This is a genomic window from Acinetobacter sp. YH12098, assembly GCF_013419235.1.
GTDB lineage: Bacteria > Pseudomonadota > Gammaproteobacteria > Pseudomonadales > Moraxellaceae > Acinetobacter > Acinetobacter amyesii.
The window spans coordinates 1-57,671 of record NZ_VPAO01000013.1 but is presented as its reverse complement, the minus strand read 5'-3'; the positions used below and the strand labels follow the sequence as shown (position 1 = coordinate 57,671).

Genomic DNA, 57,671 nt, shown 5'->3' with positions numbered 1-57,671 from the left:
TGTATAAAAATTCACACAAAACATTTTTCACTATAGTAATTCACTCTATTAAAAAGGATTTATCAATATTATGCATGTCGGATCAAATGAATAAAGTCATTCAAGTTTTCCCTTTTTATTCAAAACACCCATGCATAAAAAAACCGCTAACCTAAGTCAGCGGTTTTTTTTGAAACTGTAAAATTAACCGTTACGGTTACGTTTACGTTCGTTTTCAGTCAACCAGCGTTTACGGATACGGATTGACTTAGGCGTTACTTCAACTAATTCGTCGTCTTCAATGAATTCAAGCGCTTGTTCAAGCGTATATTCAATTGCAGGAACAAGAGTCAACGCATCATCAGTACCAGAAGCACGTACGTTAGTTAACTGTTTCGCTTTAGTTGGGTTAACAGTCATGTCGTCTGAACGTGAGTTAATACCAACGATCATACCTTCATAAACTTCTAACTGAGGTTTAGCGAATAGACGGCCGCGGTCTTGTAAGCTGAACAATGCATAGCCCAAGCAGGTGCCTTGAACCATAGAAATCAACACACCGTTTTGACGTTTCGCAACAGTACCTTGTTTCATTGGACCGTAGTGCGAGAAGCTTGAAGTCATGATACCTGTACCTGAAGTCATTGTTAAGAATTCAGAACGGAAACCAATCAAACCACGTGAAGGAACAGTTGCTTCAATACGGATACGGCCTTTACCGTCAACTTCCATATTGGTCATTTCACCTTTACGGTGACCCATTTGTTCCATTACAGCGCCTTGGTGCTGCTCTTCAACGTCAAACGTTACGTTTTCGTATGGCTCTTGTTTTTCACCATCAATTTCTTTGATGATTACTTGTGGACGTGATACGCCCATTTCGAAGCCTTCACGACGCATGTTTTCAATAAGAACTGAAAGGTGAAGCTCACCACGACCAGATACTTTGAAACGGTCAGGACTGTCAGTATCTTCAACACGTAATGCTACGTTGTGAATCAATTCGCGATCTAGACGTTCACGGATATTACGTGAAGTTACGAATTTACCTTCTTTACCAGCAAACGGTGAGTTGTTTACTTGGAAAGTCATCGATACTGTAGGTTCGTCTACAGAAAGTGCAGGTAAAGCTTCAACTGCTTTTGGATCACAGATTGTGTCAGAGATATGAAGTTCATCAATACCCGTTACACAAACGATGTCACCAGCAGAAGCTGATTCAACATCGATACGCTCTAAACCATGGTAACCCATGATTTTTAAGATACGACCGTTACGTGTTTTACCGTCTTTGTCGATTACAGTTACAGGAGTGTTTAATTTCACTGAACCACGTTGAATACGACCAACACCGATAACACCTACGAAGCTGTTATAGTCAAGTGAAGACACTTGCATTTGGAATGGACCATCAACGTCAACCGCTGGTGGTTCAACGATGTCTACAATTGTTTCGAACAATGGAGTCATGTCTTCAGCAAGTTCTTCTGGAGATGGACCAGCCACACCACGAAGACCTGAAGCATATACAACTGGGAAGTCTAACTGTTCGTCAGAACCACCAAGGTTGTCGAACAAATCGAATACTTGGTCAATTACCCAGTCTGGACGAGCGTTTGGCTTGTCGACTTTGTTAATAATTACGATTGGTTTCAAACCACGTGCGAACGCTTTTTGCGTTACAAAACGAGTTTGTGGCATTGGGCCTTCTTGAGAGTCAACAAGAAGAAGTACGCAGTCAACCATTGACATTACACGTTCTACTTCACCACCGAAGTCGGCGTGTCCCGGGGTATCCACGATATTGATACGGTATTCAGTGTTAGTACGCTTGTCTAACCATTTGATTGCAGTGTTTTTTGCAAGAATGGTAATACCACGTTCACTTTCAATAGCGCCAGAATCCATTACACGTTCGATCTCGCCTGCGCGATCGCCAAGAGCACCTGATTGCTGTAAAAGTTTGTCTACAAGAGTAGTTTTACCATGGTCGACGTGCGCGATGATGGCAATGTTACGGAGAGTTTTAATATCTGACATGTGAATTCGATACGCCTAAAGTTTGAGGGCAAATTATACAGAAAAAATATAGATTTTAGTAGTGACAGTTTATTGACAATCGCATTTTTTTTGACGACTGGCACGCTTTTGGTTTTGTAAAGCTGTGTAAACAGATTAGAATAGCGCCACCTAGCCTTAATTTTCAGTGCCGCATGTCTGATTTAAACCAATCTCCCGAAGCAAAAGATCAACTCGATTTAGTCTATGGATTGAATGATCGACCAAAACCTTTTATTGCTTTCCTCGCTGCGTTTCAACATTTATTGGCCATTATTGTCCCAATTGTGACGCCGGGTCTGCTGATCTGTTTGGCACTTGGTGTGTCAAAAGAAGACACCAATATGATTCTTTCGATGTCATTGGTGATCTCTGGTATCGCAACCTTTTTACAATGTAAAAAAGTCGGTCCATTTGGTGCAGGTCTACTGATTGTACAAGGAACCAGCTTTAACTTTATTGGTCCTATTATCGGTATTGGTTCTGCAATGGTTGCGGCAGGTACACCTGTAGAAGCAGTGATGGCATCTATCTTTGGTGTGGTGATCGCGGGTTCATTCATTGAAATGGGTGTGTCACGAATTTTACCGTGGGTGAAAAAACTGATCACTCCATTGGTAACAGGTATCGTAGTGTTATTGATTGGTCTGACTTTAATTAAAGAAGGCCTGATCAGCATGGGTGGTGGTTATCAAGCCATGGGCGATAAAACATTTGCCAATGCAGACAACCTCATCATGTCTTGTACCGTTTTGGCACTGATCATTTTACTGAATCGTGTGCGTATTACATGGGTAAAAAGTTCTGCCATCCTGATTGCCTTAGTCGTGGGTTACATCCTTGCAGGCTTTATGGGTCATTTAAACTTTGATGGTTTAAAAGATGCGCCACTGGTTCAAATTCCAACACCGATGCACTTTGGCCTGAGCTTCTCTTGGAGCTTATTCATTCCAATGGCATTTATCTACCTTGTGACATCTTTGGAAGCAATTGGCGATATTACCGCGACTTCTAAGCTTTCAAATCAAGCTGTAGATGGCCCTGAATGGATGAAGCGTATTAAAGGTGGTGTATTGGTGAATGGTGCAAACTCATTCCTTGCCGGTATCTTTAACACATTCCCAAGTTCTGTATTTGCGCAAAACAACGGTGTTATTCAGTTAACAGGTGTTGCAAGCCGCTATGTAGGCATTTGGATTGCTGCCTTATTGGTTATTTTAGGCTTACTTCCTGCTGTAGCAGGTGTCATTCAGGCAGTTCCACAAGCCGTGCTTGGTGGTGCTGTAATGGTCATGTTCGGTGCCGTGGCTGCCTCGGGTATTAATATCTTGTCAGGCATTCATTTAGACCGCCGCGCACTATTAATCATTGCGATTTCATTGGCATTGGGTCTAGGTGTTGCACAAGTACCACAAATCCTTGAACATCTTCCTGAATTGTTCCGTAATATCTTCAGTTCAGGCGTTGCCACTGGTGGTATCGCTGCCCTTATTTTGAATATTGTTCTTCCTGAAGTGAAGAAGTAAGTTCATTTGTCAAAGAACACTGCCTAGGTTCCGCCCTAGGCAGTGTTTTTTATGATGGAGAAATCTATGGATCTCACAAGTGAAGTCGTTATACGACAGATCGATTTATTACAAGATCGCGTGCTTTTCGTAAATGCACCGACAGATGACTTACTCAGTCAATTGAATGACAATATTAAGCCATCGATTTGGTGCTGGAATTTTAATGATTTTCAGTACTTTCAAAATCAACAGTCAAACGTCCATTTTGGTGTCGATTTTCCTGAAGGTCAGTTTGATCAAGCGGTTATTTTTGTTCCGAAATCAAAAGAACTGCTGAATTATTTATTACACAATGTCGCAAGTCATCTTGCTCAAGGTGCGTCTATTTTCCTCGTGGGTGAGAAAAAAGGCGGTGTTGAACGCGCAGCAAAACAATTACAACCCTTTGGTAAAACCCTAAAAATTGATAGTGCGCGTCACTGTCAAATGTGGCAAACCCTCTTAGAAAAAACTGTAACACTCAAGCCACTACAAGATTGGGTGCAAAAATATCCAGTTGAGACTCCAAATGGTGAGCTTACGATTTGCGCACTGCCGGGCGTATTTAGCCAGAACCGTTTAGATGTGGGTACGGCTACCTTATTGCCTTATTTATCACAAGTCACTTCGGGCAAAATTGCTGATTTCGGCTGTGGTGCGGGTGTCATCAGTGCTTATTTAGCCAAACTGAATCCTAAAAATCGTATCTTTGCCATGGATGTAGATGCTTTTGCACTGGCTTCTACACAAATGACATTTGAACAAAATTTGCTTGAACCTGAACAACTTGAGATTAAAGCGGTCACAGGAATCGAGGATGCACCACTATTTTTACATGCCGTAGTCAGCAATCCACCCTTCCATCAAGGGATTCAAACCGACTACAATGCCAGTGAAAATCTATGCAAAACTTCGCGCAGACATTTGAAGTCTGGGGGTGAGCTTTGGATTGTTGCCAACCGATTCCTCAATTATCCGACTTTAATTGAGCAGCATTATGGTCAATGTACAATCAAAGCCGACCAACAAGGATTTAAAGTCTTGTTTGCGAGCACGCAAAAAAATCTTAAGGAACAATGATGAGCGAAACTCAAAAACCAGCTCAGCTTCAGCGTAAGTTGGGTGCTCGCCATCTCAACATGATTGCAATTGGTGGATCAATTGGTACAGGTTTATTCCTTGCCTCAGGTGCAACCATTGCCAATGCAGGCCCGGGTGGCGCCCTGCTTGCATACTGCTTAATTGGTATCATGATTTACTTCTTGATGACCAGTCTAGGTGAGCTTGCAACACATAATCCAACTTCGGGTGCATTCTTTACCTACGGCACAAAGTATGTCGAGGGTGGTTTCGGCTTCGCTTTGGGTTGGAACTATTGGTACAACTGGGCGATTACCGTGGCATTTGAATTGGTTGCAGTCCAATTCATTATGAAATTCTGGTTTCCAGATATTCCGGGCTTTTACTGGAGTGCGATTTTCCTCGCAATCGTCTTTGCCATTAATGCGCTGACCGTAAAAGGCTTCGGTGAATCCGAATTCTTCTTCTCGCTTGTTAAAGTGCTCGCAATTGTTGCCTTTATCATTATCGGCCTGTTTATGATTGGCAAAATCATGCTGACACCGGGCGTAGAAACATTTGCCAACTGGACCAAGGGTGAAGCCCCATTTGTCGGCGGTTTATCTGCCTTGATTGGTGTGGCCATGATTGCCGGTTTCTCTTTCCAAGGGACTGAAATGGTTGGTGTGGCTGCAGGTGAATCGAAAGATCCTGAAAAGACCATTCCTATTGCCATCAAGCAAATTTTCTGGCGTATCTTGTTGTTTTATATCGTGTGTATTTTCATTATCGGCACTCTCATTGCCTATGATGACCCACGTTTATTACAAGCAGCATCTACTGAAAATATTGCACTATCACCATTTACCTTACTGTATGAAAAAGCAGGTTTTGCTTTTGCTGCATCGGTGATGAATGCGGTGATCTTGACTGCGATTTTATCAGCGGGTAACTCTGGTATGTACTCCTCTACCCGTATGCTGTTTGATATGGCACGTAAAGGCAGTGCGCCGAAAGTCTTTGGTCGCTTAGATGCACGTGGCGTACCGATGAATGCGCTTTATGCAACTACAGCGATCGCAGCACTGTGCTTCTTAACCACATTTATCGGTGAACAAGCGGTATTTAACTGGTTACTGAACATGTCAGGTATGTGTGGCTTTATTGTGTGGCTCGGTATTGCAGTTTCACATTATCGCTTCCGTAAAGGCTACTTGGCTCAGGGCAATAAATTGGAAGACCTTGCTTACCGTGCAAAATTCTTCCCATTTGCACCGTGGTTTGCCTTTATTTTGTGTGCCATCGTGGTCCTTGGTCAGAACTATCAAGCCGTTTTAGATGGTGAATGGTTAGCCGTTGTTTCTACCTATATTGGTATTTTCTTATTCCTTGCCATTTGGTTCGGTTATAAATGGAAACACAAAACTAAGTTGGTTTCATATCAAGAAATGGATGTAAAACCAATGAAAGTTGATCAAGAATAATGTGATCACTGAATAAAAAAAGCAGCATCAGAGCTGCTTTTTTTATGGCTAAAATTGTGTCTCAATACATTCACGCTTTAACAAAATATTTCGTGAGTAATGTTGAGGAATGCTGTCTGATCTATCACCAACAACTGACACGCTCACTCAATCATGTTAAGCACCAAAAATAAAAACGCCCAATGCAATGCATCAGGCGTTTGTTCAAAAGTAACTACGTTTTCAGGTTTGATTTTCAATACTTAAGAAGCATTATGCTGTTGTACAAAGGCAATAAACTCGTCTTCGCTCATCACAGGCACACCCAGCTTTTCAGCCTTTTCTAATTTAGAACCTGCCTTTTCACCTGCAACTACACATTTGGTTTTACCCGAAACACTACCACTGACACGTGCGCCTAAGGCTTGAAGCATTTGCGTCGCTTCATCACGACCCATGGTACTCAATGTCCCTGTAATCACCCAACTCTCGCCATTCAGCGGCTGACGACTTGGTGCAACGGGTGCATCCCAATGAATCCCAGCTGCCAACAAACGATCAACCACTTCGAGGTTATGCGGCGCTTGGAAAAAGTCGACAATCCATTCTGCGGTAATATCACCAACGTCTGGCGTTTTTTTCAAGGATTCGAGATCTGCATGACGAATCGCATCAAAAGTTTGGAAAGTATTCGCGAGCATGCGTGCCGTGGTTTCACCCACGCCTCGAATGCCGAGTGCATAAATAAATGCACCTAGCGTCGTTTTCTTACTATTTTCAATGGAGTCAATGAGGTTTTGAACCGACTTCTCACCCATTTTTTCAATGGTCAGTAATTTTTCACGATGCTCATGCAAGCTATAAATATCAGCAACATCTTTGAGTAAATCCAAATGTAAAAGTGATTCCGCCCAACGGTCACCTAAGCCCTCAATGTCCATAGCTTTACGCGATACAAAGTGACGAATCGCCTCAATACGCTGTGCAGCACAGTACAAACCACCTGAACAACGTGCCAAGGCTTCACCTTCGGGCATCACCACTGGAGATGAGCAGACTGGGCAATATGCAGGTAACTGAACTTCTACCGTATCTACAGGACGGAATTCAGGCCATACTTTTTCCACTTTTGGAATCACATCGCCACTACGGTAGACACTGACTGTATCACCCACACGGACATCTAAACGGTGAATTTCACCAATATTATGTAGAGTGACATTGGAAACCGTTACGCCACCGACTGCAACAGGATTTAAACGTGCGACTGGAGTTAAAGTCCCTGTACGCCCCACTTGCCAATCAATATTTTCAACCGTCGTGAGCGCTGCAACTGCAGGGAATTTATATGCCGTTGCCCAGCGCGGTTCACGACTTAAAAAGCCCAGTGTTTGCTGTTGCTTCAGGCTGTTTACCTTAATCACCATGCCATCAATTTCAACGCTCAGGCTTGGACGATCAATGATCATTTGCTCATATGCAGCTTGTACGTCCTGAATGCTGTCACATATAAAGTGACGTTCACCGACAGCAAAACCAAACTGTGTCAGCCACTCAAGACTTGCAGACATGGTGGTTTGCCCATGATGTGGTTCACACTGTGCAATGCCATAGGCATAAAAAGCCAAAGGACGCGAAGCCGCAATTGCAGGATCGAGTTGACGTAAGCTTCCTGCTGCTGCATTTCGTGGATTGGCAAAGGTTTTTTCACCTTTGGCTTCATTTTCAGCATTAAGCTTTTCAAAGCCTGACTTTGGCATCAGGACTTCACCACGGACTTCAAGCAGACTTGGAATTTCAGTCTTTGTAGTAGTCAGTACTTTAGGTAAATTTCGAATGGTTTTTACATTTTGGGTAATGTCTTCCCCTGTTTCACCATCACCCCGTGTCACACCACGGACTAAAATGCCATTTTCATACCAAAGAGAAATCGCCAGCCCATCAAATTTTAATTCGACATCATATTCAATTTTTTGATTCGGTAAGCGCTCTTCCGCACGACGGGCAAAGGCAAATAAATCTTCTGCATTAAATACATTACCCAATGACAACATGGGTACTGCATGGGTTACAGATTCAAACTTAGACAAGGCCTTTCCACCCACTTTTGTGGTTGGTGTATCAGGTTGCACTAAATCAGGGTATTGCTCTTCTAAGGCTTTTAATTGGTGAAAAAGTTGATCATATTCACTGTCCTCAATTTCTGGCGTGTCCATGACATAGTAGGCATGGTTATGTTTCGCCAAGAGTTGAATCAGTTGTCGCATCTGTGCAACGACAGTGGATTGTTGTGTCATACATTCACCATAAAAAAGGGCGGTTCATGCTCCGCCCTCAAATTTCATTATCTGTTGCTATTATAGAAACCCACTCGGTGAGTTTCAATCAAAGACGCTTAGACTTCGATAGCTTGACCTTGACGATAATCAATCGCTTGATGACGCCAATGTTCACGCATCTGCGGTGTAAATTCTTGGTTATTTTGATCATACACAGTACCGTCAATTTCACGTGCAATTAGACGTGAAATGCTGTCCATGGTATCAAAGGCATTTTGCACATCGCTGTGTGGCAGCGCCAAGAAGAAAGCTAAACCTTTTACTTCTTCAGTCGATAAAGTTTCAAGATCAAAACCTTGCGCAGCGCCATCATTATTCATTTGTAATACAGAGAATAATAACTTTGTGCCTTCTTCATCATAACGATGGAAACAGGCCATTTCGCCGAAGCGTAAACCGTATTTCAGTAACACTTTTAATGCTTTTTCACCTGACAAGGCACGGCTATCAGGGAACACATTTAAGGCGATATAAGTTTCCGCAGTCGCTAAAGCACTTTCTTCATCAACAATTTTTTGTTCATGTAAATGAGCATCCAAAATACTGCTTTCTTCATCAAAATCGCTAATTTCAGCTTTTTCAATTGCACTATTTACACTAAATTCTGGTGCTTTTTCTGCAGGAACAGCGTCAGCCTGAACATTCGTCGCAGGAGTCGCTGCGTGATTGGCATCGGTGGCTACAGTTGCAACCGTTGCAGATTCTGTTGTTTCTGTAGACAATATATTGTCTTCTGTTGCAGTTTGAGCTTTTTCAACTGAAACGGGATCCGTCGTAGTCGTCTCAGTCTTTGCCGTAGCCTCAACGCTCTGCTCTGCTTGTTCCGTTGCCGTTGCTTCTGGAGTTACATTCGCTTGAACAGCTTCAGTCGTTTCAACCGCTGTGACTTTTTCCTCAGCCAAAGTCGGCTCTACACGTTGCGTGGTTTCAGGTGTATTTAACTGATTTCGTACATGGCGCGGAATAACAGGTTGCTGACTATCAGGGTCAATATGTAATTCGGTGTCGAGTGATGGCGCTGCATCCGCAGGTTTACGAAACATCATTCGAATGCCCACAACCATGATAATTACAGCGATTACAATCCCAGCTATAGTGGTGATTTCCATGTTATGCCTCCGCAGCTAAACCGTATTCTTTGGCCTGCTCAATATTCACAGTCACTAATTTTGAAGTTCCTGGTTCTGGCATGGTCACACCAAGTAAGTCAGTTGCCATTGTCATTGCCAGTTTATTGTGTGTAATGTAGATAAATTGCACTTGTTCTGAAAGCTCTTTTACAAGATTACAAAATCTTCCTACATTTGCATCGTCTAAAGGTGCATCGACTTCGTCTAAAACGCAAAATGGTGCAGGATTTAGGCGGAAAATCGCAAAAACCAAAGCCAATGCAGTCAATGCCTTTTCACCACCCGACAATAATGCCAAAGAGCTATTTCGTTTACCCGGTGGTCGTGCCATCAGTTTTACACCCGATTGCCAACCATCTTCAAGGCTTAAACTTGCTTCGCCGCCATTAAATACTTTCGGAAACAACTCTTGAAGTTCTGCATTGACCTTATCAAAGGTGGTCATAAACAGCTTTCGAGTTTCCTGATCAATGCTTTTCATCGCAGCTTGCAATTGTTCAACAGTTTTTTGCAAGTCATCGATTTGGTGGCTTAAATCATCAAAGCGTTTAGAAACTTCAGTATATTCTTCTGCGGCAGCCAAGTTGACTGCGCCCAATTTATCAAACTGCTGCTGTGCTTTTTCGAGTTTTTGCTGATGGGATACCACATCAATGCTTAAACCCGTCAGCATTTCACTGTTCATTTCTTTCAATTGTTCTGAATAATGCTGCAAATCAGACTGCGCGGATTGCCAAGCCAAACGCTTTTCTTCCAATTGCGTACGCAATTTTTCATCTTGCTGTTGATGTGAATGGCGTTGTTCCGTCAATGTCTGTTGTTTGCTCTGAACATTATTCAGTTCAAGCTGCCAGTCATTCCAGGTTTTTTGTAAACGTTCAGTGACTTGGGCCTGTTCAGAATACTGTGACTCAAGCGCAGGCAATTCTAACTGTACCGGATCGACAAATTTCTTCGCCTGCTCCATCTGTCCAATAATTTGCTGAGTTTGTGCTTTTAAAAAGACCGTGTCTTTTTCTAATAATTCAATCTGTTGTTTCGTCTGTACAGACTGACGACGCACGATTTCCAATTCTTGCTGACTGTGTAATACCACTTGCTGAGCACTTTCCAGCGCTACACTCAATTCCTCAACTTGGAATTGCAAGGTTTTATAATTAGGCAAGGCTTGCTCGAGCTTCATCGTCAGCGCATGTAGATCAATTTCCAAATCATCTTTTTGCATGGCATCTTCTTCAAGCTGGGCTTCAAGTTGCTGTAATTGATCTTCTAACTGCTGCTTTTGTAATGCAAATGCCTGATTGGAACTTTGTACCTTCGCAATGGCAACATCAGCATTTTGAATATCTTTTTGCCAAGTTTTTAATTGGCTATGTTGCTGTTGTAGATTTTGCTGTAAAGCCTGTACGACATTTTGCAACTCAGGCAATTGCCCTTCTAGTTGTGTCAGCTTTGGCTGCTGTTCTGCAAGTAATTCAGTCAATTCATCCAAACGAATACGGTGGCTCAATGCACCTTGCCCTGCTTGGCTGTCCTCATCATAGTCCAGACCAATCACCCAATCCACACCGACATGATAACCATCGAGCGTGAGTATTGACTGACCAGCAGCCAGTTTAGCCTGATGACTCAGTGCCACTGTCAATGTTTCGGCAATTGCGACCTGCTGCCAGATCGAAAGCTGTGGTGCTTCAATCCACGTCGCCAAAGCTTCTAATCCAACGATTTGTGCTGCTGTGTGAGGACTTCCTTTGACCTGACGTGCAATACTGTCTTGAAAACTATCACTGTGTCCTAAGACTTGAGCACTCAGCCATTTAGACAAAAATTTCTCGACCAGTTGCGCATGCTGTTTGCCTTGCGTGCTCAACTGCAACTGCTGCATTAAATGTTGACGCTGGCTTTGCTGCTTGGGACTGGCTTTAATCATCAAGTGATTTAGGTTTTTCTGCTCTGACAACAGCACCTGTATTTCTGACTTTAGCTGCAGCACCGTATTTTTGTGCTGTGCCTGCTGTTCTTGTGCAGCTGCAAGCTGTGTCTGCGTTTCGGCAATCACCTGCTCTTGTTGCGTAATTTGTTGTTCGAGCTGTTGCTTATCTTGCTGATACTGCTCCAACTCATCTTGCTGCGCCTGATGCTGAATTTGACCTCTTTGCTGTTGCAGGGTCTCACGTTGTTGCTCAATTCGACCAATATTTTTGGTCAATTGTTCACTCTGCGCCAACATCTGTAGCTTTTGCTGTTGCTGCTTTTCGACTTGCCCACGGCATTGTTCAAATTGTTGAACCGCTTGTTGATGCTGAGCTTTCAAATCGGCCAATTGTTGAGTCTGATCTTGAGTACTGCTTTCTTGGCGCTGTAATTGCTCAACAAATCCATCTTGCTGTTCTTGCAGCGTTTCCAGTTGTAACTCTAATAGCTGTAAACGTTCTTTGGTTTGAGCTTTTTGCTTTTCAAGCTCCACCAAACTTGCCGAATTTTGTGCAAATAAACCCTGCTTTTGCTCCAGCGTCATTTTCAACTCAGACAGTTTCTTTTCCGCCTGTTGCCATTCACTTTGTAATGGCGTGGACTGTTGAATAAGCCGTTGAAATAAAGCACTGGTGGAAGATAAGTCATGCTCTAGAGTATTCAGCTCAGAACGAACCAGTTTGAAGGTTTCCCCGAGCTCATTCATCTGAAGCGTGTATTCTTGCTGTAAACGCGTGCTTTGTTCACATTGGAAAGACAACACTTCGATCTTAATGGTACGAATTTGGGTTTCTAATTCTTTGTATTGCACCGCCGTTTCAGACTGGCGTTTTAAGGTTTTCAGCTGAGATTTCAGTTCTGATGCAATGTCTTCGAGACGTTCTAAGTTTTGAGTGGTGTGTTCTAGATGCTGTAAAGTTTCACGACGACGAGCTTGATAGCGAGAAACCCCAGCGGCTTCTTCAATATACACACGCATTTCTTCAGGTTTGGCATCGACCAAACGGTTGATCATGCCCTGTTCAATAATCGCATACGAACGTGGACCTAAACCGGTACCTAAGAAAATATCGGTAATATCACGACGGCGGCATTTGGTGCCGTTGAGGAAATATTCGGATTTACCATCACGATTGACCTGACGACGAACTGCTAGTTCAGTATAGGCATTATAAGCGCCACCTAACTTGCCATAGGTATTATCAAAACGCAGTTCAACACTCGCCATCCCGACTGGTTTACGCTTTGCCGTTCCGGTAAAAATAACATCTTGCATGGTGCCACCACGCAATTGACGGGCACTGGACTCCCCCATAACCCAACGAATGGCATCAATCACATTGGATTTACCACAGCCGTTCGGTCCAACAACCGCACTACGGTTGCCTTCAAATTTTAGAGTTGTGCTATCGGCAAAAGATTTGAAGCCGGAAAGTTTTAAACTGCTTAAACGCATAATGTCCTGATCAGCGGCGTGAACGTCTCGCCCACGCTAATTCGATTTGTTTCATCCGTGTTAGTGATTCCAACACAAGGTTGCGTAAGTGTCGACAAAAATCTTCCATAAATAAAGTGGCTTGATGTGATTTTCTGATTAAAACTGCATCAGTCACTAATTTAAACAAATCAAAAGATTCTTGTATTTCACGTCGTGAAATATTCAGTGTCAGGAAATAACTGCGTCTGAGTGATGGCAACAATTCTTGGTAATAACGCATCAGGTAGGTATTTCCCACCATTTCATGCTGACGAGCCATGCCCTGAAAAATCAGATCATAAAACTTTTCAGTATTGCCTTGGCGAGTTTCCACGTCTAATTGTTCAAGTAATAACTGAATACGCTCAGCTTCATGGCTGCGCCACGTTTCCGCCATACGATGCACAATTTGACCCAACAATAATGCTGCAATATCAAATAATGAGCGCACTTGTAAAGCCGACATTTCAGAGACTAAGGCGCCACGGCGTGGGTAGATTTCAATGAGCTGGGTCCGTTCTAAAATCAATAAAGCTTCACGAACAGAGCCACGGCTCACATCCAATTCGGCCGCAATTCTGAGTTCCTGAATACGCTCGCCTTCGACCAACTCACCGCGAATGATTTGTTCACCGATGTGTTTGGCAATTTGTTCTGACAAACTGTCCGCTTCTTGTTGTTGCATACTGTTCCTATCTTTTTTTTATAAGATGCAATGTTCAGATTTACACTCAATCTATTTGCATTAGAAACGATAAGCAACCTAATTGAACATGACATTGTCTGACAATCTTGTGTCAACAAAGCCAATTTTGTCAGTCAAAACGGACAATCAAGCGCCAAAGGCTTGCACACCTTGATAAATAAAATAGCAACCAACTGTTGTTAATAAGCATGCAAAACAACGCTTTAGCATAAATGGTGACAACATATGAGCCACTTTCGCACCCAATTTCGCAGTGATGAAGCTCATTACACTAATCCCGATAAATGCATAAATATGGATATAACCAATGGTATTGGGAACCTCGATATCGGCATGATGACCAAACCACATAAAGCCGAGTGCCCCTGCAATCGCAATCGGTAAACCACATGCAGCAGAGGTTGCGACCGCTTTTTGCATAATGACGCCGTTTTTATTCAAATACGGGACGGTTAAGCTACCTCCACCAATACCGAAGATCGCAGAGGCAATCCCAATACCACCCCCTGCTGCCATTTGCATGGCTTGTGAGGGTAAATGTTTATTCGGATCGACTGGTGTCGCTGCACCGCGAAACATTTTAAAGGCCACCCAGACCGCAAAAAAGCCAATCAACAGTTGCAAACCCTGCCCTGAGAGATAATCAGCAATGCCTGCACCGAGAAATGAACCGATCACCAAACCCGGTGACAAATTCCGAAAGACATTCCACAGCACGGCACCTTTTTTATGATGAGCCGAAACCGAACTGAGTGAGGTGACAATAATCGTGGCTAAAGATGTGCCCACCGCCATGTGCATAATCACACTGGGATCATATTGAAGTTGGGTAAAGACAATGAATAAAATCGGCACAATAATCAGGCCACCGCCAACACCAAATAGCCCCGCAGCAAAACCAGCGATTGCACCAATCAGTAAATATATGATTAACTCCATCAATATTATTCCACAACTCTCAGATTCAAATGGATTTAGAGACCAGACACTTACAGCAATTGCTGAGCACAGTACCTCAGCCGCCTGAAGTTTTATTACTGAAGCCCATTACCACATCGACCAATGACGATGTCCGTGAGATTGCCAAAAAAGGCATTCAACATGTTTTGGTATGCAGTGAAGAGCAAACTCAGGGGCGTGGGCAACGCGATCATCAATGGGTCTCACCCGTTGGTAATATCTATTTAAGCACATTGCTGAATTTACAAACAGCGATAGATGGACGGCTTGCACTCGAAATTGCCTTAAATATCTTACAAATGCCAAGTTTGCAAAATCTCGCTTTACAAGTGAAATGGCCTAATGACCTGTATAGCCCACAAGGCAAATGGGGCGGGATTTTGATTGAACCGATTTCGCCACATCAAGCGATAGTCGGCGTTGGCATGAACTTATTTCCGATTCCATCCATAGGAATTGAGCAACGTGCAACATCGTTATCTGAACTCGGACTTCCCTCGCCAAACCGGTTACAGTTAATTACTGAACTGTATGCAGCAATTCAACTTGCAGGTGAATGGTTCGATCATAACTGCTATAACCTCGCTGAACGATTCAACCATTACGCTGCATTTATGCAACAGCCCGTTGAACTTGAACACCTGCAAGGCAAAAGCCAAGGTCGCTTTCTCGGCATTGAAAATGATGGTTCGATCAACATCCAAACCTCGCAGCGCTTAGAAAATTATTTCCAAGGCCGCTTACGTTTAGCAGATCAATCATAAACAGGATTGCAAAGGCCTACTGATGAAAAAATTATGGCTCGATGTCGGTAATACACGGCTGAAATACTGGATTACCGAATACGATCAAATCATAGAGCATGCTGCGGAACTGCATTTACAGTCGCCTGCCGAACTACTTCTCGGTTTGATCCAGCACTTTAAAAGCTTGGACTTAGATCAGGTCGGGATTTCTTCAGTACTCGACAAGAAAAATAATGATCGGATTCAAAAAATTCTTAAATTTTTAGCGGTTCCTGTCACCATTGCCAAAGTTCATGCCGAATATGCGGGCTTACGCTGTGCTTATGAAGACACCAGTAAATTCGGGATCGACCGTTGGCTGCAAATGCTCGCAGTGGTCAAAGACCCTACTCAAAAATACTGTGTCATTAGTTGCGGAACGGCACTCACCATTGACTTAACGGATGGCTTACAACATTTAGGCGGTTATATTTTGCCAAATTTGTATTTGCAACGTGATTCGCTCATCCAAAACACCAAAGGCATTAAAATTCCAGATGCCACCTTTAACGAGCTGTCTCCTGGTAAAAATACCATAGACGCTGTTCATCATGGCATCTTGCTCAGCTTGGTCAGCACCATTGAAAAGGTTCTCGACAAATATCCAAGTCAGTTGATTTTAACCGGTGGCGATGCTGCGCTATTTGCACGCTATTTAGAACAATATCAGCCAGCTGTCGAAGCAGATTTGCTGCTTCGAGGCCTACAAAGTTATGTAAATGGCGTGTAATTTAGCCATTTTTTGATAGCAAACTGTGAAAGCGTGATGACCAATGGTGATCACGCTTTTTTATTGATGGTCATTTCATATAAGCGTGGTTACAAATTGTATCGCGATTCATGACCTTTTTTCGTCCAAGGAATTACAATAGCCTGCGATGATCGACAGATACATCAGCAACTTTATAATTTAAAAATGTCTTTCAAGATAGAATATAAGACGAAGAGTATAGATATGAAATTTAAAAATTTACTGGGTTTAAGCCTGCTCGCCTCTACATTATTCTTCGGCGGTTGTACCACGACACAAAATCTAGCCAACTCTAAAATCCCTGCCGAAATCAAATCACAGCTCAGCACCTCTGAAGCAGTTTTGGGCTATTTTGGAGATGAAGATAATCCTGATTACTGCGGCTGCGTATCATATATTGACTCAAGCTATTACATGACTCCAGTCAAAGACGGCTATTACCGTGTACTTTTAGGTCGTAATGCGACAGGTGATTTTTTAGTCCAAGATTTTTACCAAGAAACCAAAACCCCTCAATCCTCACCTGCTTGGGTCAAAGATCCGATGAAACTATTTAGTTTCAGTGGCAGTGACATTGAAGGCCCAGTAACGCTTTATCGCAAAAACGGCAAAGTAGAATCAACCTTTGTGAACCAAGATGGCGTGAGCATCCACGGCGAAGAGTTTTATCCAACAGGACAACGTGGCGCAGCGTATAAAGTCGATGAAAATGGCAATGATGCCTATCGCTTATGGTATGCCTCAGGAAAAATTGCGGCTGAATATGTCGTCGATACCGATGGTGAATATGTTGGTGCTTATAAAGCATGGCAGGAAGATGGTCGCGAAGCCAATGACAACATTGACGACATTCGTGAACGTGTTGCTTTAGAACTCGACTGATCTATCAACAAATCGAACAAACAAAAGGCGCAGATTGCGCCTTTTTTTATCTTCAATTGCACCTATTGCATGATCAATTTTAGTTTTCACTATTACCTTATCTACAAAACACGCGATCTATTAAACACGCGCACAAAACCTATCTAAGCCGTTAAAATTGGCTCTAACACGTGCCACAGTTGTGGAATCTCAGAAAAGCCATCTTTTGCTGTGAAATGCCCGGCTTCTTTCACTTCATAAATTTGTGCATTTATAAAATTGCCCAATTGGATCGCAACCGGTGGCGGCACGATAGGATCATTGGATGAAATCAAGCTGATACAAATCGGCATATAGGTCTGTAAAACACCGCTATCCATTTTTGCACGTTGAATAAATGCGGTTAATTCAGGTTGTGTCGGTAAACTACTTTTAAAACCTGACACAAAAACGCCCGCTTTAATCCGTGTGCCATGCTGTTCAAAATATTGATTGAGATAATGCAGCGTAGTTAAGCACCCCAAACCATGGGCAATCACAATGGTATTTTCATCCAAATCAGGCATTTGCAACGCTAGAAATTTCTGCCAATGGTCAAAATCAGGTTGTGCTGCATTTGCCATAACGATGCGTCGAGAATAATGTCCTGCTTCTTGCAGCTTTCGTCCTAACCAAGGAAACCAATGATCATTCGGCGAAGTATCATGACCATGAACAATATAGATCTTTTGGCTTTCTGGCGTATGCGGTGTATTCATGATTTGATTCTTATTTTAGGTGATTATTTTTAGTGAAGCTTTCAATTTGCAGTTCGGCAAATTTTCACCTCTGTTTTAAACCTGCCACCTACACGCTCTCAATGTCAATTTGGCATCTTTTTGTAATGATTTAGCTCAGTTCGGTATCTATCGGCTCGTATAGCCAGATTCCCTCATCCAGTACTTGCTATCAAATGCACTCGATCACTTTGCTTGAGCGTACAGTCTCGTTAAATTTCAGCCATAAAAAAAGGCGCTGAATGCGCCTTTTTTTAAGTCCAAATTACTTCGGATCTTTACTGCCGAACAATGGACCCATGCCACCGCCGCCAAATTGTTTTTGCATATTGCCCAATGATTTCATCATTTTTGCCATACCTGTTGGGTTGGCAAACTTCTTCATCATTTTCGCCATTTGCGCATGTTGCTTGATGAGTTTATTCACTTCCGCAACATCCATACCACAGCCTGCTGCAATACGTTTTTTACGGCTTGGATTCATCAAGTCTGGGTTACGACGTTCTTTAATGGTCATCGATTGAATAATCGCTTCCATTTTCTTCACTTGCTTTTCAGGATTTGCTTGTGCAATTGCATCTTGAATCCCTGAGTTGCTCATGCCTGGAAGTTTATCCAGGAAGCCCATCATGCCGCCCATTTTGTTCATTTGTTCAAACTGCATCAGCATATCTTCAAAGTTGAAGCTACCGCCTTTTTGCAGTTTTTTCGCCATTTTTTCGGCTTTTTCTTTGTCGATTTTACGTTCAACTTCTTCGACCAAAGAAAGTACGTCACCCATACCCAAAATACGCTGTGCGATACGTTCAGGATGGAATGGCTCTAGGGCATCGAGTTTTTCACCCATACCCAAGAATTTAATTGGCTTGCCAGTAATGGCACGAACAGAAAGTGCCGCACCACCACGTGCATCGCCATCTGTTTTTGTCAGGATCACACCCGTCAAAGGCAAGGCATCATTAAAGGCTTTTGCAGTATTCGCCGCATCCTGACCAGTCATGGCATCAACCACGAACAATGTTTCAGTTGGCTTAATTGCTGCATGTAGCTCTTTAATTTCATCCATCATTTCGTCGTCTACATGTAAACGACCTGCTGTATCGACAATCAAGACATCAGCAAATTGAATTTTTGCTTGCTCAATCGCACGATTTGCGATGGTAATCGGTTTTTCGTCTGCGCTTGATTCAAAGAAAATCGCGCCAACTTCACCTGCAACTGTTTGTAGCTGTTTAATCGCTGCTGGACGATAAACGTCGGCAGATACCATTGCTACTTTTTTCTTTTGACGTTCTTGTAAGAAACGTGCAAGTTTTGCCGCAGTGGTTGTTTTACCCGCACCTTGCAAACCTGCAAGAAGCACAACAACTGGTGGTTTTGCCGCTAGGTCTAGGCTTTCATTCGCCTCACCCATCATTTTGGTCAATTCGTCATGAACGATTTTGACGAAAGCCTGCCCCGGTGATAACTGAGTCATCACTTCTTGGCCCAATGCTTCTTCCTTAACTTTCGCGATGAATTCACGAGTTACAGGTAACGCAACATCGGCTTCAAGAAGTGCCATACGTACTTCGCGTAACGTATCTTTAATATTGTCTTCGGTTAGCTGCCCTGAGCCAGTAACATTTCTTAAACTCTGCGTGAGTCGTTCTGTTAAGGTATCAAACATTGCAAAATCCGCTTAAAATAGCCATGAGCAAAAAATTGTTTCTTAAAATAGAAAATTTATGCATAGAATGCTATAGGATACTTTAGTTCTTGCAGAATTTATATAAATGAATATTCAACATCCTGAAAAAGGTTTGACATGATCAGTCTCCCCTTGGTTTACACGATCCTAGCATTAATCGCTTATACCACGTCTTTTTGGTATTTATTCAGCCATTTAATGTCTAAACGTGCGCCGAACCATTGGTTTATTGGTGTTGTACTTGGTTTAGGCATGTTATTGCATGCAGGTGTTTTATATAACGACATGTTGACGCCTATGGGTGTGAACTATGACGTGTTCAACCTGATGTCATTTACTTCAGGTCTCATGCTATTGCTCAGTGTGTTATTTAGTACCTATCGACCTGTGCTGGCAATGAACCTGTTGGGTATTCCTGTGGCAGCGACGGGGTTGATTTTAGGCTTTGCATTTAGTCGACAAAATCAATTTATAGAACAACATTCACTGGGTTTAGACATCCATATCATCTTGTCACTTTCCGCGTATGCCGTCCTGCTGATGGCAACAATTCAAGCGGTTATTTTGCGTTTACAAGACCGTGAACTAAAAAACAAGCAGAAAAAGCGTGTATGGGTGAGTCTGCTTCCATCCTTCCAAGCCATGGAATCTTTGCTATTTGATTTATTGATTGCTGGATTTGCACTACTGACCGTGGCGCTTGGGTTTGGTTTCTTCACCATCGATAACTTCTTTGCACAGCATTTGGCACATAAAACAGCCTTTAGCATTATTTCATGGTTCGTCTATGGAGCTTTGCTTATTGGACACTATCGATTTGGCTGGCGTGGTCAAAAAGCTATTCGCTTTACCATTATTGGTTTTTGTCTTTTGGCAGTCGGCTTTATTGGATCTAAGTTTATTTTAGAAATGGTTTTGGGCCGCTAAGTCGACGATGAAACTATCTTAAGTTTTATTAAGAAGGGAGCTACGGCTCTCTTTTTTTATATCTTGATTATTCACATAAAAACAACAGGCATAAAAAAAGCGCTATACAGCGCTTTTTTTCATCACGTCTAAATTATAGAGCAACGATGTTTACAGCATTCGGGCCTTTTTGACCTTGAGCGATGCTGAAAGAAACCTTTTGGCCTTCTTGCAAAGTTTTGAAGCCAGAACCAGTGATTTCGCTGAAGTGAGCAAAAACGTCAGGACCGTTGTCTTGTGCAATAAAACCGAAACCTTTAGTTTCGTTGAACCATTTAACTGTACCAGTAACTGTATTAGACATAATAATACCTATTAATTTGTTGATTTAGCCATTGGATGATGACTGACTATAACTTGGAAAATAATAAAGAATTGAACTTCATTTCTGTAAAAAACGAAGGATTATGACTAACACTGCGATACTTAAAGAAAATTTACGAAACAATACTTTTTTTCTAGTTGCAGCCATCATACATGAAATCTTAAAAGATTCAAGCACAGTATATGTTGTTGATTCCATTAAAAAACAACAGTAAAAGCCATCTTCTTATTATTACTATCCATCTGTATTTACTCATTTTATTGTTTAAGTTTTATGTCAGTCAAGACTTTACGACTTTGGTCCTAATTTCACCAAATAATTACATAAAATCTTGTGATTTCGTATTCCGCGTCACCAGAAGCACAAAACCTAGACATCCCTTTCAAAACCACGTATAACTCCGTTTTTCAATTTTTGGCTGTGTGACCGTGAAACTTGTTCTTGCGCCGATGGAAGGCTTAACCGACCCAATTATGCGAGATGTGTTAACGCATGTGGGGAGTTTTGACTGGTGTGTAACCGAGTTTATCCGTGTCACGGACTCTGTCCTGCCCGACCATATTTATCATAGCTATTGTCCCGAACTGAACAATGCAGGCAAAACTGCAGCAGGAACACCAGTTCATGTGCAGTTCTTAGGTAACAATCCGAACATGCTCGCAGCAAATGCTGTACGCGCGGTAGAACTGGGTGCCCCTGCGATTGATATGAACTTTGGTTGCCCTGCAAAAACCGTCAACCGCCACCGTGGTGGTTCAGTTTTGCTGGATGAGCCAGAAGTGGTGTATGAGTTAGTCAAAGCTGTGCGTGACGCTGTTCCGAGTCATATTCCTGTATCGGCAAAAATGCGTTTGGGTTATATGGATCGTAATTTCACTATGGAAAATGCGCATGCCATCGAAGATGCGGGGGCCTCATGGGTTACAGTCCATGCGCGGACCAAAGCCGATGGTTATACCCCGCCTGCCTTTTGGGATCAGTTGCAACCCATTCGTGAAGCATTGAAAATTAACGTGATTGCCAACGGTGAAATTTGGAATAATGCCGATGCCAAACAGTGCCAACTCGAATCGGGTTGTGAAGACCTAATGATTGGTCGTGCTGCGGTGACCACTCCTGACATTACACAGTGTATTCGTCGTAATACCGATGAACCGCTGATAACGTGGCATGAACTGCTTGGCTTACAAATTCGTTTCTTAAACGGCTCGTATAAAAAAGAAATGAATATGGTCGGTCGTTATAAACAATGGCTCGGCATGATGTCGAAACATTACCCAGAAGCCAAAGTCCTTTGGGATGAAGTTAAACGTGTCAAACCACTCGATGAAATCGTGGAAAAACTTAAAGCCGGTATGTAAGTTTTAAAACACATCGCCAAATGTGAAAACGAAAAAGTGTAAAAACACATATTTAAGCGTAGCCGTAAAGCCTTTGTTCACATCTACAGTGTTCAAAGGTTTTGTTGTTTGGCAAACTCTAAAATTGCGTCGATCTCATCTGCCAAAAACTCTTTTGGGTGTTCCGAAGTCGGGTTCATCACCAAGCTTGCGCCTTTGGTAATCGCAAATAATTTTTCCGCACTGATCATGACAAACTCTGCATCTGCACCAACATCCTGTTGAAGCATCGCAAGACTCAGAAAGAACGGAATGGCTTGCTCGCCCTGCTCCGTTTCCATCAATTGAAAATGTAAATGCTGCTCAGCATCACGCTCGCCCAAACAATATACTTGGCTGGCTAAAAGTTGCTGATAAAAGTCTTTGTATTGCTGAGGATGATCTAAAGTCGATTCATAAAGATGTTGAAGCGTGTCGTTCATTGTTATTGTCCGTCTATTTTTATCATTCAGATACTGTTCACAATCCACAGCATACAGGAAGTTTATGAATTATGCCGTTGATTTAAATCTTCAATGTGCTGTCGATTTGTTTTCCACGATTTTTCTAAAATTTCTTTTTCTAAACGCAACTGTATTCGTTTAAGTTTCATTTCAGAGATCACCGGTTGCCGAAAAGTTTGAACATAGTCCACCCAAGCTGTACCCCGAAATACATTCGATGGCATCTCTGTTTTAAACACCGCTTCAGGCATAAAAACAATCACAGAATGCATATTGTCTTTATCCAGAATATCGCTCAACACCTGTTCTAACACTTTCATATGTTTATAATTTTGGTGAATTGGATTTTGAAATTTAAAACTTTTTTTATAAATCTTTTGCGTCCATTGTTTTTGTCTCTCACTCCCAAAAATCCAGCCCTTATAGTTTTTAGTTTCAATCACAAACACACCAAATGGGCTTAACAGAAGATGATCAATTTGTGTCGTAGCTCCCTCGCCATCTGGTAAGGTCAAATCATTTAACAATATATAATGGTCTTTCAAATAAAGTTTGACATGAACGGCGACAGCAAACTCCCCCATTTTCCCCTTTAAATAAGGTTTAAATGCTTTGATTGCCCCCACAATCAGTAACAATAGAATTAGCCACCAAAACGTCGAAATGAGGGGGGCAAAAATTTGAGAAAGATTCATTGATTTGATTCATTACTTTAAATTACTGATGTTACCTACATAAAAGTAATTTCGCATTTTTAAAATGATTTTTAAGCCTATTCGCCGGAGTCTTACATCTAGGGTTTAAATAAAGGGATTAGCCTTCGGCTGGAGGTACTTTTGTTTCGGCAAAAGTACCCAAAACCATTGTCATCCGCAAAACTCGTTCACCACCGTCAAATTATTCAAAGCATCGCAAAAACATTTTTGATTATGCGGCATCCTGTCTCAAACACTTGCGGATGACGTTAACGCGTATCATTCTTTCTTTGAAGCGAATTGTGCTTTGATGTTACTGCGTAACATCAATTAAATAAGTATATTTTCTATTTTATTGTAATTTCTCAATTTTTAACAATATTTCTTTATTTTCTAGACCGCCCGCAAAACCCACTAATTTTCCATTTGCGCCCACGACACGATGACAAGGTGCAATAATTGAAATTGGATTTTTACCATTGGCTGCACCGACAGCACGTACGGCTTTGACATTGCCGATCTGCTCTGCAATTTGTTTATAACTGCGAGTTTCTCCAAAAGGAATTGTCAGTAAAGCTTGCCAAACTTGTTGCTGAAATTCGGTACCTTCAAAGTCTAGCGGCAAGTCAAATTGCTGTCTTTTACCCGCAAAATATTCATTTAATTGCTGTGCAGTTTTGAGCAAAATCGGGTGTTGTCGATCTTCAACCAAAGCCGCCAATCGCACACGATTTGGGTTTTCATTTTCCCAAAGAACGGCCACCAATGCGGTTTCATGTGCAACAAGTTTTAATTGTCCAACGGGTGAATCTAAAAACTGATAAGAAAGTTGCATGACATACTCCAAGCTCAAAATCGCAGCACTTCATTATTCAGGAGGACGATAATTTCATCAAGACTAGTCCTGAAATAATCAGTACCGCAGCTAGCATGCGCATGGCATTTGCGGGCTCACCCAATACAACGATGCCGAGGATAAATGATCCCACTGCACCAATGCCGGTCCACACCGTATACGCTGTACCCAGCGGTAAGGATTTCATTGCATAAGACAACAAAGCGAAACTTGCGATCATGAAAACAATGGTCAAAATACTTGGCGTCAGTTTGCTAAAGCCTTCAGAGACTTTCATACAATACGCCCAAACCACCTCAAGCAATCCCGCTACAATTAATAAAACCCAAGCCATATTTTTACCCATAAAAAAAGCACAAAAGGCTTTTACCTCTGTGCTTTAGAACATATTAACTTGAAGATAATTTCATCAAGATTAGACCCGAAATGATCAGTACTGCGGCTAACATCCGCATGCCAGTTGCAGACTCACCGAGTATAAAAATCCCCACGAGAAATGAGCCAATCGCGCCGATTCCTGTCCAAATGGTATAAGCTGTTCCCAGAGGCAACGTTTTCATGGCATAGGCCAATAAACCAAAGCTCAGGATCATAAAAAATAAAGTAACTAAACTTGGGCCAAGTTTTGTAAAGCCTTCTGAGAGCTTCATCGAATAGGCCCAAACGATTTCAAAAATACCAGCGAATACTAGAACAACCCAGGCCATGATGCCTTCCTCCATATTAGTAGAGTCAGGTCGTCCTGACGATTTTTCTTACTGGCTTTGAACAAAGATTAAGGGAGGTCGTTCCTCCGAATATTTTCTCAGTATAGCAAATATGCTGAATTTTAGTGCAGTCTTTACATTTTTTGACCAAATCTAGGGCGTTATTCAGTTAAGGAAAAAACTTGTGCCGATGAATTGCGCCAAAACATGGCATGTCTGTTCAAAGGATAGATTCAGACATAAAAAAAAGGCATCACCAAAACCTATTGATGATGCCCTCTTTATTTGGTCTATTTTTCTATTAGAACTTCAGACGAAGACCTGCGCCATACCACAATTGCTTTTCACTTCCAGTTTCAGCTTGCCATGCCGTATGCTGACTTCCTTTTTCATAGCTGTAAGCAACATCAATAAATGGCATCAACTTTTTATTGATTTCATAGCGTGTTTCTAGCCCTAGCCATACAGAACTGAGTCCTGTTTTTTGTGCATAAGCAGAGTCATCACTCAGCACCACATCTAGGTTCAAATATGGTTTTAAAATCAATTTTTGCGTCAGCAGCAGGTCACGTTCGGTTTCTAAAGAAAAACTGACCTGTTTATCTGCACCAAGATATAAATAAGCATCGGTTTCAAAGAAATACGGTGCCAGGCCATGCAGACCCACCGCAGCATCAAACTGTTCCTTGTCCATCACTTGATGTTCATCGACCCGATAACGTGCGCCAATTTGCGCATCCCAAAAGTCGGAGATCATACGGCTATACATCACTTGAGCCGCATAATCTGCATCTTGAGATTCGGCTTTATCGGCATGTAGTTTGATGAAGAGCTTATTTTCATCGGTCCCGATTCGACTCTCAATTTCGGTCTTTAAACGTCCACGACCATCGGCATTATTGAGCCATCGATTGTCGATCTCAGTCGCTTGATAAATCTGTCCACCATGTTCACGCTTATGATCAACAGGATGCTGCGCAGAAGTAGTACGTGACGCAATAGATGATGCATTTGCATGTTCTGCATGTTCTGCATGTTCTGCATGTTCTGCATGTTCTATCTGGCTCGATTCAATCCCTGTTTGCATCTCTTGATGCGACGAATCAAGTGAGGAATGCGACTCATGTTGAGCTGACATCGGCATGCTGTGATTTGCATCTTGCGCCATGGTCATTTGAGTGACCGATGCCAAAGCTAAACTTAGAACCGTATATGTGCATGGTTTAATGATGCGCATGAGACACCTCCTTTTGCGGTACAGATGCCGTTTTCGTATTCTCTGCGACCTTTGCGACCACAAGTTTATTCATCATCCCTGCAGACATGTGATACAGCAAGTGACAATGAATCGCCCATTCCCCTAATTCATTGGCCGTTAACAGAGCCGTCACTGTTTTCCCCGGCGGCACAATCACCGTATGTTTATTTGGCATTTCAGAAGACATTTGCCCATTTTCCAATTGCATAAACATGCCATGTAAATGCATCGGATGCGCCATCATGCTGTCATTGACAAATTTCAATCGAATTCGCTCACCATATTTCACCTGCAGTGGTTCGGCTTCACTGAATTTTTTGCCATTCATGGTCCACATGTAGCGTTCCATCGTTCCACCCAAATGAATAACCAAATCTTGCGTCGCTTCACGTGTATCAGGCTGCGGGGTTAACGCTTTTAAATCACTATATTGCAAGGCCTTATCACCGACAGGTGTTGAAGCATTGGCCCAACCCATAACCGTTGCTGAATTTTCAACTGCATGCATCTCTCCTTTAGACTGTGCATGATCCATCGCTGCATGCGTATCATGTTTCATGGATGAATCCATTGAAGAGTGGTTCATTGAAGAGTGGTTCATTGAAGAGTGGTTCATTGATGAATGATCCATCACACTATGATCCATATTGGCATGCGCCGTATCTGACATGTTCTGTTTATGAATGTCTGGATGTTGCATAGCAATATGTGCAGTCACTGGGGAATGGTCCATGTCATGTCCCATAGCGGCATGATCATGTACTTGATTCGGCTGAATCTTTGACTGATTTTCAGTATGCGCGTTGTGCTCATGAGCATTCGCTTGCTGGATTGCTGAAGTTTGGGTTGAGCCTGTAGTAGTATGTCCCATATTGCTATGATCCATACCTGACATTGAACCATGGCCCATATCTTCCATGGTCAACAAAGCGCGTGGTCGAGCTTTTGGCATGTGAATGCCTGAGTGCTGAGGCTGCGTTTCATCATGTAAAGTGCCTATCGCAAATCCTGTCCGATCAATCGATTCAGCTTCAATCTGATAATGCGCAGACTTAGGCTCTACGATCACATCGTAGGTTTCCGCTGCACCAATACGGAATTCATCAACATCGACTGGTTTGACCGCTTGACCGTCTGCACTGACCACCGTCATTTTGAGCTGAGGAATACGCACATCAAAAAACGACATAGCCGCAGCATTTACAAAACGAAGTCTGACTTTTTCATTGGGCTTAAACATCCCCGTCCAGTTCTGCTGTGGTGTTTTGCCATTCACTAAAAACGTATAACCCGTGACATCAGACAAATCCGTTTTCAGCATACGCATCTGATTCCACATCGAACGATCTTGCCAAGTGTTTTTTAAACCCGTTCGTTTAATTTGCGTCCATACATCTGAAACTGTTTCACGTTGATTTTGATAGTATTCGGCAGACTTTTTCAAATTTGCCATGATCTGAGCGCTAGATGATTCATGAAAATCCGACAGCATGACCACATAATCACGTTGCGTCTGTTCATGTACGGCAAGTGCTTGTTTACCTTTCGGATAAATTACCAAAGCGCCATACAATCCGTCTTGTTCTTGGCCTTTGGAATGCGCGTGATACCAATACGTTCCGCTTTGACGGACTTTAAATTTATAAGTAAAGCTACCATCCGGCTGAATTTCATTGAAACCATTAAAGCCGGGTACACCATCCATTAAACCGGGCAGCAATAGACCATGCCAATGCACCGAGGTATTTTGTTTTTTGAGCTGATTATGCACATAGATGACCGCATCATCGCCTTCTTCAAACTCCAGTAAAGGGGCTGGAAACTGACCATTGACACTGATTTTCTTGACCGCTTTACCAGTCAAATTGATGGTCTTTTCATCAATATTCAGATGATATTCTTTAATGGCTGCAAACGCCCACGTTGGAGACAGCAGACACACCCCGAGCACGAGGCCTGACTTAAATAAATTAGACATGACTTAACCTTTATAAAATAACGAAAAAACGTATTTAAAACTCAGGTTAAGCTTGCGGAGGTCTTAGAATTTCTTGCCAAAAGCCTTTTAAATGCTGTCCAGCAAAAATAAAACGAGGAGGTTCTGCATAAAGATGCACATTGACGGTTTGCAATGCAACCAATGCGCTATCGAGATAAGAGGTACTGATTTGGCAATGTGCGAGTGTACAGTCCTGACAGTCTGTACTTTGTGTCGTTGAATGATGCACCTGACCATCTTGCAGTGCAGATGTCGCATCTAAAGATTGATGACAATCCATCATTGAAATGACGTCAGGTGTTGCTTGCTTGCCATGATGTGCTGCATGCTCAGGAACAGCTTGCCGCTGATTTTGATGGCAATTTGCCATAGTTAAATGTGAAGGATCAGTATGTGCTGCATGAAATGATGCCTGATGGGCATTCGCAGTCATCATTTGTTGATGTTGAAAATTTTGCTGTGCACTGACCACACTGCTCCACCCCATGACGAACGCCATGAGCCAAACAAAGCCAAGATGCTTACGCAAAAAATTGAACAATTTAGTACCCTAATTCAACCCAATGATGCACTGTGACAACATGTCCCTATTAACACATCTTTAAAAACATCACGCGATCAGCTCAGCTGAAATCCGCATGAAACACCATGATGATGTTATTTATGACTCAACTCAATCACATGACATTCGTATCAACATGACATTCAGCTCGACCTATTTATCCATCATGAACGATACATTCAGAAATATCTAATAGCACGAGCTAGTGCGATCGATGATGTGTTTTGCCAGTCGCAGCTTATCTCAATAGTTGATAACAGCATAATTAATTGTGCAGTTATTCACAACAGTTTTAAATTTATTGCGCTGTCATAAAAATCAGTGCATATCGCCCAGTTAAAACATAAAAGTTATTTTTTAAACTGATTAATTATTTACCTTAGTTTAATAAATACACAGTATTTCAAACACTTTACCCCATAAAAAAAGGACTCAATTGAGTCCTTTTTATACTTAATACGTCTAATTATTAAACCATTGATGCACAATCGTTTATAATTTATTCAAGTTATCCATATACTTATCTACACAGATATCCATACGGTTATCCATAAAGTTATCCACAAGCCATGAATAACTTATACCCAAAGGCTTAAGCCTCTTGAGCATGCACTTTTGCCAATTCAGAACGCATGTCATCAATCACAGCTTTATAATCAGGCTTACCAAAAATCGCTGAACCTGCAACGAACATATCTGCACCAGCTTCAGCAATGTCACGGATATTGGCTGGGGTAACACCACCATCCACTTCTAAGCGAATATCACGGCCTGAAGCATCAATAATTTTTCGTGCTTGACGCAGCTTTTCTAAAGTCATTGGAATGAACTTTTGACCGCCAAAACCTGGGTTCACACTCATCAACAAGACTTGGTCAACTTTATCTAAAACGTAGTCTAAATAATGCAAAGGTGTCGCAGGGTTAAACACCAAGCCCGCTTGCGCACCACCAGATTTGATTAACTGTAAAGAGCGGTCAATATGGTCAGTTGCTTCGGGGTGGAAAGTGATGATATCTGCACCAGCGTCTAAGAAATCGCCAATCATACGGTCTACCGGTGAAACCATTAGATGCACATCAATTGGCGCTTTAATGCCGTATTTTTTCAATGCCTTACAAACGCCCGCACCAAAAGTTAAGTTCGGTACATAATGATTATCCATGACATCGAAATGAACAACATCTGCACCTGCTTCTAGAACATTTTCAACTTCTTCACCTAAGCGCGCAAAGTCTGCTGACAAAATTGAAGGTGCGATTAAGAATGGCTTGGACATGAAAAACCTAGCTTTGAAAAGGGAGTGATTGACGCATTATAGCAAATTGTCCCCCTATTCGCTGCCCATGCCCTTAGTCGTTTTTTCGATGCCGATGATTGAGATCTCTATAATAAAGAAACCTAGGATGAACTGATATTACGCAGTAACATCAGAACCGAAATTTGATTCAAATAAAAGAACGATACGCGGTAACGTCATCCGCAATTGTTTGAGACAGCACGACTTCTAATCAAAAATGTTTTTGCAATACTTTAATTAAATAGACGCTAGAAAGCGAGTTTTGCGGTGAGGAGCATTGCTCTGCAAGATGGTTTCCTTGCGAAGCTTCGCTTCTCATTTTGCCTAATGAGAATCATCGTTTCGTAAGAGTACCTCCAGCCGAAGGCTAATCCCTTTATTTAAGCCCTAGATGTAAGACTCAGTCGAATTGACTTAAATATCATTTTAAAAATGCAAAATTATTTTTTGCGTGCGTAACATCAGTGATTAATATGGATAAAGATCTCAGGGATAGAAACACAGCGTTGCATTTTTAGACTTAACGGGCATCTATGTACTTTGCTAAGTTAAAGGACTGACGACTTAACAATAAAATTGCATCTATGAAAAGCTCAACACAAATCACCACCGCCCAAGCAGCACGTGTTGCTAAGCGCTTAGTCAATCATTGGAAACATAAATTTGAAGTCAATGAACAGCTCATTGGAGAAAATACTGCATTCAAGATTCAGCTACCGTCTGCAGAGGTCAGCCTTCTACCACAAGCTGCATTTTTAGATGTCGTGATTTCGGCTCAAGATCCAAATGCAAATCTAGATCAATTGGAACATGTTGTACTAGATCATTTGATCCGCATGGGACAAGAAGAACTCAGTGCAACATGGCAACGCGAACCGTAGTCTACGTCGCCATATTGTCAAAGCCTTTCACTCAATGCTGAAGTGATTGATAATTTCTAACTGCATCAATACGGGCTTTCGTCGCTGGATGTGACTCAAAGAAATCTGTCCAAGATCTCTGATCTTTGGCAGTTTCATCCTTTGCACCTTTCTCTTTTGCTATTTCACCGTCAGCTTCATCTTCCATACGTTGTAAGAAGTTTGCAAAATGTGCCGTTGGAATTTGATGTTTTGAAAGTTGTTTTAGGGCGTATAAATCTGCTTCAGATTCAAAGTCTCGTGAGTAACTCGCACCTACCGCAGCAACCGGTAAACTGGTGAGAATATCTGAGCCATCCCCTGTAATCATCAACAAAATAATACTGATGCCTAAACCTGACAAACTTTGCTGCAAACTATGGCGTTGAACTAAATGCCCCTGCTCGTGGGCAAGCACACCTATGAGTTCATAATCATTTTTCGCTAATTTAACCAACTCATCTGTCACGATAATGGTGTTATTGGGTATCGCCAATGCATTTGCACCGATGCTACCACCACCACGGAATAACAACTTCGCAGGTCGATTTTCAGCCACCAATTGTTGATATTCTTGTTTCAGTTTGTCTTGCCTTGCTTGTGGTAATTTTGTGGGTTCAGTCATATCGATAATATATTTTTCCGCCTGATCCCCCCAACTCTTTAAAGCTGTCTCAGGCAGTTGATTAGCCACCACATGCGACGCCGCAGGTATGCCCCATTTAATCAATACAAAAGCAAACGCCACCACGAAAATCACACTAAAAATGATTAAGGAGGGTGAACGCTCTAACTTCCAAATCGAATGCCAACGCGACTTTACGTCGAGATTAAACCACTCTGGCAAAGGTTGATGAAACTCTAAACGAGCATCGTCCTTTAACTCGATCACTGGCTGAATATCACCCAAAGCACCGATCAGCGTCATATCTTGATAAGTGTAATGCTGCGTTTGTTCTAGGTCTTGACCATAACGCACAATCACAGCATGCTCCCCATCTGCGCTGATTTGAGCAACAAAGGGTTTTGACACTTTCCCATCATAATAGGTTGCATTCACTACTGATGTTTTCATGTAATTCACCTGCGTTATAAGGAAATATCTAGGTCAAAAATATCGGATAATTCTTCAGCAATCGCATTGTGATCTTGCTGCATTTGATTTTGTAATTGGTCAGGATCATCGACCAACATTAAGTGCAAAGATTCAGTCTGATATTTATATAGTCGTACAACTGCCCATGGTGTCAGTAAACCGAGGCTAATCACTTTAGCCAACCAATTACTCAAGACAATCCATGCATAACGCCATTGATTACAGTCCGTATGAAAATGACTGCGACTCAACGTGGTGTTATTCCAAGTAGTAATAAATATACGTGCAGCTGTGAGTGGCCAAATAAACATATAGCCAATCAAATACATACCAAAAATAATGAAGACATAAGATGCGTCATTTAAACCATCTGAGCTACCAAACAATATCGCAAAGATTACTGCTAGCAATGCACCAAAGCCCATAAACAGAAATAAAGGCACATACATGGCACGCATATAATCGCCCCAAGTATTATTCAGATTAAATTTCAACTGACCCAGATACAAATGATTCAGACATTCACGTTTATATAGCCAGACCGCAACTGGTGTAAACAAACCAAGGGTAAAGACAACCACCGCAAGACATTTGACAAAACACCAATACGCGCTTTTATTCGTCCCAGAAAAAAAGAATCGGCTATTACTAAACTTACTGTTACGGGCGCGGAAACGAATCGTAGATCGAATAAGCCAAGGAACCGCAAAGAAGATCAGGACAAAGCCCGCTAAAAATGCTTCCCAAGAATATTTTGCAGCAAAAGAGAAACCACCATAGACCACTAACGCAATGATGCGTCCAACTAAAATTTTTGTAGGCAAACCAGTAAAATCAAAACGACGCTGAAACACCCAAGTATTACCGTAAAAATAGCGTAAACGGCGGACCTTTGCCCAAGGTGCATAAAGTCCAAGCGTAACAATTGTCAGTAAGATATTCACAATCCAAATACCGAAATATTCAGATGCATTACCTTTAAACCTAAAATGATAATTTCGTCCCAAAACATTAGCCTGTTCTGTCTCCCCAAATAGACTCGGTGGATTCATCACGGGCAGCTCTGGCGGAAGCGGCGTTTCCATTTGTGAATTTTGCATAAGTACCCTAAATTATTTTTTTTGGTATGTCGAATTTATTCATTTGCATGGCAATGCTCATCACCATGCTTTATTTATACGTATATCAAAGCAAGCTATGCCTCAATATTTTTAACCACTGACTTTTAAATTAATGAACTACTGTTTGCAATTGGACAGCGTGAAATTGCAAATGATCGTCCATAAAACTTTGAATAAAATAATACCCATGATCATAGCCAACATGTTCACGCAGTTCGAGTGGCTGCCCAACTTGCTCACACGCTTGCTGAAACAACATCGGATTTAACTGGCTATAAAATTGATCATCAATGCCTTGGTCAATCAAAATGGCTTTAAACAAAGCCCCTTTAGTTTGCACTAAAGCTGTAGCATCATGCGAAAGCCACTGCTGACGATCTAAACCTAGATACTGACTAAAGGCTTTTTCGCCCCATGGACACTGACTCGGCGCACAAATCGGTGCAAAAGCAGAAACCGATTTAAACAGGTCCGGATACTTCAACGCTAAAGTTAATGCACCATGACCGCCCATACTATGTCCGAATATGCCAATCGCACCTTTTTGTACCGGAAATTCAGCCTGTACCAACGAATACAATTCTTCAGCGATAAAACGTTCCATTTGATAATGCTCGGCCCACGGTTGTTCCGTTGCATTAATATAAAAGCCTGCGCCCTGCCCAATATCCCAATGATCACCTTGCGCTACCTGCTCCCCACGTGGAGAAGTATCAGGGCTGATTAAAATCAGGCCGAGCTGCGCTGCTAAACGCTGAGCATGCGCTTTAATAGCAAAGGTTTCTTCAGTACAGGTTAATCCCGCCAAATAAAACAATGCAGGACACGCTTGGCCTTGTAAGGCTGCTTCTGGCAGAAAAATACCAAACTTTGTCGCGGTCTTTAGACTTAAAGAATCCAATTGATAAATGCGCTGCTCACCCGCAAAACAGGTATTTCGTTGTACTAATTCCATGATCTTTATCCTAAACTTTTTTAATCTTTTAAGGCGTAACCGTCGTAGCCGGTGCAGTAGTTGTCGGCGGGAACAATCGTTGTTCTAATTGAGGCAACATTAATGCCATGTTTTTCCCCATCGACCACTGTGGCTCAGAAGGTTCGAAACCTTGCGCGGCTTCCCATTTCGCTACAGTCGCTTTGGTTTCATTAAATGCCGCTTGAATACTGGTCTGCTCACGCATCGCCTGATCAAAGAACGCTCGGCCAAAATAGGTATATTCAGCTTCATTCGAACAGCCAAAAGACTGTCGATCAGCTGCCGATGCAGTAATGATTAAAGTATTATCATTTTGCAGTGCTGGAATAAAACTGCCTGAATAACATGAAGAAATCACAATCACACGCCAACGAATTCCGGATGCATCCAAGGCTTCTTTTAACCATTTAGGATCGACTTGCGCCAAATCCAAAGGTGCATTTTCCATTTCAAAGACATTCGGTAAACCATGTGAGGTCATATATAAAAATAAGACATCACTTTCTCGGTTCATCTGCTGACCAATACGACGCAGCGCCAACTCCATACTGGTTTTAGATGCCAGCGGAATTTCAGTGCGCGTTGCAGGGTTATTGATAAGCTCAACCGAACGCCCATAGGTGCCAAAACGTGTATCAAACTGTTCTTTAATCCGTTCAATTTCCAGTTTAAAGACATCTTGATAACTCGCACCTGCCACCCCTAAGAAGTACCAATGGGATTGGGCAAATTCACCATATTCCACTGCGTCTAAAGATTTATTGAGCAAACGGCTTTGTGCATAAAATGCATCTTCAGCAAAGCTTGGTGGAACTTCTTCCACTTTCCAAATCGGCTGATCTTTGACTGAGACTTGCCACACGACCAAAGTAAATAGCGTCGCACCCATAATCAGTGCTCGCTCCCACCATGGCCATTTCAGTTCACGTGAAAATACCCAAACGACAGCTAGACTTTGCCAAACAAATAGAATAATGAATAACGTTGGAATGTAGTCATATAGGAAGTATGGGAGAAAATCGAGATCTCCCATATATTGAATCAAACATTGAAACAACATGATGTGCGTATCAAGCACCAACCAGAGCAATGCTGGGACCAACATTAACCGTGGATTATTCACACGTTGTGACAGGAAAATCCCCACGATTAAAGCAATAAATGGCCACAATGCGTAGCTAATGAGACCTTGTGCATTAAATTCGCCAATACGCCCCGTGCTGAGCCAACTAAATAAACTGTTGGCACAACCACCTAAAATCCCCCAAAACACCAATTGCAAAATCGATGGTCGAACGATTTGTAAAGAACGACGAGACCCCAAAAATAACCACATCCCCGCAGTTTGGTTGCTTTTAAAATCATGCCAAAAATTGATGGAGGGTTTGAAATCAATCATAGAGTTCTGATGGTGGCCTTGGCTCGCTTAATTGCACAAATAATTTTATGCCTGATGTCGTTTTTAGCAATGCTATTTTTTAACTATATAACAAATCTTTGAACAATATTGAAGCAAATATCATTTTAAGTCACAAGATCATGTTGGAAATATGCATCAAAGCGACAAGCATCACCTTGCCACTGATGTTGCGGCTCTTGATTCGCTAAAAAAACCGCCAATCGTGGACGTTTAACCACGACACGTTTAGCAATTTTTTGTGCTAAATCCAGTAAATTATCACCTAAATCCATTTCACCATCTTCAGGTAACAGTAAATGCAATAATTGCATTTGTTTTTTGACCTGAGCTTGCTTTTTGACGGCTTGCTGGTTTTGGTCTCGCTGCGGAAACATCGGATCGAGATAAACCACATCAAAGATTTGATTGGTCGTCGATAAATGTTGCAAATAATCTGCCGAATCTGAAAAGACCAATTCAATTCGAGCCACAACCGAACTTAAAAATACATCTTGCTGCGCACGTTGATGTGAGTCTTCCAATAGGGTAAATAAAATCGGATGACGTTCCACAAGAATCACATGCGCACCCAAATGGGCCATCAATAAACTATCGTGCCCTAGCCCTGCGGTTGCATCCACAAGCAGTGGTTTTTCTGCCAAATTACACGCACGTGCAATCATCTCAGACTTTAAAGATGCTCGCTTTAAACGCCCCACTTCTGCTTTCCAATCGGGTTGCATCTTCATGCCATTGGCCGCTAACCACAAACCATCTGCATCGACACACAAACTGAGTTCAGGGTTTAAACGTAAAAAACGCGAGTTTAATTTTTCAATCAATTCAATATTTACAGATACGCCACGTGAAGAAAGCACAGCAGAATACTGCTGTGCTTTCTCATGAAACTCTTGTTCTGTGTATAAGCGGATTTCGCTTACCATAATTTCCAGCCTGTAAATGCGAACAATAAAATCAATAAACCTGAAACAATTCGATACCACGCAAAAATCATGAAATCACGTTTTGCCACATAAGCGACAAGCGCACGAATCAAAAGTAATGCCGAGACAAATGAAACGATTAAACCAACGGCAATCACAGTCCAATCTTGAGTGCCTTGAAATACATCATAGCTTTGATATAAATCCAGTAAACCTGCACCGACAATAACCGGAATACCCAAAAAGAATGAAAACTCAGTGGCTGCTTTACGAGAAACACCTAAGAACATGGCACCAATAATGGTCGCACCTGAACGTGAAGTCCCTGGAATTAAAGATAAAACTTGAATTAAACCAATCCAAATCGCATCTTTAATGGTTAAATCTTCTACTTCTTTGGCACGCACTTGCGGTGGATTTTTTTCGATCCAAATAATGATCAAACCACCGATAATCAACCCCATAGCAATCGCAATGTTATTGAACAGCAGCTCTTTCACCGTCTGACCAAACGTCAAACCAATCAACACGATTGGAATCGAAGCGAGAATTAAGCCAAAACCTAAACGGCGACCTTTTTCTTCACCAGTCACCATACCGGTTGCTGCGCCCCACAGGCGGCCCCAGTATTCATAAATCACCGCAGCAATCGCACCCATTTGAATTGCGATCACGAAAACATCACTTTTTTCTTTGGTCCAAAAGTTCATTAATTCTGAAGCCAGAATTAAATGCCCTGTACTTGAAATCGGTAAAAATTCGGTAATACCTTCAACAATACCCATGATTGCCGCTTTGAGCAGCAGTAGAAGATCCATATATAACCCTAATTATGGCTTGCCTTGTTCTGAAATTTTCTTCCAGGCGTTATCTCGTAAATATACGGGCAATGCATGTTCAGCACTCACCCATGCTTTTCTTTGCGTCGCTTCGCGGGCAATAGTAGCAATATCTTGTGCTGTTGCACTTAAGTCTTTGTATTGTGTTTGTTCTGATTGAATGAGCTCGCTACCAGAACCCACGACGGTAAATTTGATCTGTGGTGTGGCATCTGCGTAACTTAATAGTTGTTCTTCATCTACAGCTTGCATAATGCCATTGACATCGAGTCGATAGCTGGCGATATACACTTCTTGCATGCGAGCATCAAGGACTGCTGTTACTTCAGTCAAACCATGTAGACGATGCGCCGCTTGAGCCAAAGCTTGCAAAGTCGATACTGGAACAACAGGTACGTCATTGGCCCATGCCAAGGCTTGTGTTACCGCTGCATTAATACGGACACCACTAAATGAGCCAGGCCCACGACTAAAGGCAATCGCAGTTAAATTCGCTAACTCAATAGCAGTTTGATTAAGCCCTTGCTCAATCATTGGGAGAATGGTTTGCGTCTGCGCTTTTGCCCGTAAATCGAGTTGAAAATAAAGCTCTTGAGTTTCATCTACAATCGAGACGGAACACTGCTCATTGGCAGTTTCCAATGCCAGTAATTTCATGCGCAACCTTAATTAAATTTAATCTTAAAAAACGTTGAATATGATACTCCACTCCATCGCAGTTCGCGAGATTTTCCACCACAGACTCAGCGCTTTCTGTATTTAAGCCATAAAAAAGCCTCGACAAACTTCGAGGCTTTTTTGCTTGCCATGTAAGGTGTTTTAAAGTTCAGCGACTTCGAGTTGAGTAAAATGTTTAAAATGAGCGGCATAGTGCATGGCACTCATTTTTAGACGTGCTTCGGCTTGTTCATCTAAAGTCTTGACGACTTTACCCGGTGAACCCATCACAACAGAATTATCTGGAATCACCTTCCCTTCTGGAATTAAAGCATTCGCACCAATGATGCAATTTTTACCAATCACGGCATGATTTAGAACCACGGCATTGATTCCAATCAGACTATTATCACCAACGGTACATCCGTGTAGCATGGCTTGATGCCCAATCGTGACATAATCGCCAATGGTCATTTCAATGCCCGCATCGGTATGCAACACCGCATTTTCTTGTACATTGGTAAAATCACCCAGTTTGATACGACTGTTGTCCCCTCGAATGACCGCTCCAAACCAGACACTCACTTCTCGGCCTAATTCAACTTGGCCAATGACCGTTGCATTTTCTGCAACCCAACCATCCCAAGGTTGATGCGTGGCTTTCGGGCTATATCCTTGAAATTTGTACAACATGATCAAACATCCTATTTTGACTTTCTAAAAATGATTTATGGCTCACGGCCCAAATGAAATGAAGGAGAATTTAATAAAAAAGGCCATTCTTTTTGATAATTCAAACCATATTGAAATAAGGAAATCAACATCCGTGCAGTCAAACCCCAAACGATTTCGTTTTCGACTCTTAAACTGGGGAAATATAGTGATTGCTGGGCAAAACGAACTTCATACGGCGTTGGTGGAGTTTCTAAAAGCTGTCTTAATGATACAAAAAAAATACGGTCAATTTCAGTTGGTTGAGGTATCAAATTTACGTCAGGCGGGATCAACCCTACGATCGGTTTAACTAACATTCCATTCCGTGCTTTTTGCATTGGTAAATCACCCAAAAGTTGCACATCAAATGGATTTAGAGCGGTTTCTTCTTGAGCTTCTCTTAACGCCACCACGATATTACTGGTGTCTTGGGCATCACGTTTGCCACCGGGAAAGGACACCTCACCGGCATGATTATTCATATAGAGTGAGCGGCGGGTCAATAAAATGCGTGGATTATCTTCTTGGGTAATCGCAATCAATACAGCAGCATGCGCAGGTTGAATACGCTTAGAAAAACGTAAACTTTGCTGCAATCGCTGAGTCAATAAACCCTCATCCATCCACATTACATCCTTATAATTATCTTGTTTTCATCATAGCTGAATTTCGGCCAAGCTGGTTAGAAATGATGCCAAAGTTTTATTTTTAAGTTATTCTGACGGTTCACACAATCCATGACGATGAATATGAACTTTTGCTCAAACTGCGGACAAAAAACAAAAGAAGCGATCCCGCTTGGAGATCATCAGATACGCCGTATTTGTACCGCATGTGGGTTTATTCATTATGTGAATCCTAAAGTTATTTGTGGTGCTTTAGCCGTTTGGGACAATCAAGTTTTACTTTGCCGTCGTGCGATTGAGCCACGTTATGGGCTATGGACATTACCCGCTGGCTATATGGAACTCTATGAGACAATGGAGCAAGGTGCAGCGCGTGAAACTCGCGAAGAAGCCGAAGCAGAAGTCAACATTGAGCAACTATATTGCATGTATAACATTCCCCGTATTGGGCAAATTTATGCCTTGTTCAAATCTGAACTAATCAATGGTGAATTTGGTGCGGGTGATGAAACCATTGAATCACGATTGTTTAGTGAAGAAGATATTCCTTGGGATGATTTAGCCTTTCCAAGTGTGGAAAGAACGCTGCGGCATTATTTTGCTGACCGCAAAACAGGTCAGTTTGAAATGCATCTCGAAACCCTTGGTACGCGACTCGATCACACTGGTTAATTTGCTGCTCTCAATATTAAAAAAGCCCATCACTGATGGGCTTTTTTATTTTACTCATATTTGACGATTATTTTGCCTTGATGGTGTAACAAGGGGCCAACTCTAAAGAGATATCACCACCGCTTAACTTCGCCGTTTGAGCCGCAGCAGTATCATTTGGATTTTTTAAGCTATAAATATAACTAAAGCTGGCCAAACTATTCCCCCACTTCACCACTTTATTATCCGAATCCGTCAAAGCAACGCCAGATGGACGCGTGCCTGCATTGGCGTTAATCATATTGTGTAACTGCACTAAAGCACCGCCCACAACCATCGTGGTATCCGCAGATGTTTTCACACTTGAGTTCATTCCAATCAGCGCGCCATCAAGCGTATGGAAATATGGGTCAGCTAAAATCATACGAATCGAAATGGTATTTGGATTGATATTTCCTTCTGGTGTAAAGGTACGGGTTGTCGTTCCGATACGATATTGCTGTACACCTTTGTCATCTTTCATTAATAGTGGGTCAAGCACATCTTTTCCGCTACAGCCTTCCGTCGCGTGTGTAGACAAGTCGACAATTTGGCTATCTTGACGAGTAAATACATCGTCTGGCACGCCAGATTTTATATTTGTGCGAATATCACCATTACGGTCAATCACCACACCCAATTTCACTGTTTTAATCGAAGTATCGGTAAATTTAAAGGTTAAATCTGCATACAACGGGAAGATATAATTTTGTCCAGCAGCAACATTTTCAACAGACTTAAAGACTTTTTTGTCTAAATACGATAACGGATAAAGCTTGTATAAATCCATCGTGCCTTTAAATTGCACTTGGTTAATGTTTTGCTCCCACAGGCCTAATTTTTTCTTATCATCGGCCGTCAGAACATAATCATCTTTTTTAGCCATTAACGTTTTATATAAACTTCCACCCGTACCGACCACCATTTTGTCGGCAAGTAGCGTCCCTTGTTTAATAATCAGCGGGCCAGAGTTGGCTTCTTCTGCATCAAGACGGAAACCCAGAATGCCAGGTTTATCAATTTGCTTGGTAAGCGGATCAATCCAATTGTCCTGTGGCGTTGCTGTTAAACGTGTTGGTCGTACCTGCGTCAAGAGCAAGACATTCACACCACCAATGGTACTCAACTGTTGATCTACTTTGCCCTTCCACTGTAAACCACTACCAAAGGTCATACCTTGGCGGTCCGTCATTAACATGAAATGACCAAATAAATTGACTTTTGAACTATCGGTCGGCAAACATTCATTTTTATCACAGCCCACCAGTCCATTTGAACCACTGGCATTGGTAATCACGCCATCAGTTGAAAATAACGCAAACTCAGGCTGATATACCGCAGCCGTTGAGATATTCATGAGTTTTGAAACTAAGGTAAATGCATTTTCATTGCTGACTTCGGACAGGTCTAGCCAAGGTGTAAACAGGTCATTAAATTCCGTATCTGAACTGATACTGAAATCTGCTGTCGCGACATTTCGAGTGATTTGATCAATCAAAACTTTATCTGCATTGTTGATATAAACCGCTTGGATGTCTGTAGCTGTAACTGCACTATTATTTTTCAATGCCAAGGCTTGAATGATTTTGGCTAAACGCATGGCCACTTTAACCGTTGCGTCGCTATTTGAAATCGTTGCAGCAGGTTTACCCGCGATGCCGGCAGCCAAATCCAATAAGGTCAAACGTGGGGGTGTCGTGCCACTGGCTACATTTGAAATTTGCTTCAAATCTACTTTACCCAAATCAATTCGACGTGATTTTTCACCTTGGACAAAGAAAGTTACCGTATCGCCAATCTTACAAGCACCTGTCGAAACACCTTCTTTTAGATCAAACAAGGTAATATAGGTATTTTTAACGTCGCTCGAACAATTAAAGTTCAGACCTTCAATTGGATAATCTAAAACAAACTCGACACAGCCTTCGGTATTACTTTTACAAGTACCATTAGTCGTACTGGTATCATAAATTTCAGGATTCACATTTGCACTTTCACCGCCACAGCCACTGAGCGCTGCAACCAATGCCGTTAAAGCAAACGGTAATAAAATTTTATTTTTCATCCTAATTCTCTTTCTTATGTCCTTAACGGATTGCTGTTAATTTAAGTTGGCCTTGATTGGTTAATACGCGGCCATCGACGTCTATTGCTGTTGCTAAAGGCGTTAAGAATAAATACTGGCTACCTTTAGGCACTTGAATCACGCCTTCTATTTTTTCATGGTAAAGATGATCCGCTTCACCTTGGTTATTTTTGAATCCACCTGCGCCTTCCATGACACATCCATTTTTGTCTAAAAATACTGCAAATGGCCAATAAAATGTAGGATTTTGTACTTTGGATGCAAATGAATGTATACGAATATTTTGTAATGGTGATTTTAGTTTTACGACTTCATAGTCAAATTCATCTGACAATGGTGCTCGAGGCCATAAATTAATATCTTGAGCCAAGTCGAGCTCTTTGGCTTTCTTCATTTTTTTATTCGAAAAACATTGCTGACCTAAACCTTGAATGGTGTCAGGTTGTGAGACCCGATAATACGATGTGGCTAAAGTGATCGGCCCTGTATCTTCGGGTTGATTACGTTTAAATAAATTATCAATGACGGAGCGACTGACACCTTTTTCACGTTCAATGGTTTGCATCCGCGTTTGCCCCATCTTGCTGTCAATGACGCCTTCGGGCATGGTGTAAAAGCGCTTTTTGCCTTCTAAGTTAAACTCTTTATCTTCAAGATATTCATTATTGACATACTTTTCACCAGCCATGGTCGAAAAGCCTTGTTCTTGTTTTGCCTTAGTCAATTGTTTTGAAGGATTATTTTCTAAGTTTTCACCTGAAGTTTGTACGGATTGATCAGTACTGACTACTTTCTCAGCAAGGATCTTTTTCTCGAAGACAGGTTTATCTTTTTCAGCTAGAACTGTGGACTGATACGCTTCACGAGGTTGGGCTAGCTCTGATTGCTGTAAATTTTCTGTCCATGCGGTTGAAGGCAAGACTTTTGCTGTCGTATCTGCCGCTTGTGCTGACTTTTCAGATTTGCGAACTTTATCCCCTGAGACGTCTTTAATTTTATCTACTGTGACAGCTTTAATTTCATCCCGTTTTTCCGGCTCGCGTATACTTAAATGTTGAGAATTCACCGGTCCAACAGCCTGTGCTGTTGGACTCGTTTGACGTGTCATCGGTGTCTTGGTTTGAGACGGACTAATGCTTACGGATGGTTGAATAATTTGTTGTACAGGTTGAGAGTCTATCGTTTTAGCAGTTGGACTTTCTTTAGGTTTCTTTGCTGGTTTTTCTTGCACTTGTACCACCATTGGGCGCCCATCTGGCCCAATAATGGTATGAAACCCCCCAGCGTTGGTATATGACACTTGCACCACAGACAGTGCAAGTAACGTTTTTATGAATAAAATCCTTTTCATTCTGTCTGCTTATCCTACCAACGAGTTCTGTAATTTAATCCTAGGATGGTGATTTTCGTATCGGTTTTTACATTCAGTCCAGCATATGGGTTTAAAAGTAAGTTATTCACACCGGTTAAGTTTGCAAGACTACTAGTATTTGCTGGAATGTTATCTTTACTGCGTAAAAAGCCGATTGATAAATCTAAATCCGTATCTGCATCAAAACGATATCCAATCCCCATACCAAAGAGCTGCGCACCATTAATTGGGACCATGGTATTTCGCTTACCATCAGGAATAGAGGTACTCCGTGGTTCATAGCCTGCACGTAATTTCAGACGATCTGTTGCAGAATATTCAATACCAATACCCCAGTTCCAAGGCGATGTAAATTTCAAAGGTAAGGCCAAAGAATTATCAGTCACATTTTCAGATAATAATTTTGCAATTTTCAGCGCTGAAATTTGACGGTCGAATTCAAAACGGAATTTGTCCCAAGCACGATAATCCGTCCAGCCCACATCAAAATTGATTTGTAAATCAGGCATGACCTTATATTTGATCCCGGCCTGTACGTGCTGTGGATATTCAAAATCCATCGAAACCAAACCCGACTCAGAGTTTGGTACGGCATTTGGGAAACCCAAAATGGCAGCTAAAATTTGACCTGTTGGTGATGACATTAATCCCTTAATCATCTCCTGAGGTGCTTTCGCATTTTGTATGCGATAACGACCTTTCATGCGCATTTTCGCTGCACTTTGGTACACCATACCAAAACTAAAATCTTCGCGTGGCTCCCACAAAACCCCTAAGTTATAACTTGGGCTCAGTGACTGCTCTAAAGCCAATTCCATCTGACCAAATTTGCCAAATGGATTCATTCCTTCTTCGGTATTACACATCCCCAATAGCAAGATGTCGGTAATAATGTCCGAATTTTCCTTGAATGGCGTACAGACGACTTCATCAATCATCCTTAACATGCCGATCAACTCATTGGGAAATCGTAGATCTGATTTCAATCCAATGGCTTGATAGGACATCCCTACACCACCACCAATCGATAACTCATCACTAACTTGATAACCCACAGTTGGCGATAGATAAGTAATACGCTCTAGAGCAACTTGTTGCCCCATGAAATTACCTGGGTTGCCATTTTCAGCACCAAAACCCGCAATCAAAGGCGCATAAACGGCTGATGCAAATGTTGCTTTAGAACCTGGTGGATTGTAGGCAATTCCCATCGTTGGCGCGGCAATGGGTTGTCCGGCACCAAAATCCACCATCTTTTTTAAGACAGGTACATATAGGGATGCATATTCAACATCACCAGAAACCTTATCTTTAAAGTCCGTACAGATATCTGCCGTTACTTCAGGGCCATCATTACAGACCATTGGGTCATCAGAATAACCAAAGACGTTATAACCCGCAGGAACGGTAAATTCACGTTGAATATCAAAGTTTGCAATGATCCCCTGCATATCGGTTTGCAAACCTTCAATTTTGGTTAATGCTGCAGGGTTAAAATGCACGGCACTAATCCCTGGAGGATCCGCAGTTACTGCATTACCTAATGCAAGTGACCGTACATCAACTGAAAGGTTGGTACCCAATTGTGCAAAAGCAGCACTAGAACAGCCCGTTAAAACGATCGCACTAACAAGTGGGCTGAGTCGAATTTTACGCATACGACAGCCCTCTTAACGAAGTTTTTTTCCAAAACCTAGAATATCCAACGGGAAAGACAACCCTAATGACACATCTGGTGCATCTTCAGTTAAACCTAACCCCACCGTACCATTCACAATGGTCTCTGGAGATACACGTACACCTAAAGAAATCGCTAGAGTTGAACTGGTTTGGTCTGCAGGTGAATAGGATTCGCCACTGCTATACGTAAATTCTGCGCCGGTATTGAAACTTTGTTGATATGACATGGTAAGGGAAACATCGTAGTTAAACGAGTATGCAAAACCGAATGCAAAACCGCCACTAATCCCCGGTTCAAACTCTTCAATGACTCGCGAACCACGACGTTGGTTTAAGTCAGTTTCTTTGAAACCATAGTTTGCCGAGACGGATGCAAACAACACAACGGGATCAATATATTTACGTGTGCTGGCACCGATACCTGCAGAATAGTAACCTTTACCTGTTGCTAGATCATTTACAGCATTAATTTCGTATGGACTATCACCAGTTTTCGTGGACAAATTACCAAATAAAATAAGAGGCAAACGACCTTGCTTCAGTGGGAATGGTTCCCAGCGTGCGCCTAAAGAAATATCCCCTAAACCTGCAGTTGAAGTATCTTTTAATAAATCAGTTTTCGCCACTAAAGGCAAAGATGCAGAGAATGTCAAATTATCCATTACACCGTATTGCACGGTAAATGTATTGGTCATCGAATGTGTTGCATTTTCTTGTACACGTAGTTGATAAAGCTGGCCTTGTGCCATTTCCATATCAAGCTGTGTATCACGGTAATAGGTGTAATCTATATCGTAAAAAGATGATATTTCACCTTTTTTAATCAATGAATACTGACGTTCATTCGAGCTAAATACTTCCTGTAAATTCGCTTCTTGGCTCGCATCACCTTCTTGTTGCTGAAGTGCTGTCGATGCTTTTTCATTGGCAGTAGCGACTTCGGATTGTGGCATTTCAGCTTGTACGGGCTCTTCTACAGATTCATACTGTCCAATTTCTGGCTCGGCAGTAGCTTCATGTGTAGTATCAGCTTGGGTTGCCGTAACAGGAGATGCCGACTCTTCAACAACTGTCTCTTGCTCAACCGGATCATACTCTCCTAGACTTGGCTCTTCAGCTGCATATGCAACCCCCATCACCACTTGAATACTCATGGCTAGTAGTGTTTTGTTCATCCATTTACGATTCATGTTCCTTCCCACCGTTTTTATTTTTTTAATCTTGACGCTTTGTTATACGCATTCATCTAATTATTTACTCTTATAGTAAAGCCTTAGAAAGTTGTAATTCGATTTACCATAAGACTCCGACTCTTCATTCATATTTTTATCAAGTCGTATCGTAGATGCCTTGTCTGCAATTTTTTCCATGTAAAACTGCGGATACTGAATATCAACCAATGCATAACGGTTCACGGTTGCATCTTCAACATGTCGCAAGTCTGAATCTTGCAAAGCCAATAAATTTTTACGTTGCTCAGGCGCAACATTGATTAAGAATAATGTGTTGTTTTCCCATATTTCTTGGAATCGAACTTCATCGAAACTGATATTGCCTAGTGCTGGATCTGCAACATAAACACGCCCATCTTTATAGGCTTTAAAAACCACAAAATGTTTAAAACCAGCATATGAAATGGGAACAATTGCAGGCTGACCTTGCTTAACTAGATCTGAAAACTCCCCTTTGTAGCCCCCACTTTCTAGCCCGACAGCAGCGACAAAACGTTTCATGTCTAATAAGGAGAAACTTCGACGTTCGATAATTTTTTCAGTTTCACCAAATTTCAGCAAACCATTCATGGTCTGTTGCTCAGTCAGCTGTGTACCTACATAACCATTTAATAAAGTCGTTAAAGCTGCTGAACCACAGCTATAGTCATAGGCTTGCCGAACAATGCCTCGAAATTGATCCTCAATGGCAGGTTTAATTTTTACAGTTTCACGGTGCATCCGAGTAAAGGAATCATTTCGTGAATCCAATGTTTCGGTATAGTGAACTGTTCCGACTGGCTTTTCTTTTAATTCGAAGGACTCTTTGGCAAAGTAATACATCAATGCCGAGCCCACAGCTATCTCTAACATAAGTTCTAACTTTTAGTTATCGGCAATGATGTGCCTTTTTTCATTATTTTTTAGAGCTAATGCTCTACATCCATGTATTATGCAAGATACCTTTTTTTTTATAAAAAAACAGCATTTTTTTATGCTTTGTTGGGTCATTCCGCACTTTTTTGTAAAAAAAAGCGCGTGATCAACACGCGCCTTATTTTATTCTAAATTACTTACTAGAAATCGTAATCACAGAACCTGGATTATAAACACCTAAACTAGGGCTATAATATGTTTGCAAGCCTTGAACTTCGATATCACCAATTGAACCAGCAGTACGACTACCTAAATGAACACCTTTCACATAGTTATCAATTGGACCAGAGTTGCTCACCATTTGAATATATCCTTTTGATGCTCCTTCTGCACCATAAACACTAATATCTTGGTTAATGGTTAAGTCTGTTTTACCCGCATCAGCAACTTTTATGCTTTCAATAAAGATTTCACCAGCAGCACGTGTAGCGTTTTTAGTTGATGCATCCAGAATACCTAGATTTTGAATCTCTAAACCACCAATCATAGTTGTATTCAATTTGATCATTGCACCCTGTGGAGCTGCACCAAGTTGAATATTTGCAGCCATCTGACCTGTTTTCAAAGTTAAACCAGAAAGAATTGCATTGTAGTTGCTATCATCACCACCACGACGAATACCTGTTGTACCAGCCGTACCTGATGCAGTCACACCAATTTCACCAATTTTAATATCTAAGCCCGAAACTTGTGCTGCAATATTAACAAATGCTCCACCTTTTGCAGAATTACCAGCATCTGAGTCAATACGTAAATCAGCCAAATTATGACTTGCTAACAAAGCTTGTGAATTCGCAGTAATTACAAGACCATGCTTTTCATTAGCATCACCGGCTATCCCGTTCCCCTTAATTAAAAGAGCACCTGCTACACCTGTACCACCAACAATATTTGTTGAAGAAACTTCTGCATTTGCAGCAAAACCTGTTGGCGTAGGAGGAGTTGTAGTTGTATCAAAAGTAACTTTTGTACCTGTCACAACGTTTTTTGCATCAGTTGCTAAACCGTCATTATCGTGAATGTAAAGTTTCTCGATTGCAACTTTTGAAATACCAATCCCGATGTTAATACCATCTTGACCAGTGGTTGAACTAAGTGCAGCATCGTCCATTGCTTGCATAGCCATAGCATTCGCACTAAATGCGATTGAAGAAACTAGAGCTAATTTAGTGAAATTTTTCATACGGTACTCTCCCAAGAGTATTTATTTTTTTTGATTTTCAACCACTCGATTTATTCAGCTGTAATATTATTTTGTGACAACTGTTAAATCTTTCCTTGAGTTGTTTGCTCGCTCGATTAAATTATATCCAAGCTGAAATTTGTTCAACTGTCGTTGGTCGCAATCTAATTCTTACCGATAAACGGTATTTGCAAGCCAAATGAATTAGGAATGGTATAAAATCCATTTTAGTCTTTAAATTTAATTTCTCTGTTGATGCAAAAACCGATTTCTTTTAAAAAATTTATTCTCAAACAAAATGTTAGTGCTCAAAATATTTTGCAAGCGCTTGCACCCTTGTCACATGTGATTTTTTTAGAAGATCAAAACCAACCTGTTATTTGCTTTTTGGCAAATCAATATCAGCAATTTAAGAATGATGAACTTAAAACTTATGTCCGTACCAATTTAGATCAATATGAGGAATGTGATACTCAACCCTTGCCAGATATCGCCTTCCAAGATTTATGTACAAAATTAGGCAGTGGGTTTTCTGGGGGCTGGTCTGGTTTTATTAGTTATGATTATGCAGCGCAGCAACAGATTTCCCTGCATGCCAAAGCGCAACCTCGCTTGTTTTTGGGGCAATTTTCTAGTTACTTAAGACTAGAAAATGATGGTTGGTATTTTTATAGTTCTGATCATTCTGCAGCTCAGATTTACGACTACATTGATCACCTAATTCAAACCGAGATCGCTCAAGATCGATTTAAATTAACGCAAAAATGTACTGCAAGATGGTCCAAGTCAGACTACACAAAAGCCTTTGATCAAGTTCAGGAATATATTACAGCGGGCGATTGCTATCAAATTAATTTAACACAAGAGTTCACAGCTCAAGCAAACGGTTCACTCTTAGATACTGCTCAAGAATTTTGGTCACTGACTGATGCACCATATTCAGGCTACTTACGTATTGATGATTTTGAAATTTTAAGTTGTTCTCCTGAGCTTTTTATAGATTTTAAGCCTGAACGCAAGATTATTACTAAGCCAATCAAGGGCACGATGCCTCGCTATGAAGATCCAGTGTTAGATGCGCAGTCAAAACAACGGTTAAAATCATCTGAAAAAGACATGGCTGAAAATGTCATGATTGTCGACTTACTGCGTAATGATTTGAGTGTTTATGCAGAAACAGGTTCTGTAAAAACACCTAAACTTTTTGATATTGAAAGTTTTAATCAGGTACATCACATGGTCAGTGAAGTTGAGGCCGTGCTGAAAACCGATGTACACCCTTTTGAGGTTCTGATGTCTGCCCTGCCAGGCGGTTCGATTACCGGCGCGCCTAAAATTCGCGCGATGCAAATCATTGATGAACTTGAAGGCGCCCCGCGCGGTGCCTATTGCGGCTCGATGGGTTATTTTAATCACGATGGCACGGGCTCTTGGAATATTTTGATCCGCTCTATTCAAAAATACCAAGATCAGGTTTCGCTGTGGGCAGGCGGCGGAATCACCATCGCATCAGATTGCGATGCTGAATATCAAGAATGTTTTGATAAAGTTGAAGCGATGCTGAATTTGTTAAATACCTGGCATAAACCTGAATAACAAAAAAGCGATTCAATTGAATCGCTTTTTTAATGAATCACTCCCAACTACCCTTTTCAAAAGGAGGGTTCGGCTAGATTTACATTTCGCGGAGCTTGCAGAGATCAAGCCAAAATATCGTTTTTAAGCGTATCCACAAGGCGCTGATTTTGTTCATCTGTACCAATAGTGATACGTAGGAATTGATTAATCCGCGGCTTATTGAAGTAACGCACGATAATTCCGCATTCGCGCAATTCAGCAGCTAATTCACCCGCGTCTTTCGTTGGCAATGATGCAAAAATAAAGTTTGCCGCAGAGGGTAATACTTTAAAGCCCAGCTCAGAAAGCTGCTCTACAAGTTTTTCACGGCTCACAATCACCTTGGCATTTTGCGCTTCAAAATACGCTTGATCCTCAAATGACGCCACGGCTGCTGCAATCGCAAAACGGTCCATCGGATAGGAGTTAAAGCTGTTTTTTACTGCCTCAAGCGCTGCGATTAAATGCGGCTGCGCAATCGCGAAACCCACACGCAAACCAGCAAGTGAACGCGACTTAGACGTCGTTTGACAAACCACAAGGTTTTCATATTTCGCAACCAAAGCCACAGCAGATTCCGCACCGAAATCGACATACGCTTCATCAATCACAACCACTGAATTCGGATTGGCTTGCAACACTTCCTCAATTGCAGACAAACCTAAAGCAATACTGGTAGGCGCATTCGGATTGGTAATGATGATACCGCCATTCGGCTGTTTATAGTCATCAATAACAATTTCAAAATCATCGTTCAGCGGCATAATTTTAGTATTGGCAGCTATACCAAAAAATTGGCTATATACCGGATAAAAACTGTAGGTAATATCTGGATACAAAACCGGCAGCTCTTGCACAAAAAAGGCTTTAAAAATGTGCGCCAGAACTTCGTCCGAGCCATTGCCGACAAAGACCTGCTCAACAGGTACATGCTGCTGTTTTGCAATCGCTTGCTTTAACTCAGACGCATCTGGATCTGGATATAAACGTAAAACGTCAGCAGAATTTGCCAACACTTTTTGAACTGCTTCCACCACTTTTGGCGATGGCGGATACGGGTTTTCATTGGTATTGAGTTTTAAAATATTTTGGATTTTAGGCTGTTCACCCGGTGTGTACGGCTCTAATTCACGTACATCAGGACTCCAAAAACGCATTTGTTCAGCGGTAATATTTGGCATTTTATTTTGCTCTTTCTCACCCTCTCCTAACCTCTCTTGCACTTCGCTTTAAAGGAATCCTTAAAGCTCGTTCAGGGAGAGGAATATTCATTTTATGAGATTTCCCCTCTCCTTTCAGGAGAGGGTTAGGGAGAGGTTTATATTTTTGGAAAACTAAGTTTTTCACCTAGTCTATATTTTCTTACTGATAACGATAGCGTGCTGAACGCGCATGCGCATCTAAGTTTTCCTGCTGCGCTAATGTATCAGCCGTTTTCGCTAAAGTTTTCACGCCATCTTCAGAACACATGATTAAACTTGAGCGCTTTTGGAAATCATAAACACCGAGCGGTGATGAGAAACGCGCTGTGCCGGAGGTTGGCAACACGTGGTTTGGACCTGCACAATAATCACCAATCGCTTCTGGTGTATATCGACCCATGAAAATCGCGCCGGCATGGCGGATATCTTCAGCCATTTCCTGTGCTTGATCCAAGCACAGCATCAAATGTTCAGGCGCAACTTGGTTAATCAATTCGGCGCCTTCAGCACGGTCTTTGACTAAAACCAATGCGCCGCGGTTTTCGATTGAAGTACGCGCAATATGCGCTTTTGGTAACGCTTCTAAATGCTTTTCAATCCATTGCTCAACTTGATCTAAAAGTTCTGCATCTGGCGTAATAAATACCGCTTGAGCCACAGTGTCATGTTCCGCTTGTGACAATAAATCCATTGCCAGCCATTCAGCATTATTTTGACCTTCGGCATAGACCAAAATTTCGGATGGCCCTGCAATCATATCAATACCGACTTGACCAAATACTGCACGTTTTGCTGCAGCAACAAAACGGTTGCCCGGGCCAGTAATTTTGTCCACAGATGGAATAGTTTCTGTACCATAAGCCAATGCTGCAACCGCTTGCGCGCCGCCAATGGTAAATACACGGTGTACGCCGGCTAAGTAAGCTGCTGCCAAAACCAATGGATTCAAATCACCATTCGGCGCAGGCACCACCATAATAATGTCAGGCACGCCAGCAACATGCGCAGGTACAGCATTCATCAATACAGAAGACGGATAAGAAGCTAAACCGCCTGGTACATAGATACCTACACGGTCCAGCGGTGTGACCTTTTGACCAAGGGTATTTCCTAAAGCATCAACATAGGTCCAGCCGTCTTGCTTTTGTGCTTGGTGAAATTCACGAACACGGTTCGCAGCAAGTTCTAAGGCTTCACGCACTTCTGAACTTAAACCATCAAATGCTGCTTTCAGCTGTTCTTGTGTCAGCTCTAATTCTGAGAATTGATGCGCTGGATGTCGATCGAACTGCTGTGTCAATTTAAGAACATGAGCATCACCATGCTGACGAACATCAGCAATGATTTGGTCAACGGTTTTTAAAAGTTCTGGATCATTCACAGTTTCAAAAGCCAACAAGTCAGCAAAAGCTTGCTTGAAGTTTTGATCTTGAGTCGATAAACGTCGCATCAATTTACCCACAAGGTAATCTATTGGAAAAGATTAGTTTACCTGTTTTAGCGCAGCTTGTGGACATCTATCGCATGTGTTCATGTGGAGTTTTATTGAAAATAACTTTCGTTAAAATTAGTGAAAATACAGTTTTATCATTATTTTTTAGTTTTCATAAAAAAACCGCCCAGATTTGAGCGGTTTGGTCAGCATAGCGCTAAGAATTTAACGACTTATGCTTTTTTTGCTTGCTCGCGTTCTTCCACGGCTTTTTCTAGCTGTGCAAGAATTGGATTCAACAAAGTTTGTTTACGTTTAAAGCTTGCCTTGTTCACGATTAAACGTGAAGACACTTTACAGATTTCTTCCAAAGGCTCTAAACCATTGGCACGTAAAGTGTTCCCTGTATCCACAACATCGACGATGTAATCACCTAAACCAACCAATGGTGCAAGTTCCATAGAACCATACAGTTTGATCACATCAACTTGCTCGCCTAAGCTTGCATAATATTGACGGGTCAAATTGACGTACTTGGTTGCAATCTTTAAACGACCTTTCGGACGAACCATGCCGACTTTACCAGCCGTCATTAACTTACAGTTGGCAATTTTTAAGTCCAATGGTTCATACACATTTTGTGCACCATGCTCCATCAGCACATCTTTACCTGCCACCCCAATATCTGCAGCACCATTTTCAACATAAGTTGGTACATCAGAAGCACGTAAAATTAAAATACGTACGTGCTTATGGGTCGTTGGAAAAATTAACTTACGAGATTTATCCGGATCTTCCAATAAGTTAATGCCAGCTGTTTCCAACAATGGCAAAGTTTCTTTTAAGATACGTCCCTTACTTAATGCTAAAGTTAAACCATGATCAAAATTGCCCATTACGTCAAAATTGGGATCATCGTTTCTCATATCGCTCATTAACTTACTCGCTTAATTTGGGCACCTAAACCTTGTAACTTCGCTTCAACATCTTCATAACCACGGTCAATATGATAGATACGGTCAATCAACGTTTCCCCATCAGCGGCAAGTGCTGCTAAAACCAATGAGAAAGAAGCTCGTAAATCAGTTGCCATCACGGGTGCAGCAGATAATTTCTCTACACCTGTAACAACAGCATCATTACCTTCAACCTGAATATTGGCACCCATACGTGCTAATTCAGGTACATGCATGAAACGGTTTTCAAAAATCGTTTCTGAAATTGTGGCAAAACCACGACCAATTGCATTCACCGCCATCAGCTGTGCTTGCATATCGGTAGGAAATTCTGGATGTGGTAAAGTCTGGAAACTTACTGCTTTCGGGCGTTTACCCATCATATCCAGTTCAATCCAATCTTCACCGCGCGTAACTTCCGCGCCCATTTCTTCAAATTTATCTAGCACAGACTCCAACAAGTTTGGATCTGTATGCGTGGTTTTGATTTTACCGCCAGTTATTGCCGCAGCAGCAAGATAAGAACCTGTCTCGATACGATCTGCAACAACGGCATATTCACAGCCATGTAAGCTTTCAACACCTGTAACAACCAAAGTATCTGTGTCTAAACCTTCGATTTTTGCACCCATCTTGATCAACATATTAGCAAGATCAGTAATCTCGGGTTCACGAGCCGCGTTACGAATCGTGGTGACACCGTCTGCAAGAACCGCAGCAGTTAGAATATTTTCAGTACCACCAACTGTGACCATATCAAAGACAACTTCGCCACCTTTTAGACGACCATCCACTTTGGCATGCACATAGCCAGCTTCAACTTCAATTTCAGCACCAAGTGCTTCTAAAGCTTTTAAATGTTGATCTACAGGGCGTGAACCAATTGCACATCCACCCGGCAAAGACACTTTTGCACTACCATAGCGCGCCAATAACGGGCCAAGCACCAAAATAGATGCACGCATGGTTTTCACGAGTTCATATGGTGCAAATTGATTATCTAAGCTAGAAGTATCAGCCTTAACCGTATCACCTTCATAACTGATTTGAACACCTAAACCTGCGATCAATTTCACTAAGGTGTTCACATCTTTTAGATTTGGCACATTAGTTAATGTAATAGGTGTATCCGCAAGGATAGTTGCAGCGAGTAATGGCAATGCAGCATTTTTCGCACCAGAAATACGAACTTCACCTTCGAGCTTAGTACCGCCCTGAATCAGAAATTTATCCATTAATTATTAAGCTCCGAATAAGCTTGCTTTGCGCCATTCTTCTTTGGTCATTGCACGAATTGTTACTGCATGTACTTCACCGCTGGCAATGTAGGAGTTCAAAGGTGCATAAACAGATTGTTGACGAGCAACAGGACGTTTGCCTTCAAATTGATCATCGACAATGCGTAGATCAAATTTGCCGCCTTGCCCACTAACTGCAACCTCAGCTTCTGGAAAAGCAGCTTTTAAAATTTCAGTGAGCTGTTCACTATTCATCACAAGACCCCATATAGGACTAACGGTGTAAAACCCGTCATTTTACTATAAATCTAAAAAATAATTCATTAGTCACATACATTATATATATAAAAAAAGAGGTTATAAAAAACCTCTTTTTGTACAATTTACAATCTAAACCGTTAAAGGCATATAAATGAGCTGCATTTTTCGATGTTTATGTAATTGTTTTTTTAATTTTTCAGACAATTTTTTGATCGAGGTATACATATCATCAGCGCACGCTTGTGCAAAAAGTTCTGTCCCAGGTAATCGTATAATCGCTTCCGCAATATGATTATCACTACCTTTTTTTGAACGTTTATCAACCTGATGATCTTTAGTCAGTTTGACTTGCATACTATTGACCTGATCTAAATGTTTGGTCATTTCCGCAAATTTAAGACGAATATTTTCTTCTATTGCTGGCGTAATTGTTAAATGATGGCCACGAATTGTAATCTGCATAATTCTATCCCTCACCTTCTTTCAGGACTGGAAAAGTTCAAGCCGAATCATCCAACTCAATATGCGAAGCATACATTTACACAATCAGATCATTTCGGCCATTCCTTATAAAAAAAGAGATTCATTATTTCGTCATAATGAACCTCTAGAATAGTCAGATTTTCAAATTTAGATCAACACTTTTCGCTCTGAAGATGATGGAATATGTAACGATTCACGATACTTCGCAACTGTACGACGAGCAACATCAATACCTTCTGCATTAAGCAAAACTGCAATTGCATTATCAGACAAAGGCTTACGTGTATTTTCTTCTGCAATCAACTTTTTAATTTTTGCACGAATTGCCGTCGAAGACGCTTCCCCACCAGACGATGTTCCAACATGACTTGAGAAGAAATATTTCAACTCAAATAATCCACGTGGTGTGAGCATATATTTATTTGTGGTTACACGGGAAACTGTGGATTCATGAAGTTCAACTTCTTCCGCAATATCTCGCAGGACCAAAGGCTTCATTGCCTCAGGCCCTTGTTCAAAGAACGCTCGTTGATGCTCAACAATACAAGTTGCTACTTTTAATAAAGTTTTATGTCGTTCATCAATACTTTTAATGAAATTCTTAGCTTCAAGCATTTGATTACGTAAATATTGATTGTCATCGCTTTGATCAGCACGCTTGATCATATTGGCATAGAAAGAATTCACCCGTAGTTTTGGCATTACATCAGGATTTAACTGTACCAACCAATGTTCATTCTTTTTTAGTACCACAACATCTGGAATTTGATAGTCTGAATCTTTATCTTCAAACTCTTGCCCTGGATGTGCTTTTAAGGTTTTTAACAAAGAAATGGCAAGTTTAAGTTGTTCCGTATTTAAACCGGTTTGCTTAATCAACTTGGGTAATTCATTGGTAATCAGCAACTCATAATTTTTTAATAATAAAATAGCTTCATATCGATATTCGATATGTTCAGGAAGATTTTCAACTTGTACCAATAAACATTCAGCAAGATTGCGTGAGCCTACACCCACAGGATCTAGACGCTGAATATGCTTTAGTACCACCAAAACTTCGTCATCTTCGACTTCTTCTTCATAACCCATAGAGTCTAAAAGATGCTGAACAGATTGGGTAATTTCATTTAAGTCACAATCTAAAAAACCTTTGTTATCTAAAGCATCGATAATACAGTGTGCAATTAGTTTATCGATCATAGAAAAGTGTAAAAGATTAACTTGCTCAAGCATATGCGCTTGTAAACTTTGATGACCCTGCCGATTATCTTCGCGCTCTTCAAACTCAGCAGCACCTAAACTTGTGGGTTGATGCGTATAAACATCATCCCACTCTGTATCCACTGGTAATTCATCAGGCAAATGATCGGCATTTAATTCATTGGTTAAGTCTTTATTTTCCATTTCTTGTTCTTGTAAGCTATTTAAACTTTCAACGGTATTTTGTTCTTCAACTTTCTCTAATAGAGGATTACTGTCGAGTTGGATTTGAATTTCTTGTTCCAATTCCAAACTTGAAAGCTGTAATAAACGAATGGCTTGTTGTAATTGAGGTGTTAATGATAAGGAATTGGCAACCTTTAACCCCATCGCTAATTTCATTAATAACTCCCCTATAATTAACCGCACTTTATAAGCAATTTTTATGCCGTTTTATTTTTTATAGCATAATTTTGAACAGAACGCCCGATTTTTTGTCTTTTTTAGACTCATTATTCAGCTAATTTATTCTTTTATTAGGAACAATTCGCCTTATAAATGAATTATTTAATTAGATATATTATTAATTTCACTCTATTTCCCTCTCCATTTTTCTTTCCCTTTTCTCCACGCATAAAAAAACACCCCCTTCGCTTTGAAGGGGGTGTTTCGAATAATGAGCTGGCGATGACTTACTCTCACATGGGTAACCCCACACTACCATCAGCGCTAAGAGGTTTCACTTCTGAGTTCGGGAAGGGATCAGGTGGTTCACTCTTGCTATTGT

51 protein-coding genes and 1 rRNA gene are annotated in these 57,671 nt (G+C 41.5%); 11 read left to right on the top strand and 41 right to left on the bottom strand.

Annotated elements, in window-relative coordinates; translation table 11 throughout:
* Positions 1-183: 183 nt before the first annotated feature.
* Positions 184-2,019, bottom strand: coding sequence for a translational GTPase TypA (typA, locus tag FTU38_RS05655; protein WP_180110728.1), 1,836 nt, complete (start codon positions 2,017-2,019; stop codon positions 184-186).
* 173 nt (positions 2,020-2,192) lie between these two features.
* Between typA and FTU38_RS05650 the strand changes: the two genes are divergently transcribed.
* The 3 genes from FTU38_RS05650 (at position 2,193) to FTU38_RS05640 (ending at position 6,127) form a co-directional block, all read left to right on the top strand.
* On the top strand, positions 2,193-3,563 hold the full coding sequence (locus FTU38_RS05650; protein WP_078191151.1) for a uracil-xanthine permease family protein: 1,371 nt from the start codon (positions 2,193-2,195) through the stop codon (positions 3,561-3,563).
* Between the two features lie 66 nt (positions 3,564-3,629).
* A complete protein-coding gene (locus FTU38_RS05645) occupies positions 3,630-4,664 on the top strand; it encodes a methyltransferase (protein WP_180055569.1) in 1,035 nt (344 codons plus the stop codon).
* Positions 4,664-6,127, top strand: coding sequence for an amino acid permease (locus tag FTU38_RS05640; protein WP_180021403.1), 1,464 nt, complete (start codon positions 4,664-4,666; stop codon positions 6,125-6,127). The genes FTU38_RS05645 and FTU38_RS05640 overlap by 1 nt, the downstream gene beginning before the upstream one ends.
* A gap of 242 nt (positions 6,128-6,369) precedes the next feature.
* Here FTU38_RS05640 and ligA read toward each other — a convergent pair whose 3' ends face one another.
* The 5 genes from ligA to FTU38_RS05615 form a co-directional block, all read right to left on the bottom strand.
* A complete protein-coding gene (gene ligA / locus FTU38_RS05635; protein ID WP_180110727.1) occupies positions 6,370-8,403 on the bottom strand; it encodes an NAD-dependent DNA ligase LigA in 2,034 nt (677 codons plus the stop codon).
* Between the two features lie 98 nt (positions 8,404-8,501).
* Positions 8,502-9,554 (bottom strand): cell division protein ZipA C-terminal FtsZ-binding domain-containing protein, encoded by a 1,053-nt coding sequence (locus FTU38_RS05630; protein WP_180005019.1) that lies wholly within the window; start codon positions 9,552-9,554, stop codon positions 8,502-8,504.
* A gap of 1 nt (position 9,555) precedes the next feature.
* Positions 9,556-13,005, bottom strand: coding sequence for a chromosome segregation protein SMC (gene smc / locus FTU38_RS05625; RefSeq protein ID WP_180110726.1), 3,450 nt, complete (start codon positions 13,003-13,005; stop codon positions 9,556-9,558).
* 10 nt (positions 13,006-13,015) lie between these two features.
* On the bottom strand, positions 13,016-13,711 hold the full coding sequence (locus FTU38_RS05620; RefSeq protein WP_180021411.1) for a GntR family transcriptional regulator: 696 nt from the start codon (positions 13,709-13,711) through the stop codon (positions 13,016-13,018).
* Positions 13,712-13,858: 147 nt separating this feature from the next.
* The gene (locus FTU38_RS05615; protein WP_180106357.1) at positions 13,859-14,671 is read right to left on the bottom strand and encodes a sulfite exporter TauE/SafE family protein; all 813 of its coding nucleotides are present in this window, start codon (positions 14,669-14,671) and stop codon (positions 13,859-13,861) included.
* 29 nt (positions 14,672-14,700) lie between these two features.
* Here FTU38_RS05615 and FTU38_RS05610 point away from each other — a divergent pair, with 29 nt between their 5' ends.
* From FTU38_RS05610 to FTU38_RS05600, 3 genes are all read left to right on the top strand, one after another.
* On the top strand, positions 14,701-15,456 hold the full coding sequence (locus FTU38_RS05610) for a biotin--[acetyl-CoA-carboxylase] ligase (protein WP_180106356.1): 756 nt from the start codon (positions 14,701-14,703) through the stop codon (positions 15,454-15,456).
* A 22-nt stretch (positions 15,457-15,478) separates the two neighbouring features.
* Positions 15,479-16,207 (top strand): type III pantothenate kinase, encoded by a 729-nt coding sequence (locus FTU38_RS05605; RefSeq protein WP_180106354.1) that lies wholly within the window; start codon positions 15,479-15,481, stop codon positions 16,205-16,207.
* Between the two features lie 225 nt (positions 16,208-16,432).
* Positions 16,433-17,110, top strand: coding sequence for a hypothetical protein (locus tag FTU38_RS05600; RefSeq protein ID WP_168378522.1), 678 nt, complete (start codon positions 16,433-16,435; stop codon positions 17,108-17,110).
* A gap of 143 nt (positions 17,111-17,253) precedes the next feature.
* Here FTU38_RS05600 and FTU38_RS05595 read toward each other — a convergent pair whose 3' ends face one another.
* Positions 17,254-17,847: an alpha/beta hydrolase gene (locus FTU38_RS05595; RefSeq protein WP_168378521.1), complete on the bottom strand. Its 594-nt coding sequence runs from the start codon at positions 17,845-17,847 to the stop codon at positions 17,254-17,256.
* Positions 17,848-18,130: 283 nt separating this feature from the next.
* The gene (gene ffh, locus FTU38_RS05590) at positions 18,131-19,534 is read right to left on the bottom strand and encodes a signal recognition particle protein (RefSeq protein WP_078191163.1); all 1,404 of its coding nucleotides are present in this window, start codon (positions 19,532-19,534) and stop codon (positions 18,131-18,133) included.
* A 138-nt stretch (positions 19,535-19,672) separates the two neighbouring features.
* On the opposite strand from ffh, the gene FTU38_RS05585 reads away from it, so the two are divergent.
* Positions 19,673-20,482, top strand: coding sequence for an inner membrane protein YpjD (locus FTU38_RS05585; protein ID WP_078191164.1), 810 nt, complete (start codon positions 19,673-19,675; stop codon positions 20,480-20,482).
* A 133-nt stretch (positions 20,483-20,615) separates the two neighbouring features.
* Here FTU38_RS05585 and FTU38_RS05580 read toward each other — a convergent pair whose 3' ends face one another.
* Positions 20,616-20,825: a cold-shock protein gene (locus tag FTU38_RS05580; protein ID WP_067761877.1), complete on the bottom strand. Its 210-nt coding sequence runs from the start codon at positions 20,823-20,825 to the stop codon at positions 20,616-20,618.
* Positions 20,826-21,274: 449 nt separating this feature from the next.
* Between FTU38_RS05580 and FTU38_RS05575 the strand changes: the two genes are divergently transcribed.
* Positions 21,275-22,207 (top strand): tRNA-dihydrouridine synthase, encoded by a 933-nt coding sequence (locus tag FTU38_RS05575; protein WP_180110725.1) that lies wholly within the window; start codon positions 21,275-21,277, stop codon positions 22,205-22,207.
* A 92-nt stretch (positions 22,208-22,299) separates the two neighbouring features.
* Here the strand turns inward: FTU38_RS05575 and FTU38_RS05570 are convergent, their stop codons facing one another.
* From FTU38_RS05570 to rpe, 9 genes are all read right to left on the bottom strand, one after another.
* Positions 22,300-22,668 (bottom strand): SseB family protein, encoded by a 369-nt coding sequence (locus tag FTU38_RS05570; protein ID WP_180110724.1) that lies wholly within the window; start codon positions 22,666-22,668, stop codon positions 22,300-22,302.
* A 62-nt stretch (positions 22,669-22,730) separates the two neighbouring features.
* Positions 22,731-23,384: a nuclease-related domain-containing protein gene (locus FTU38_RS05565; protein WP_180110723.1), complete on the bottom strand. Its 654-nt coding sequence runs from the start codon at positions 23,382-23,384 to the stop codon at positions 22,731-22,733.
* A 352-nt stretch (positions 23,385-23,736) separates the two neighbouring features.
* Positions 23,737-24,219, bottom strand: a complete 483-nt coding sequence (locus FTU38_RS05560; RefSeq protein WP_180005010.1) for a methylated-DNA--[protein]-cysteine S-methyltransferase — start codon at positions 24,217-24,219, stop codon at positions 23,737-23,739.
* Between the two features lie 37 nt (positions 24,220-24,256).
* Complete coding sequence (sugE, locus tag FTU38_RS05555) at positions 24,257-24,574, bottom strand: quaternary ammonium compound efflux SMR transporter SugE (protein ID WP_078191206.1); 318 nt, start codon at positions 24,572-24,574, stop codon at positions 24,257-24,259.
* A 55-nt stretch (positions 24,575-24,629) separates the two neighbouring features.
* The gene (locus FTU38_RS05550; RefSeq protein WP_180110722.1) at positions 24,630-24,947 is read right to left on the bottom strand and encodes a multidrug efflux SMR transporter; all 318 of its coding nucleotides are present in this window, start codon (positions 24,945-24,947) and stop codon (positions 24,630-24,632) included.
* A gap of 301 nt (positions 24,948-25,248) precedes the next feature.
* Complete coding sequence (locus tag FTU38_RS05545) at positions 25,249-26,184, bottom strand: copper resistance protein B (RefSeq protein ID WP_180110721.1); 936 nt, start codon at positions 26,182-26,184, stop codon at positions 25,249-25,251.
* Positions 26,171-28,183 (bottom strand): multicopper oxidase domain-containing protein, encoded by a 2,013-nt coding sequence (locus FTU38_RS05540; protein WP_180110720.1) that lies wholly within the window; start codon positions 28,181-28,183, stop codon positions 26,171-26,173. Before FTU38_RS05540 ends, FTU38_RS05545 begins: the two co-directional genes overlap by 14 nt.
* A gap of 46 nt (positions 28,184-28,229) precedes the next feature.
* Positions 28,230-28,745, bottom strand: a complete 516-nt coding sequence (locus FTU38_RS05535) for a hypothetical protein (protein ID WP_180026913.1) — start codon at positions 28,743-28,745, stop codon at positions 28,230-28,232.
* A 613-nt stretch (positions 28,746-29,358) separates the two neighbouring features.
* Positions 29,359-30,045 carry a ribulose-phosphate 3-epimerase gene (gene rpe, locus FTU38_RS05530; RefSeq protein ID WP_168378513.1) on the bottom strand — a complete coding sequence of 229 codons (687 nt, stop codon included), beginning with the start codon at positions 30,043-30,045 and terminating at the stop codon, positions 29,359-29,361.
* A gap of 605 nt (positions 30,046-30,650) precedes the next feature.
* On the opposite strand from rpe, the gene FTU38_RS05525 reads away from it, so the two are divergent.
* The gene (locus FTU38_RS05525; RefSeq protein WP_180110719.1) at positions 30,651-30,947 is read left to right on the top strand and encodes a DUF2218 domain-containing protein; all 297 of its coding nucleotides are present in this window, start codon (positions 30,651-30,653) and stop codon (positions 30,945-30,947) included.
* Positions 30,948-30,978: 31 nt separating this feature from the next.
* Here the strand turns inward: FTU38_RS05525 and FTU38_RS05520 are convergent, their stop codons facing one another.
* From FTU38_RS05520 to FTU38_RS05480, 9 genes are all read right to left on the bottom strand, one after another.
* Positions 30,979-32,040: a M48 family metallopeptidase gene (locus FTU38_RS05520; protein ID WP_180110718.1), complete on the bottom strand. Its 1,062-nt coding sequence runs from the start codon at positions 32,038-32,040 to the stop codon at positions 30,979-30,981.
* 14 nt (positions 32,041-32,054) lie between these two features.
* On the bottom strand, positions 32,055-33,161 hold the full coding sequence (locus tag FTU38_RS05515; RefSeq protein ID WP_180063942.1) for a YjgN family protein: 1,107 nt from the start codon (positions 33,159-33,161) through the stop codon (positions 32,055-32,057).
* Positions 33,162-33,291: 130 nt separating this feature from the next.
* The gene (gene fghA, locus FTU38_RS05510; RefSeq protein ID WP_180110717.1) at positions 33,292-34,137 is read right to left on the bottom strand and encodes an S-formylglutathione hydrolase; all 846 of its coding nucleotides are present in this window, start codon (positions 34,135-34,137) and stop codon (positions 33,292-33,294) included.
* 28 nt (positions 34,138-34,165) lie between these two features.
* The gene (locus FTU38_RS05505; RefSeq protein ID WP_078192361.1) at positions 34,166-35,557 is read right to left on the bottom strand and encodes a C13 family peptidase; all 1,392 of its coding nucleotides are present in this window, start codon (positions 35,555-35,557) and stop codon (positions 34,166-34,168) included.
* A 125-nt stretch (positions 35,558-35,682) separates the two neighbouring features.
* A complete protein-coding gene (locus FTU38_RS05500) occupies positions 35,683-36,501 on the bottom strand; it encodes a class I SAM-dependent methyltransferase (protein WP_218954693.1) in 819 nt (272 codons plus the stop codon).
* Positions 36,495-37,319 carry an undecaprenyl-diphosphate phosphatase gene (locus tag FTU38_RS05495; RefSeq protein ID WP_180008558.1) on the bottom strand — a complete coding sequence of 275 codons (825 nt, stop codon included), beginning with the start codon at positions 37,317-37,319 and terminating at the stop codon, positions 36,495-36,497. Before FTU38_RS05495 ends, FTU38_RS05500 begins: the two co-directional genes overlap by 7 nt.
* 12 nt (positions 37,320-37,331) lie before the next feature.
* A complete protein-coding gene (gene tsaB, locus FTU38_RS05490; protein WP_180110716.1) occupies positions 37,332-37,997 on the bottom strand; it encodes a tRNA (adenosine(37)-N6)-threonylcarbamoyltransferase complex dimerization subunit type 1 TsaB in 666 nt (221 codons plus the stop codon).
* A 162-nt stretch (positions 37,998-38,159) separates the two neighbouring features.
* The gene (locus tag FTU38_RS05485; protein WP_078191181.1) at positions 38,160-38,690 is read right to left on the bottom strand and encodes a gamma carbonic anhydrase family protein; all 531 of its coding nucleotides are present in this window, start codon (positions 38,688-38,690) and stop codon (positions 38,160-38,162) included.
* A 35-nt stretch (positions 38,691-38,725) separates the two neighbouring features.
* A complete protein-coding gene (locus tag FTU38_RS05480; protein ID WP_180040882.1) occupies positions 38,726-39,334 on the bottom strand; it encodes a CoA pyrophosphatase in 609 nt (202 codons plus the stop codon).
* 126 nt (positions 39,335-39,460) lie between these two features.
* Here FTU38_RS05480 and FTU38_RS05475 point away from each other — a divergent pair, with 126 nt between their 5' ends.
* A complete protein-coding gene (locus FTU38_RS05475) occupies positions 39,461-40,009 on the top strand; it encodes an NUDIX hydrolase (RefSeq protein WP_078192366.1) in 549 nt (182 codons plus the stop codon).
* 67 nt (positions 40,010-40,076) lie between these two features.
* Here the strand turns inward: FTU38_RS05475 and FTU38_RS05470 are convergent, their stop codons facing one another.
* From FTU38_RS05470 to FTU38_RS05445, 6 genes are all read right to left on the bottom strand, one after another.
* On the bottom strand, positions 40,077-42,092 hold the full coding sequence (locus FTU38_RS05470) for a hypothetical protein (protein WP_180110715.1): 2,016 nt from the start codon (positions 42,090-42,092) through the stop codon (positions 40,077-40,079).
* A gap of 22 nt (positions 42,093-42,114) precedes the next feature.
* On the bottom strand, positions 42,115-43,464 hold the full coding sequence (gene filE / locus FTU38_RS05465; RefSeq protein ID WP_180110714.1) for a putative pilus assembly protein FilE: 1,350 nt from the start codon (positions 43,462-43,464) through the stop codon (positions 42,115-42,117).
* A 14-nt stretch (positions 43,465-43,478) separates the two neighbouring features.
* Complete coding sequence (locus tag FTU38_RS05460; protein ID WP_180110713.1) at positions 43,479-45,143, bottom strand: OmpP1/FadL family transporter; 1,665 nt, start codon at positions 45,141-45,143, stop codon at positions 43,479-43,481.
* A 12-nt stretch (positions 45,144-45,155) separates the two neighbouring features.
* Positions 45,156-46,355: a hypothetical protein gene (locus FTU38_RS05455; protein ID WP_180009927.1), complete on the bottom strand. Its 1,200-nt coding sequence runs from the start codon at positions 46,353-46,355 to the stop codon at positions 45,156-45,158.
* Positions 46,356-46,415: 60 nt separating this feature from the next.
* Positions 46,416-47,249 carry a C39 family peptidase gene (locus FTU38_RS05450; RefSeq protein ID WP_180110712.1) on the bottom strand — a complete coding sequence of 278 codons (834 nt, stop codon included), beginning with the start codon at positions 47,247-47,249 and terminating at the stop codon, positions 46,416-46,418.
* 196 nt (positions 47,250-47,445) lie between these two features.
* On the bottom strand, positions 47,446-48,495 hold the full coding sequence (locus FTU38_RS05445) for a DUF6160 family protein (protein ID WP_180110711.1): 1,050 nt from the start codon (positions 48,493-48,495) through the stop codon (positions 47,446-47,448).
* A gap of 255 nt (positions 48,496-48,750) precedes the next feature.
* Between FTU38_RS05445 and pabB the strand changes: the two genes are divergently transcribed.
* Positions 48,751-50,091 carry an aminodeoxychorismate synthase component I gene (pabB, locus tag FTU38_RS05440; RefSeq protein ID WP_180110710.1) on the top strand — a complete coding sequence of 447 codons (1,341 nt, stop codon included), beginning with the start codon at positions 48,751-48,753 and terminating at the stop codon, positions 50,089-50,091.
* Positions 50,092-50,195: 104 nt separating this feature from the next.
* Here pabB and hisC read toward each other — a convergent pair whose 3' ends face one another.
* From hisC to rrf, 8 genes are all read right to left on the bottom strand, one after another.
* Complete coding sequence (gene hisC / locus FTU38_RS05435) at positions 50,196-51,293, bottom strand: histidinol-phosphate transaminase (RefSeq protein WP_180110709.1); 1,098 nt, start codon at positions 51,291-51,293, stop codon at positions 50,196-50,198.
* 181 nt (positions 51,294-51,474) lie between these two features.
* The gene (gene hisD / locus FTU38_RS05430) at positions 51,475-52,776 is read right to left on the bottom strand and encodes a histidinol dehydrogenase (RefSeq protein ID WP_180110708.1); all 1,302 of its coding nucleotides are present in this window, start codon (positions 52,774-52,776) and stop codon (positions 51,475-51,477) included.
* A gap of 203 nt (positions 52,777-52,979) precedes the next feature.
* Positions 52,980-53,681, bottom strand: coding sequence for an ATP phosphoribosyltransferase (gene hisG / locus FTU38_RS05425; RefSeq protein WP_180021457.1), 702 nt, complete (start codon positions 53,679-53,681; stop codon positions 52,980-52,982).
* Positions 53,681-54,937: a UDP-N-acetylglucosamine 1-carboxyvinyltransferase gene (murA, locus tag FTU38_RS05420; protein ID WP_078191193.1), complete on the bottom strand. Its 1,257-nt coding sequence runs from the start codon at positions 54,935-54,937 to the stop codon at positions 53,681-53,683. Before murA ends, hisG begins: the two co-directional genes overlap by 1 nt.
* A 6-nt stretch (positions 54,938-54,943) precedes the next feature.
* A complete protein-coding gene (ibaG, locus tag FTU38_RS05415; RefSeq protein WP_078191194.1) occupies positions 54,944-55,195 on the bottom strand; it encodes a BolA family iron metabolism protein IbaG in 252 nt (83 codons plus the stop codon).
* A gap of 135 nt (positions 55,196-55,330) precedes the next feature.
* Positions 55,331-55,663 (bottom strand): ribosome hibernation-promoting factor, HPF/YfiA family, encoded by a 333-nt coding sequence (gene hpf, locus FTU38_RS05410; protein WP_078191195.1) that lies wholly within the window; start codon positions 55,661-55,663, stop codon positions 55,331-55,333.
* 168 nt (positions 55,664-55,831) lie between these two features.
* Complete coding sequence (locus tag FTU38_RS05405) at positions 55,832-57,286, bottom strand: RNA polymerase factor sigma-54 (RefSeq protein ID WP_180110707.1); 1,455 nt, start codon at positions 57,284-57,286, stop codon at positions 55,832-55,834.
* Positions 57,287-57,563: 277 nt separating this feature from the next.
* A 5S ribosomal RNA gene (rrf, locus tag FTU38_RS05400) occupies positions 57,564-57,671 on the bottom strand; the annotation flags it as partial.

Bases quoted from the DNA above. Each gene is read 5' to 3' on its own strand.
- typA (WP_180110728.1), bottom strand. From the start codon at position 2,019: ATGTCAGATATTAAAACTCTCCGTAACATTGCCATCATCGCGCACGTC.
- FTU38_RS05650 (WP_078191151.1), top strand. From the start codon at position 2,193: ATGTCTGATTTAAACCAATCTCCCGAAGCAAAAGATCAACTCGATTTA.
- FTU38_RS05645 (WP_180055569.1), top strand. From the start codon at position 3,630: ATGGATCTCACAAGTGAAGTCGTTATACGACAGATCGATTTATTACAA.
- FTU38_RS05640 (WP_180021403.1), top strand. From the start codon at position 4,664: ATGAGCGAAACTCAAAAACCAGCTCAGCTTCAGCGTAAGTTGGGTGCT.
- ligA (WP_180110727.1), bottom strand. From the start codon at position 8,403: ATGACACAACAATCCACTGTCGTTGCACAGATGCGACAACTGATTCAA.
- FTU38_RS05630 (WP_180005019.1), bottom strand. From the start codon at position 9,554: ATGGAAATCACCACTATAGCTGGGATTGTAATCGCTGTAATTATCATG.
- smc (WP_180110726.1), bottom strand. From the start codon at position 13,005: ATGCGTTTAAGCAGTTTAAAACTTTCCGGCTTCAAATCTTTTGCCGAT.
- FTU38_RS05620 (WP_180021411.1), bottom strand. From the start codon at position 13,711: ATGCAACAACAAGAAGCGGACAGTTTGTCAGAACAAATTGCCAAACAC.
- FTU38_RS05615 (WP_180106357.1), bottom strand. From the start codon at position 14,671: ATGGAGTTAATCATATATTTACTGATTGGTGCAATCGCTGGTTTTGCT.
- FTU38_RS05610 (WP_180106356.1), top strand. From the start codon at position 14,701: ATGGATTTAGAGACCAGACACTTACAGCAATTGCTGAGCACAGTACCT.
- FTU38_RS05605 (WP_180106354.1), top strand. From the start codon at position 15,479: ATGAAAAAATTATGGCTCGATGTCGGTAATACACGGCTGAAATACTGG.
- FTU38_RS05600 (WP_168378522.1), top strand. From the start codon at position 16,433: ATGAAATTTAAAAATTTACTGGGTTTAAGCCTGCTCGCCTCTACATTA.
- FTU38_RS05595 (WP_168378521.1), bottom strand. From the start codon at position 17,847: ATGAATACACCGCATACGCCAGAAAGCCAAAAGATCTATATTGTTCAT.
- ffh (WP_078191163.1), bottom strand. From the start codon at position 19,534: ATGTTTGATACCTTAACAGAACGACTCACGCAGAGTTTAAGAAATGTT.
- FTU38_RS05585 (WP_078191164.1), top strand. From the start codon at position 19,673: ATGATCAGTCTCCCCTTGGTTTACACGATCCTAGCATTAATCGCTTAT.
- FTU38_RS05580 (WP_067761877.1), bottom strand. From the start codon at position 20,825: ATGTCTAATACAGTTACTGGTACAGTTAAATGGTTCAACGAAACTAAA.
- FTU38_RS05570 (WP_180110724.1), bottom strand. From the start codon at position 22,668: ATGAACGACACGCTTCAACATCTTTATGAATCGACTTTAGATCATCCT.
- FTU38_RS05565 (WP_180110723.1), bottom strand. From the start codon at position 23,384: ATGAATCTTTCTCAAATTTTTGCCCCCCTCATTTCGACGTTTTGGTGG.
- FTU38_RS05560 (WP_180005010.1), bottom strand. From the start codon at position 24,219: ATGCAACTTTCTTATCAGTTTTTAGATTCACCCGTTGGACAATTAAAA.
- sugE (WP_078191206.1), bottom strand. From the start codon at position 24,574: ATGGCTTGGGTTTTATTAATTGTAGCGGGATTGCTTGAGGTGGTTTGG.
- FTU38_RS05550 (WP_180110722.1), bottom strand. From the start codon at position 24,947: ATGGCCTGGGTTGTTCTAGTATTCGCTGGTATTTTTGAAATCGTTTGG.
- FTU38_RS05545 (WP_180110721.1), bottom strand. From the start codon at position 26,184: ATGCGCATCATTAAACCATGCACATATACGGTTCTAAGTTTAGCTTTG.
- FTU38_RS05540 (WP_180110720.1), bottom strand. From the start codon at position 28,183: ATGTCTAATTTATTTAAGTCAGGCCTCGTGCTCGGGGTGTGTCTGCTG.
- rpe (WP_168378513.1), bottom strand. From the start codon at position 30,045: ATGTCCAAGCCATTCTTAATCGCACCTTCAATTTTGTCAGCAGACTTT.
- FTU38_RS05525 (WP_180110719.1), top strand. From the start codon at position 30,651: ATGAAAAGCTCAACACAAATCACCACCGCCCAAGCAGCACGTGTTGCT.
- FTU38_RS05520 (WP_180110718.1), bottom strand. From the start codon at position 32,040: ATGAAAACATCAGTAGTGAATGCAACCTATTATGATGGGAAAGTGTCA.
- FTU38_RS05515 (WP_180063942.1), bottom strand. From the start codon at position 33,161: ATGCAAAATTCACAAATGGAAACGCCGCTTCCGCCAGAGCTGCCCGTG.
- fghA (WP_180110717.1), bottom strand. From the start codon at position 34,137: ATGGAATTAGTACAACGAAATACCTGTTTTGCGGGTGAGCAGCGCATT.
- FTU38_RS05505 (WP_078192361.1), bottom strand. From the start codon at position 35,557: ATGATTGATTTCAAACCCTCCATCAATTTTTGGCATGATTTTAAAAGC.
- FTU38_RS05500 (WP_218954693.1), bottom strand. From the start codon at position 36,501: ATGGTAAGCGAAATCCGCTTATACACAGAACAAGAGTTTCATGAGAAA.
- FTU38_RS05495 (WP_180008558.1), bottom strand. From the start codon at position 37,319: ATGGATCTTCTACTGCTGCTCAAAGCGGCAATCATGGGTATTGTTGAA.
- tsaB (WP_180110716.1), bottom strand. From the start codon at position 37,997: ATGAAATTACTGGCATTGGAAACTGCCAATGAGCAGTGTTCCGTCTCG.
- FTU38_RS05485 (WP_078191181.1), bottom strand. From the start codon at position 38,690: ATGTTGTACAAATTTCAAGGATATAGCCCGAAAGCCACGCATCAACCT.
- FTU38_RS05480 (WP_180040882.1), bottom strand. From the start codon at position 39,334: ATGGATGAGGGTTTATTGACTCAGCGATTGCAGCAAAGTTTACGTTTT.
- FTU38_RS05475 (WP_078192366.1), top strand. From the start codon at position 39,461: ATGAACTTTTGCTCAAACTGCGGACAAAAAACAAAAGAAGCGATCCCG.
- FTU38_RS05470 (WP_180110715.1), bottom strand. From the start codon at position 42,092: ATGAAAAATAAAATTTTATTACCGTTTGCTTTAACGGCATTGGTTGCA.
- filE (WP_180110714.1), bottom strand. From the start codon at position 43,464: ATGAAAAGGATTTTATTCATAAAAACGTTACTTGCACTGTCTGTGGTG.
- FTU38_RS05460 (WP_180110713.1), bottom strand. From the start codon at position 45,143: ATGCGTAAAATTCGACTCAGCCCACTTGTTAGTGCGATCGTTTTAACG.
- FTU38_RS05455 (WP_180009927.1), bottom strand. From the start codon at position 46,355: ATGAATCGTAAATGGATGAACAAAACACTACTAGCCATGAGTATTCAA.
- FTU38_RS05450 (WP_180110712.1), bottom strand. From the start codon at position 47,249: ATGTTAGAGATAGCTGTGGGCTCGGCATTGATGTATTACTTTGCCAAA.
- FTU38_RS05445 (WP_180110711.1), bottom strand. From the start codon at position 48,495: ATGAAAAATTTCACTAAATTAGCTCTAGTTTCTTCAATCGCATTTAGT.
- pabB (WP_180110710.1), top strand. From the start codon at position 48,751: ATGCAAAAACCGATTTCTTTTAAAAAATTTATTCTCAAACAAAATGTT.
- hisC (WP_180110709.1), bottom strand. From the start codon at position 51,293: ATGCCAAATATTACCGCTGAACAAATGCGTTTTTGGAGTCCTGATGTA.
- hisG (WP_180021457.1), bottom strand. From the start codon at position 53,681: ATGAGCGATATGAGAAACGATGATCCCAATTTTGACGTAATGGGCAAT.
- murA (WP_078191193.1), bottom strand. From the start codon at position 54,937: ATGGATAAATTTCTGATTCAGGGCGGTACTAAGCTCGAAGGTGAAGTT.
- ibaG (WP_078191194.1), bottom strand. From the start codon at position 55,195: ATGAATAGTGAACAGCTCACTGAAATTTTAAAAGCTGCTTTTCCAGAA.
- hpf (WP_078191195.1), bottom strand. From the start codon at position 55,663: ATGCAGATTACAATTCGTGGCCATCATTTAACAATTACGCCAGCAATA.
- FTU38_RS05405 (WP_180110707.1), bottom strand. From the start codon at position 57,286: ATGAAATTAGCGATGGGGTTAAAGGTTGCCAATTCCTTATCATTAACA.